Genomic DNA, 52,458 nt, shown 5'->3' with positions numbered 1-52,458 from the left:
GACTTCATTTTTCTTATCTATTGTCAAGTGTTTTTTTTATTATTTTTTATATTTCCCTAAGTTGACGACATTGCGCGCTCCCCAGCGTCATTAAATTCTTTTTTACTTCTCCCCTGTAGGAGTGGTTCTCAGCTCCATTAGATTCCTTATATCTTCTGATTTGTAATAAATGACATTTCAAGTTAAAAAATGTACACTCCTATTCTGTAGGAGCGGTTCTCAGCTCCATTAAATTCCTTCTCTTTCTCAGCGTCATTACAATTCTTTCTCATTTTTCAAGATAAAATTGATAGATTTTTCTATTTGTAACAGTATATATAGTAGAAGGGGGAGTTAATTTTATGGAAAATGTTAAAGAAAGATATTATCAAGTAGATGTAATGAGGTTTGTTTGTGCGATTTTAGTTATATCAATTCACACCTCAGCCTTATATTCCTTTGGAGATGTTCCAGGAAAGGTTTTAAGTTTAGGAATTGCAAGAATAGCTGTGCCTTTTTTCTTCATAGCTTCTGGTTACTTCTTTTATGAGAGGTTTAATAATGAAGGATATTTAAAAGCGTACATTATAAGAATATTAAAGTACTATTTAATTTCTACAGTTGTTTATACCGTGATTTTATTTACCTTTATAAAAAGCAGAAACTCAAACATTTTAGATTTAGTTAAAAATCTTTTATTTAATGGGGTGTCTCCAAGTCTTTGGTTTTTCCCTGCATTGATATTTTCAATAAGTGTTCTTTACTTATTTTTAAAGAAAAACTGGATTAAACCTTTAATAATAGTAAGTTTAGTTCTATATGCACTAGGTCTTATAGGCGATTCATATTATGGATTAGTAGTAGGAACTCCTTTAGAAAAGCTAGTAGAAATGTATTCAGCTGTTTTTGTTTATACAAGAAATGGCCTTTGTTTTGGATTACCTTTTTTAACCCTAGGAGTTTTAATCAACAAACATGATATGAAAAACAAACTCAAACATCTCAAAGCATTAACATTGTTTTTTGCTGTGATATTTGCTTCTGAGGCCTATGTACTTATATCAAACAACATATCAAAAGATAACAACATGTACATTTCTCTTATATTTTTAGTTTCTTGTATATTTTTGTTATCTTTAAGGTCCAAGAAAATATTATCCGATAGAAAAGCAAAACTATTAAGAGACATGAGTCTTTGGATATATTGTCTTCATGAACTGATTCAGTTTCTTGTTTATGGGCTTCTTCCTAAGATTGCAGCTAATTCTTTCTTGGTTTTCCTTATGGTAACTTTAGTTGTTGTACCTCTTTCTTATTTTATAGTTAGAAAAAAGGCCCCATTCTACACCTTAAATAAGAAAAAAGAAATTAGATTAATGGCTAGTTTGTTGGTTGTTGCATTAATCATAGGTCTTGTATCATCAAAAGGCCCATCAAAAACAACAAATAGTAATGGAATAAGTCCATCAATAGATTTAAAACTTGATGAAAATGCACCCTCATCAAACATAGTTGGGCCTATGTGGAAAATATCATCGGGTACTAGTACCATTTACTTGTATGGCTCTTTAGATGTTGGTGATAAAAGCTTATATCCCTTGTCACCTAAGGTTGAAGAAGCTTTTAAATCTTCTGAGGCTTTGGCAATTGAAGTAGAACTTGACAAAATTGATGGGCCTAAAATCAATAGTCAGCTTCTCTATGAGAAAGGTGATAATGTTGAAAATCATGTTTCTTCTGATGCAATTGATATTTATAAAGAAAAAGTCTCTTACTTTAAAGCAGATTATGATAAGGTTAAACAATATAAAGCTTCATATTTAGCACAAAACTGTATTTCTGCATATTTAGCAAATGAGAAGGTTGACCAAGCTTATATTCCTGATATCTATTTCTTATATAGTGCTAGAAAAGCTGATAAACCAGTTGTTTCAATTGGTGATGTGTATAAACTTTATGATAGTTTAGCGAATCCTCCTGATGAAGTAGGTGATGCATCACTTAAACTTCTTAAATACTATAATGAGGATTCCACTAAAAAGAGTTTAGATCGTTTAGATGCTTGGAAAAAAAGTGACTTAGAAGCTATAGAAAACTCTTATGATGATCAGTATATAGTTCCAGCATCAGAAAAAGAAAACTTTACTAAACTTAACACCTTAGTAAATAACTATAACCAATCTTTATATTCAAAACTTAAATCCGAGTACTCATCTAAAATAGATGGCTATATTAAAGAAAATAAAAACTACTTTATAGTCTTATCTACAAACTACCTTCAAGGGGAGGATAGTATATTAAAACAATTAGAACAAAAAGGTTATATCTTAGAAAAAATAAACTAAAAGTAAACAGCCCCTGTCTTTTTAACAAGGGCTGTCTATAAAACATATATGTAATTTTAGAAATAAATATCTGAAAACTCAACATTAATAGCATTCATAAGCTTATCTCCATCTACCTGATTTCCACTTTTTTTATCTTTAAAGTCATTTCCAATCGGAAGATTAACAGTAAATGTGCTACCTTTCTCTAATTCACTTTCAATCTTTATACTGCCATCTAATGTTTCAACTAATTTTTTCACTAGAGCTAGCCCCATTCCACTACCCTCAGCCTGTCTTGAAAGATTGTTATCAGCCTGTCCAAAAGGCTTAAATATTAACTCATACTTATCTTTAGCTATCCCTATTCCACTGTCCTTTACAGATATATCAACTGTTTGATCTTCTTTATTTTCATTAATGCTAACCATAATGGTACCACCCTCTGGTGTAAATTTTATAGCATTAGATATTAGATTTAAAAGTATACGTTCATATACCTCATTATCTATAATTAAATCTCTACTCTCTACATTACTCTCAAAATCTAAATCAATGTCCTTTTGCTCCGCATAATCTAATACCCATTGAGTTATAAATCTTGTGATCCATACAATATCCATCTTTCTCAAATTAAGGTTTATTTCTTCTGAATTCAATTTTGTTATGTCTAATATGTTATTTACAAGCCTTATTTGCCTAAAAGTATTTCTTTTCATACTTCCTAAAAGTTTTTTAACTGGCTCAGAAACGTTTTTAATATGTATCTTTTCAATTAACTGAATTGCTGAATAAATTACATTAATTGGAGTTTTAAATTCATGAGTTATTAATGTTATAAACTCATCCTTCCTAATTAAATCCTGCTGAAGAATTTCTCTTTGAGCCTTTTCTGATTCATAGAGTAATTTCTGCTGTCTACTTATCTCACGATTTTGTTTTCTAAGTAATAATTCACGTTCTATAGAATCAACTACAGTTGATAAAGTTACTAGAAAAAGTGGATTATGAAGCATTACAGCTGTCATAACACTTATGGTTCCAATTAATTTTCCATCTTCTGAATTGTAAAAAGGCACAGAATAACAAGCACTTTTATATAGATGTTTATGGTAATGATTAGTTCCTATAAGCTGAATAGGAGCTTTTTCTTCAATACATAAACTAACAGTATTTGTCCCCATAGCTTCCTCTGTAAACTGAACCCCTGGCTTAATCCACAGATCTCTCACAGTATCTTCTATAGTTTTGTCTCCTAATGTATCTAGTAAAAAACCTTTATCATCAGATATAACAATTAGTATAGGAGTTCCCTTCATGGAATTAATTATTTTATGGCTGAAAAAACTTGCAACCTCTAAAACTTCTTTATATTCTTCTTTTTTTCTAGCTAACTCATCTTTTGTCATTACAACTTTAGGTATTTGAACTTTATTAGGATCCATTCCTAATAGCTTGCATCTCTTTTTGGAGTCTTTAATATATTCTGCTTCTTCTTCAAATGACTGTTGTAACATATACTACCTTCCTTCCTAAAAGCAAAAAATAGGTATTAACTTCATCTTTCAATTTTACCATATTATATAATATTTATAAATGATTTTAAAGTTTAAGTAAAGTTAACAAAAGGACTACAGAATTTATTTAAAGAATTTTACTCTTAATTGTTGATATGTTATTATATATTGAGACTTATATTAAAGAAAGGATTAGCTATGAATATTGCTTTAATTTACGGCTTTTTAGCCATTATCACATTTGCACATGCCTTTATGTGTTACAAGAAAAAAACTTTAATTCGACCATTAAGTAAAAGACCTTTGCTTGTAGTAAATAATTCCTTCTATAAATTACAATTTAATTATGGTAGTATCGCTACTATTATCTTTATTTTAATATCATTAGTCAATACAATTATTTCCAATAAAATAATTTCAATTATTTCCCTCATTGTTACTATTTTAACCATAGGTATTTTGACTATAGTATTAGAGGAAATAGCATTAAAAAAAGGCTACATAAAATTGAAAAAATAACTGTTTAATTTTAATTAAACAGTTATTTTTTCTTTTATAAATTTATAATTATAATTTATAATAATCCTCACTATTAACTTTTAAATCCTTCACACGATAAAGAAATTGTAAATATAATAGTGAAAGGAAGATACTAATGATAAGAAAAATCAACTTAAGCTCAAAGATTATTTTAACACTTATCGTACTTGTAATTTTATCCGTATTATCAACTTCAATCATATCCACAAAATCCCAAATAAATACAATTGAAGAGAACTTAAGCTACACTACAAAAGAACTTTCATCTAATTTAAGTACCGAGATTGATAATTTTATATCAAGCAATGTATTAATACTCGAGGCTCTAGCAGAAATGGATGAGATCAAATTATCTAATATTGATAATCAAAAAAGATTATTAAAACTTGTAGATAACAAATACGACTCCCTCTCAACTTTATTTATTTTAGATGCAACAGGTCAAACTATAATTAGATCAGATGATAACGCATTATCAAATTTGTCTGATCGTGATTACTTTAAAAAAGCTACTTCAGAGAAAAAAACTAATATTAGTGATATCCTTATTTCAAAAGCTACTGGAAATCCAACAGTGGTTATAGCTACCCCTCTATTTGGAGTAAATAAAGAAGTTGTAGGAGTTCTTTGCGCTAACCTTGACTTAAATACTATTGGTAAAATGCGTGAGAAAATAGTATTAGGAGAAACAGGATATGCCTTTATTACTGACTCAAAAGGACTTATTCTATCTCACAAAGATGAAGCTATGGTTAAAGAAAGAAAAGATGTTAATGATGTTTCTATTGTAGCAAAAGCTTTATCTGGCGAATCTGGGGCTCAAGAATATGAATATAATGGAGACAGAGTATTTGGTAGTTATAATACTGTTAAAAGTACTGGATGGGCTGTTGTAGTTAGACAAACCTATGATGATGCCTTTTCTTCAATAAAACATATTCAAAGAAACTCTATTTTAGCAGCTTTAATTATTGTGATTTTATCATCTATCTTTGGATTTATTTTTTCAAAGAAAATAGTAAAACCACTAAAGGTGCTTTCAAGTGCATCAAAGGAATTAGCTGAAGGAAACCTTAATTATGAATTTAGTATAAATACTAATGATGAAATAGGAGAACTTGCTAAATCATTTACTAATATGAAGGAAAATTTAAGAGATTTAGTTATTCAGGTGCTTTCAGCTTCTAATAATGTTACTAACTCTACAGCTGAAGTATTAACTTCTTCAAAACAAACTGGATTTGTTGCTACACAGATTTCAGAAGCTATAAATAGTTTAGCAATAGGTAGTGATGACCAAGCTAAAAGCATTCATAGCACTTCTGAGTCTATAGATAGTATAGTTAAATCAATAGATAATATTGCTTCTAACAGTACACAATCCTTCAACTTTGCATCAAAAGCTACTGACATGGTTAATAATGGTGTTAAAGTTGTGGCTTATCAAGAAGAAAAAATGATTGAGAGTACTAATGCCGTTAGTAAAGTATCAGATATAATCTCTGAATTAAATGAAAGATCAGCAAAAATCGGTCAAATTGTACAAGTTATTCAAGGTATTTCTGAACAAACTAATCTACTTGCATTAAATGCAGCTATAGAAGCAGCTAGAGCAGGAGAACATGGTAGAGGATTTGCTATTGTAGCTGATGAAGTTAGAAAGCTTGCAGAACAATCACAAGCCTCTACTGAAGAAATTCAAACAATCATTAAAGATATTCAAAACACTTCAAGTGTAGCAGTAAACACTGTAAAAGTTGCTACTAATACTATTAATGATCAAAATGAATCTGTACAAAATACCTCTAAGATCTTTAATGATATTATGAAAATGATGGACACTATTACCCATCAAGCAAAAGAAGTTTCTAATGCTACTACAACTTCTAAAAATGAAGGTCAAAATATTCTAAGGGATATTGAAAGTATCTCAGCTGTATCAGAAGAAAATGCTGCTAGCTCAGAAGAAGTAATGGCATCAATAGAAGAACAAACAGCATCTATTCAATTTATAGCAGAAGAGATTGAAAGATTAAACTCCTTAGCTGAACAGCTAAAAACTTCAATTAGTAAATTCAGACTATAATCTATATCAACAAAAACACAGAGTATAAAAATGATCTATTAATCATTTTTATACTCCATTTTTTTATCTATATAATATAGTAAAAATATAAACTCGCTATTGTTTGTAGTTACTAATTTAAGTCATATTTTGCTTTTTGCAATATTCAAATTATCAAAAATATTTAAAATTAATATTAAATTATTAAAATATTATTTGATTACGTTTTCAAGTTTTTAATTTATCTTCCCAAACCCAGTTTTTGATGATAAAATGACATTATTGTTTTTAATGGGGATTAAAAAACATACTGGTAATTAATTTAATTAAAATTGGGGAGGAAAACTTAATGCAGAAACTTTTTAACACATGGAATCAATTAAGTTTAGTAAAAAGAATTATAGTAGGCTTAATTGTAGGTATTATTTTAGCTATTACACTTCCACAGAAAGCAACATTTGTTGTGATTTTTGGTTCTTTATTTGTAGGTGCCTTAAAGGCTATTGCACCCGTACTTGTATTTTTCTTAGTAATGTCTGCAATATCTCAACATAAAAGCGGACAAGAAACAAATATGAAATCAATTATTGTACTTTATCTTACAGGAACATTTTTAGCTGGTCTAATCGCAGTTATTGTAAGCTTTATGTTCCCAGTTACTCTAACTTTAACAGGTGGTGCTCAAGATTTAACTCCTCCAGGAGGGGTAGTAGAGGTTCTAAAAACCTTACTTCTTAACTTAGTAGACAATCCTATTAAAGCTTTATTTAATGCTAATTACATAGGAATATTATCTTGGGCGGTTCTATTTGGATTTGCTTTGAAAAGTGCTCCAGATAGTACAAAAACTATGCTTTCTAATTTTTCAGATGCTACATCTACAATAGTTAAATGGATCATAAACTTTGCCCCACTAGGAATAATGGGCCTTGTGTTTGAATCTATTTCAGCTAATGGTCTAGAATCTTTGTTAAGCTATGGAAGATTGCTTGTGGTTCTTATTAGCTGTATGCTTTTTGTAGCACTAGTAGCTAACCCTATTATTGTATTCTTAAACATTCGTCAAAACCCTTATCCAATAGTTTTTAAATGTCTTAGAGAAAGCGGAATAACCGCATTCTTTACTCGTAGTTCAGCTGCTAATATTCCTGTTAATATGCGTTTATGTGAAAAACTGGGTCTCGACAAAGATACTTATTCAGTATCCATTCCTTTAGGCGCTACAATAAATATGGCAGGTGCTGCTGTTACTATTTCAGTTTTAACTCTTGCAGCTGTAAACACTCTTGGTATACAAGTAGATATAGGAACTGCTTTTATCTTAAGTATTTTATCTGCTGTAAGTGCTTGCGGGGCTTCTGGAGTTGCTGGCGGTTCGTTGTTATTAATACCTGTAGCTTGTAGCTTATTTGGTATACCAAATGATGTTGCGATGAAAGTAGTTGCTGTTGGATTTATTATAGGAGTTTTACAAGATTCCTTTGAAACAGCTCTTAACTCATCTACAGACGTACTTTTTACCGCTACAGCTGAATTTGCAAAATGGCGTAAAGAAGGAAAAGAAATTATAATAAATAAATAAATTTAAAAGGACTAATCTCTTATTTTTTATATGAGACTAGTCCTTTAATACATTTCCTAACTAACTTCTTTTTTAAAAGGTAAACTCACTATTATTTCTAGCATATTATCTTCCAATATTGCTTCCACCTCTCCCCCTAACTTTTCAGTTAAAAGTTTTACAATAGAAAGTCCTAACCCTGTACTTTTACCCCTTGATTTATCTCCAGTATAAAACCTTTCAAAAATCCTTCCTTCATCTATTTCAGAATTATCTCCAACTAAATTTTTAAAAGAAATAACTCCCATGTCCTTGTGACTTTCTACCTTAACTTCCACATCTCCTTTAGAATGAGCTATGCAATTTCCTATTAAATTCCTTGTTATTCTTATAAGCATATCTCTATCCCCTGATACAAAAACCTGGGAACTTTTTAAAAGGTCTATTCTTAAGTTTTTCTCTTCAAGCACCTCAATAAATTCAACAATACACTCAGTTACAAGTTTAGTTAAATTGATTTTTTCATATTTAGGTTCTATGTCAGAATTTAACGTATATGAATATTCAAAGAATTTTTCAATAAGGTTTCCAAGCTCATCAGCATGTCTTTGAGCGACTTCTAACTTTCTAGTCTGCTCTTCTGATAGTTCTCCTTTTAGTAGAAGCTGCTGATATCCCTTTATTGCAGTAAGAGGTGTTCTTAGATCATGAGAGATATTTGCTATCATTTCTTTAAATTGATTTTCCTTTTTTATATCATTAAGTCTAAAAGTTTCTTCATCTTTTAAGGATCTATTTATATTAACTACTAGTTTATTAAGTTCAGAATTTATAAGTTCTATAGAAATCGGTTGCCTTGTCTTTTCTAATCTTCTTTTATTTAATTGATTGTTAATACTCCGCAGTTGATGTTGGAGATACACTATATAACTTATTAACCCTATAATTATAACTCCAAAAACAATTACCAAAGCATCCACAACCTTTCTTTCTACTTAATTTCTGCTTTTCTAAATAAACTATAGGTTACTCCAAGCATTAAAACAATAAATACTAAACTTACAATCACAGCCTTTACTATATCTTCTGTTCCTGTATTTAAATTAATTAGAGTATAGTTTCCACCATAAGGCATAACGGATAGTATATTTTTAAGAACTGAATTACTTTCACCAAGTGCTGAGAGCTGTGCAACAAGAATAGTTACTCCATAATAAATTCCTACAACTAAAACTGGTTTTTTAGTTGTAAGTGCTATAGGTACACAAATACTTAGTTGAGCTACATATACTATAATTAATGTAATAATTACTCCTAATAGTTTTAATACCTCTGTAGCAGAAAAAACTGTTCCATAATCAATAGTCATGACATTTAAAAATCCCAAAGCCACATTTCCCATATTGAACTTATTACCTATATTAAGTGCTACTATAGTCACAACAACATATGGTATAAGAATAACTATAATTGAGCAGAAAAATGTAACTGCTTTACTTATTATAACTGCCCCTCTACTATTTCCACTTGAAATTGAACCATGGATTATTTTATTTTCAAAGTCTCCACTTATAAAAATACCAGCCATAACCCCACCCAAGATGCTAATTACATTGATATCAGAAAACATAAAACCAATTCCATTCATTCCATCAAAGCTTCCCTTTGCTATTGAATAAGCTATCACTGCCATTATTAAAGAACTTAGGGTTGCAATTAAAAATAATACCTTGATAGCCATTGTTTTACGTAATTTAAATAAATCGGCTTGAATTAAATTAAACATTCACATTCCCTCCTATTACAGAAATAAAGTAATTCTCAAGTGTATCTCCCTGAGTGGAGAAATTAGTTGTAATTATTCCATTTTCAAATATTACCTTTGCAACTAAATCCTTTTTATCTAAATAATCATAAAGTTTAACTTCTCTATTTGGCATAACTTTAAAATTATTTGTCTTTAATTCTGTTTCTAATATACTTGTTAACTTTTCTGGATTATCACAGTTAATGAGAATATGATGTTTGCAGTTTTCTTCAAGCTTTTCAAGGGTAAGAGTCTCTTTTATTTCCCCTCTATGGATTATTATATAATCAGTAGCCGTTTGATAAAGTTCAGGAAGATTATGACTTGAGATTAAAATTGTAACTTGCTTCTCCTCACACAGCTTTTTTAATAGGTTACGAATTTCAACTACTCCTAATGGATCAAGTCCATTTATAGGTTCATCTAAAATAAGAAGTTCAGGATTTCCTATTAAAGCTATTGCTATTCCAAGCCTTTGCTTCATTCCTAATGAAAAATTCTTAGCTTTCTTTTTTCCTGTATCAGAAAGACCTACAAGTTCTAATAATTCATCCTCAATCTCTTTATTAGGTATCCCCTTCATAATTCTATGAAATCTTAAATTATCTTTTGCAGTCATGTTGGAAACTAGACTTGGATACTCTATCATAGCACCTATCCTTTTACGTTCTAGTTGAAGTTCTTTCTCTCCAACATGTCCAAATAGTTCTATACTTCCGCTGGTTGGAAAACTTAGTCCTGTCACAAGTTTCATAAAAGTAGATTTTCCAGCACCATTTTGTCCAATTAATCCGTATATCTTACCAGCTTCTAAAGTTAGAGATACATCATTTAATGCATTTATACCATTATAACTTTTCTTCAGGTTATTTGTTTTTAAAATATATTTATTCATCTTGTTCACCCGTCCTCTCTAGTTTTAGTATAAATTTCAAAGGTTTAGAAAAGGTTAAGACTTTGAATAAAAGTGTTTAAAAATAGATAATTAATTTTTATATAATCTATATCCCAGTCCCCATACAGTTTCTATGTAATTTTCATCAGGGTTTATCTTTTTCAATTTATTACGTAGGTTACTTATATGAATTTTTACTGTATTATCATCTCCAAGATATTCTTCCTTCCATATTGATTCATAAAGGTTAGATTTACTAAAAACCTTACCTGAGTTTTTTATAAGTATTTCTAGAAGCATATACTCCTTAGCAGTAAGTTCGAGTTCTACATTATTAACCATAACTTGTTTTCTATTATCATCTAGAGTTAAATCCTTATAGGTAAATTTATTGCTACCTTGTATCTGTCTACTCGTTCTTCTTAAATTCGATTCAACCCTTGCAACAACTTCTCCTAAATCAAAAGGTTTAGTTATATAATCATCTGCCCCTATTCTCAAAAGATCGATCTTAGTTCCTACCATATCCTTTGCAGAAATGATTATAACTGGTACATCAGAAAATGTTCTAATCTCTTTAAGAATTTCATCTCCACTTTTATATGGAAGCATAATATCCAGCAAAATTAAGTCATAGTTACCTTCTTTAACTTCTTTAAGACCTTCTATTCCAGTATACATTGATTTAACCTTATACCCAGAATCCATTAACTCTTCTGAAAGCATATTATTTACGTCTTTATTATCTTCTATTACTAAAATATTTTTCATTCAAATATCATCCTTCTTTTAATACTATTTCTACTTAAAATAGTTTTCCTTATATTATTATAATCCTTTTACCCTTTACTTTTATATTATATTTTTTGCTAGATTTCTGTCTACATATTAATTTCACCCATAACTTATATTTTCTACTTGTATTGACAAGTTGTAAATATACAATATAATTATATGTGTAAGGACAATTAAAAAATAAAAGGAGTGTTAATTATGAACAGTAAAAAAATTACCCTTGATTATCTTAAATATTTAAATGAAACTTGGAATAAGGTAATAGAAAATGAAGTTGATTCTATTGAAAAGGCCGCTGAATTAGTAGCTGACTCATGTGAAAAAGGTGGACGTTTTTATGTTTTTGGATCAGGTCACTCTCATATGGTTGCTGAAGAAATATATATTCGTGCTGGTGGACTAGCTTTTGTTAAAGCAATATTAACACCAGAGCTTATGCTTCATCAGATGCCTAATAAAAGTACTTATCTCGAACGTTTAGATGGATATTCAAAAAACATCTTAGATTTATATAAGGTTGATGAAAAAGATACTTTGATGGTGATATCAAACTCTGGAAGAAATAACGTACCTGTTGAAATGTGCATAGAGGCTAAAAATAGAGGAACAAAAGTTATTTCTATGACCTCCTTATCACATTCTAAAAATGTTACTTCTAGACATTCTTCTGGTAAGTTAATGTTTGAAGTTTCTGATGTTGTAATTGATAATTGTGCTCCAAAGGGTGATGCAGCTTATCGTATAGAAGGTCTAAATGCTGATCTTGGTCCAACTTCTGATTTTACTGGTATAGGTATAGCTCAAAGTATTATAGTAGCAACAGTAGCAAAATTAGTAGAAAGAGGCGTTGATGTACCTGTATTTAAAAGTTCAAACTTAGATGGAGCTGATGAATATAACGATAACTTATTTAGTAAATACTATGGCTACTGGAAATAAAATTAATAAGGAGGGTTTTAATGAAAGCTATTTTATTATGTCACTATAAAGAATCAAAAATGTTTCCTTATGATTTAAACTGGCAACCAGCCTGTTTGCCAATTGTTGATACCTCTAATGTAGAAAGAATAATTAAACAGCTACTTAATAACTCATTTTTAGAAAAAGATATTTATGTAATCACTGATCATAGAAAAGATCAAGTACAGTTTACTTTAAGACATTATGCTAACATTAACTATATATCTATATCAAATAATGATTTAAAATCTGCCCTTAAACAGACTTGTGAAGATATTAAAGAAGATTTTTTAATTTATTATGGTAATAGCGTAGTAACAGACTCCGATGTAGAAAAATTCCTCTCATCAAATAATACTAATAAAGCTCTAGTTATAAAAAATAATGAGCCCTCTATAGATCATATTTGTGCAAATGTTGAAAATGGTAAAGTTAAAGTTTTCTTGGGACATCCCCGTGAGCACTATGTTACTCATAAGGTTGCTGGAGTATTTTCCTTAAGCTATGATAACCTAAAATCCGCACTTCAAGCTGATGTAGGGTTTGAGAAAAACATTTCTGGAGCAATGCCTCCTCAAGAGTATTTTTTTGAAAATGGATTAAATAATGTTTTAGAAACTGACAATATTTACTCAATTGAAACTGACTTTGATGTCTTTAGCTTAAAGTTCCCTTGGGACTTACTAAATGCCAATGAATATTATATTAATAAACTTTGCACTGAAATGTCTGCCCAAGCTCAAAACAATATAGATATTGATCCGTCAGCTGTATTAAATGGTTTTGTAAAGCTAGGAAAAAACAGTATCATTGGTAAAAATGTTGTTATAAATGGTAATTGTATCATAGGTGATAATGTATTTATTGATAATGGAGTTATTTTAGAAGGTAATAATTATATTGGGGATAACACATATATAAAAGATTATGCTAAAATAGGCTCCAATTCTGTTATAGGAAAAGATAACAAAATAGGTCATAATGCTGAAATTAAAGGATTAACCATGGATGGGGTGTCAGCTGTACATTATAGTGAAATATTTGGAGTTATCGGAAAATACGTTGATATAGCAGCAGCTTGTGTATCTGGTATTTTAAGATTTAATGATTCAAGCCACGTTCAAAAAATTGATGGTAAAACCTATTCTGGTAAAAATACTAATGCTGTTTTTATTGGAGACTTTACTAGAACAGGAATTAACAATATATTTTTACCTGGCTGTAAAATAGGTTCTAACTGTGCTTTATATCCTGGTTTAATTATAGATGAAGATATAGCTCATGGAAAAATTGTTTTAAAAAAGCAAGAGTTTATCATTAAAGAATGGGGATCTGAAAAATATGGCTGGTAAAAACTTAATTAGTTGCTTATAATAGACTTTTTTAATATAATTTATATCAAAAGTAACTAATATTGATATATAAGGATGGACATATTAAAGATGGAAAATACTACTCAAACTAAATATGAATTAGTCATAGACTACGTTCTTTCAAATATTAAAAATGGATTATATAGACCTCATCAAATGATCGAATCTGAAAATGAACTTTCTGATAAACTTAACGTTTCAAGAGTAACTGTAAGAAAGGGTTTAGAGGAACTAGTTAATAGCAAGGTGCTTAATAAGAAAAAAGGAATCGGAACCTTTGTAAACCCGCTTCCAAAATATTTTGGATTTAAAAGTGGTGTAGGTTTTAGTTCTGAAGCGAAAAAAAGAGGTCTTAAACCCTCTACTGAACTTCTATCATTAGAAAAACTTCAAGCAGATGAAGCTATTTCTGAAGCTCTTCAAGTTCCAGTGGATTCTCCTATATGGAAAGTTGAAAGAATCCGTTATGCTAATAACATAGCAATCTGTTATGAATTAGAATATTTTGATGCAAATATAGTCAAGGAAATACCGGAGGAAGTTTCTAAATCATCCATTTATGAATATCTATCTTCTTTAGGAATTACCTATGAATATGTGGATCAAAAAATCACGGCTGTTAATGCTAATAAAAAACTTGCAACCTATTTAGATATACAAGAAAACAGTGCATTAATTCATATGGAGATTTCAGCCTGCCTATCAAATGGTAAGCCTTTTAATATTGGAAATTCTTATTATCAAACAGACAGTTTCTACTTAGTTCAAACTATATATAAATAATTATTCATATTATAAGACCCAAGAAACTACCTTCTTGGGTCTAAATTATCAGCAACTAATTTTCACAAAAGATACTTAATAGAAAATATTATGCTTTAATTCCTATAAAGGCATGATTTATTAAAGCTTCAATAAAATAATCGTCAATCATATCTCCTGTAATAAGTAATCTATAAAATATAGGTCCCCATATTAAATCAACTGTTATCTCTACATCTATATCGTACCTTATCTCCCCTCTTATGATTCCACGATTCAAAATTTCCTTGGAAATATCTCTTCTTGGTTTAAAGTAGGCGCTTCTATATATATCAGCTAAACTTGAGTCAAATTGCCCTTCACCTATTATTTCAATTAAAACATTTCCTTCTCTACTTTTAATAAAGTTAACAAAATTACTTACTTGCATTTGCATATCTATTAAAGCTGTGCCAGTGTTTGGAACTGGTAGCTTTACTGAAGTAGCTTCTAAATAAGCCTCCATGATAACTCCAGCTTTATTTGGCCACCATTTATAAATAGTAGCTTTAGAAACTCCAGCTTTTTCAGCTATCTTTTCAACAGTAACTGTATCAAAACCTTTTTCAAGTAGTAAATCATATGCAGCAGTAAGAATATCCGATTTTGTTTTCTCACTACGGGGACGTCCTAATTTCTTCTCCATAAGTTATATCCTCCTTATGTATTACACAAATAAACTTAAAAACTATAGTTATATTATAAATTAAAAAAAGTTAAAAATCTACTCTTTACAATACTGAACGTTTAGTATATTATATATTTATAAACTAAACGTTCAGTATATTAATTGAGGAGGAGTTTTAAAATGAAGGTTATAGCATTTAATGGAAGTCCGAATAAGGAAGGTAACACTTATCACGGAATAAGAATAGTTCTTGAGGAACTAGAAAAAGAAGGTATAGAAACAGAGATAATACATGTTGGTAATAAATCTATAAGGGGATGTGTAGCTTGCAGAAAATGCTCTCAAAACAAAAATGAGAAATGTATAATAGCTACCGATCCAGTTAATGAATGGATTGAAAAAATGAAAGAGGCTGATGGAATAATAATAGGTTCTCCTGTACACTACTCTGCTATAGCCGGCACAATGAAGTCATTTTTAGATAGATCCTTCAGAGTTGCTGAAGCTAATGATAACCTATTAAGATATAAGGTTGGAACATCAGTTGTTGCAGTAAGGCGTTCAGGAGGAATCCCAACTTTCAATCAACTAAATAACTATATAAATCATTCAGAAATGTTTATGCCTACATCTAACTATTGGAATGTTATAAATGGGACAAAGCCTGGAGATGCACTTCTTGATGAAGAAGGAGTTCAGATAATGAGAGTTCTTGGTAAGAATATGGCTTGGCTTATGAGGTCAATAGAAAGTGGAGAAAAATCATTACCAAAACCCGAAATGGAAGAAAAGATATTTACAAATTTTATTCGTTAAAAGGAGCTGTTTTAAATGGAAGCAATAAATAATGATAATATTAAAAATACTAATGTACTAACTAAATTACTAATTTTAATTATGGCAATAACTTGTGGACTTACTGTTGCAAATCTTTATTATATACAACCCTTGCTTGGTGACATAGCTAAAAGTTTTAACGTTCATGAGGTAAGTGTTGGCTCAGCAGCCATGCTTACTCAAATAGGTTATGCAGTTGGAATGATATTTATTTTACCCCTAGGAGATATTAAAGAGAGAAAAAATCTAATAACCACTATGCTTTTATTTTCAGTTATTTCACTTTTTACTATGGCTTTTTCTCAAAATATCTATATGCTTATTGTTTCTTCTTTTGCTATAGGTTTCACTTCAATAATTCCTCAGCTTATAATTCCACTAGCAGCACAACTATCAAACCCTAATGAAAGAGGGAAAATAATTGGTACTGTAATGAGTGGTCTATTAATAGGGATTTTAGTATCGCGTACTATTAGTGGTCTTATAGGAAATTATTTTGGATGGAGAGTAGTTTATATAGTTGCAGCTATTATGATGATAATTCTAACACTGGTTTTAAGAAAAGTAATCCCCATTACAAATCCAGTTTCTGAAGTAAGATATTTTGATTTATTAAAATCATTACCTAAGTTAATAAAAGATGAACCTATTTTAAGAGAAGCATCTCTAAATGGAGCTTTGATGTTTGCAGCTTTCAGTGCATTTTGGACAACCCTTACCTTCTTACTTGAAAGCTCTCATTATAACATGGGCTCTCAAGCAGCTGGGTTACTCGGACTAGTAGGAATTGTTGGTGCATTAGCTGCTCCTTTAGTAGGTAAGTTAGCTGATAAAAAGGGTTCTCGTTATGTTATAGGAATCTGTATCATCATTGTATCTTTATCTTATATATTATTTCTTGCACTTGGATTTAAGATGATTGGTTTAATAATTGGGGTTATACTACTTGATTTAGGTGTTCAATCCTCCAATATATCAAACCAAGCAAGAGTTCACTCAATGAATGAAGAAAAACGTAACAGAATCAACACAGTTTATATGGTAAGCTTTTTCCTTGGAGGGTCTTTAGGTTCATTTTTAGGTTCCTCTGCCTATTCAAACTTTGGCTGGTTTGGCGTTTGTATCTTTGGAATTATAACTCAAATCATTGCATTGTTCATTCATAGACTAACTAAATAATAAACTTAATTTTCTATTTGCCCGAACATTCGAACATTCTAATATTCGGACATTTAAATAAAAATCTATAAAAATAACCATTAAGTAATACAATCATTACTTAATGGTTATTTTTTTACTTATACATTTCTCTTATCCCATAACTAATTCATCTGGAACATTTTCTTTACCTTGTCCATAATAATCGAATATTTTAACAGCTTGTTCAATCTGTTCTGCAGTCATCATAGCTACATTATCACTCATTGATTTAGCTATACAATAGGTTTTTGCAGCCTCTTCTAGATATACACAAGAATACAAAGCTTGCTTTAATGAATTCCCTACTGTTATTACTCCATGATTTTTTAGAATAACTGCAAGTTTTCCATTTAGATTTTCAACTGCTTCTACTCCCATTTGTTCACTTGCTGCTGATGAAAAAGGACATACATTAACTGAACCCTTTGTAGCATTTGCAAGTGTAGTTAAATTACACTTAAATTCTTCTTCAACTAATCCTAATGCCGTTGCATAGGGTTGATGAGTGTGAATTACTGCATTAATCTCTGACATATTATTATAGATATATAAAAGTGCCTTAGTATCAACTGATGCCTTTCTAGTGCCTTCTATAACCTTTCCAGATAGATCCATAAGAATTATATCATCTATTTCTAACTCTTCGTATATCATTCCAGAAGGTGTAACTAATACTCTATCTTCATCTACCTTTAAGCTTACATTTCCTCCAGAAAGTGCAATCAATCCATATCTATCAAGTTTAATACCAGCATTAATAACTTCCTTTTTTTCCTTATCGTACATTCTTCATCTTCCTTTCTGCATACCTTGCATTATTTACTTTTATTTTCTGCTTTAGAGAATTAGGATGTATAACTGCTTCAACTTTTAATAGTTTTTCTTCTAAATCTTTATAATCGTTATAAGCCTTTAGATCTATCCAGTATCTTCCCTTAAATAGTGATGGATTATTAATCCTTATATACATCTTTCCAGCTAACTTCTGTTCCTTAATCCTAAAACTTTTTATATCGCTTTTGAGGTAAGCACAAGATTTATTGAAAGCTGAAAAAGTTATTTGATTATTATCTATTACTATTTTTTCCGGATAAGCCACAGCTATAAAATTTGTTACAATAGTATACATACATAAAAAACATACAAAAACCCATAAATAATTCATTGTTGACCCTACACTCAATCTATAGATGCCAAATAGCAATGCAATTGCCGCTAAAATACCTGCATATATAACTCTAACTAAAAATGTTTTTCTATCAAATACATATTCTCTTCTCATGCTTCCTCCTATATAATTTATTAAGCTTGTTTTAATTCTCTTGCTTCTTTAAGTATTCTGTTTCTATTTATTAGAGCTAATCCTAATGCTATAACAGCAACTATTCCCATGCCAATCCATCCAAAATCATTTAATCTTACAATTGCCCAGGTTAATGGATTAGCTCCATCACAGATACTTGATATTTGAGCTGCACCTGAAGGTAATGTGTAGTTTGCATTAACAGCTGCTGTAGTTATTAATGGAGACAAATTAGTTGAAATTAATAGTCCAGCTGCAAGTACAACTATTCCATTAACTAAAGCTCTAAATCCATTACCATTAACTACTGGAGTTATAAGAACAAACATCCATGGTATAACTGCTAAATCTGCAAATGGTAGAACCTTATTACCAGGTAAAATAACTGCCATAAATACTGTTAGTGGTACAAGTATAAGTGATACTGAAAGTGTTAGAGGATGTCCTACTCCTACTGCTGAATCAAGACCTATATACATTTTTCCTCTATTAGAAAATTTCTTACTTATAAATTCAGAGGCAGCATCTGATATTGGTAGTAATCCTTCCATAAGTAAAGATGCCATTTTAGGTATAAGAACTAGTACTGCTCCCATTGAAATACCAAGTCTTAATACATCGCCATATCCATAACCTGCAACAGCTCCGATTACAAGACCTAAAGCTGTTCCTATTATAATAGGTTCTCCAAACACTCCAAATCTTTGTTGTACTTTTTCCATATTAATATCTATTTTTCTTACCCCTGGAATCATATCAATTATCTTATTTATTACTATTGCTATTGGAGCATATGCTCCTGTAAATCCATGAGGAAGAGATACCCCAGGTAATCCTAATGTTTTTTCAACTCCCGGTGCTGTATAATCTCCAATTACCATTATAATTACCATATTTAAAATTGCTGCAATTAGTCCCATAGTCTGGCTGCCAGTTACTATTGCAACTAAAGCTCCTGTAAATGCGAAGTGCCAGTAATCCCAGATATCTACATCTACTGTTTGAGTTGTATTAGTTATTATCATAACAATATTTACAAGTAAACATACTGGAATTATAACCATACCAACAGTTGATGCAAATGCAATTGCTGCTGCTGCTGGCCAACCAACATCAATAACCGATAAAGATAATCCAAAACGTGTTATCATCTGTTCTACTGCTGGTCCCAAGTTAGTTCCTAAGGCACCTATTACTAAATTTAACCCTATAAATCCTACCCCAACTGTTAACCCTGCTCTTAAGGCTTTTCCTTTTTCTGTCCCTAAAACTAATCCAAAAACAAAGATAATAATTGGCATCATTACGGTAGCGCCTAAACCTTGTATAGCACTAAAAAAACCTAATATTTGTGACATAATACACACCTCTCCTAATCTTTAATTATTTCATAAGATCTAAAATTTCTTTAGTTGTCTTGTCAACACCTACTCCTGTCAAAAAGCATATACCATTTATAAAAGGACATTTAACCCCTTCTGGTTTCATTGTTGTTGATATAACAAAATCAAAACTTCCTGATTTAGCTGCAACCTCTGCTATTTTGCATTGCTCAACTTTGTATTGACCTTTGTATCCGTTTGCATCAAGTATTTTTTCAACCTTTACTCTTGCAGCAGTAGAAGTACAAACCCCTGCTCCACATGCTAATAATATTCTTTTCATTTTTCAACACTTTCCTTTCGTATATATATTTTTATAATTTTTTTTAATAAACTAATATAACATCATCTCCTTAAAAATTAGTTCTAATCTATATTAGCTTTTTTCATAATGCTCTTAAACTCATCAATATTTGTGCAAGCTATAACTTTTTTAAGCATCTCTTGATCTTGAAATAAATCAACAAGTTTTTGAAGGATATCTATCTGTTGCTCTGACTTTAAAAGTCCAAGCATAAAGATTGCACTAACTTTTATCTCATTTTTTTCATCAACCATATCTTTAAATATTACTGGTTCCTTTAATGACATAAACCCAATCTGAGGCCTTATTATATGAATGCTATCCGTATGTGGAATAGCTATACCTATATCATTAATACTCAGTCCAGTAGGATAAACTTTTTCCCTATCTATAACTGCTTGAAAGAAAGTATCCTTTACTAATTCCTTTTCCAAAAATTCATCTGCTAACCTTTTTATCCCTTCTTCTTTGTTTTTTACTGATTCATTAAAAAATGTAATCTCCTTATCAAAATACATCTTCATATACCTCCGCTTCCTATTGTATTCTTCTTTCAAATAATTCAATTATTTGTGCCATATCAATACTACTTTTTGCATTGTTTATCGCTTCTTTAAATTCTGAAATCTGTAATAAATTTATTAAATTAAATAAAGCATTTAGATGTTTTTCTTTATCTACAGCATTTATTATACATACATATTTTATTGGGTCATAAATTCCTGCGTTAAAAACCACTGGATTTTTTAATCTAATTAGATTAAATCCAAGCTTTATTCCTCCATCGTCAATTTCTGAGTGTGGAATAGCAAATCCTTCTGAAATAACATAATATGGACCATTTTGTTCTGTATTTCTTATGATAGATTCAACATAGCTATCTGTTATATATCCTTTATTTAATAGATTGGTTGAAGCTTTCTTTACAGCATCCTTCCAATTATCTGCTTCTACATCTAATTCAATAAATTCCTCTGTTAATAAATCTGAAAGACCTAAAACCACTCTATTTTTTCTTTCAAAATAACTATTTAAACTTTCTCTAATTACCTCCAGTATTTCATCATTTTTTATTATAGGCTCTATCTTTTTCATGATATCTGTACAATCATTTTTGCATAATTTTGTGGAATTAATAGAACCACAGTTATCTATCATCTCTCTCATTCTCAAAAAATCACTATCAGTTAATTGAGGAGATATCCTAATATAAGGAACAGAAACACTATCTAAATCTACTGTTGAAATAACAAAGTCTATATCATTTCTTAATGAATCTTTTAGTCTATGTTTTGGTAGTACATTTATTATATTGAGATTAAATCTTTCTAAAAGCTTAGATTTTAAAAGCTGACTTGTCCCAATTCCACTATTGCAGATTAGTATTACATTACACACAGTCTTTTGAGTTTTCATTTTCTCAATTGAGGCACAAATATATATGACTATATATGCAATTTCCTCCTCGCAGATAGACCTTTTTGCATACTGCTCTAGTATATCTATGTTTTCTATAACTACCTCTTTTATAGGTGCATACTTCTCTATAATAAAATTTATTTCGTAGTTTTCATTAAAGCTTGTAAAGCCGTCTATAAATATTCTTTCTAGATGATTTGATAAACTTTGAAATAGCTCATAGTCCTTATATAAAGGAAGATCTAATGCTTTTGATAAATTCATAATAAATAATCTAGTTATGGTTTGTATTTTTACTATTTCTTTGCTTCCATCTATAGAATCATTTTTCTTAAGATAGCCAAATCCTTTTGAGAAATTTTCTAAATATCTTAGTTCATTTTTATTTAACTCAAGGTCAAAATGCTGGCAAACAAGTATATATAGCCTTTCTATTAATTTATTGTTGGTTTCTTGTTTTTCTAACTTATGGCTTTCTAAATACTTACCTAACCTCATTCTAAAAATTGCTACACATAGGTAATTCCAAAGCATATTAAAGGAGTACTCTGTTAACTGCATTTCCGAATATTTTTCTGCTTCTGATATAAGGTTTTGTAGTATTATGTTTGTATCTTTATCTATTGCACGTATATCGCCAATCTTCATGTTTTTTGCCTGCTCTTGATGAGAAAACAACTCGTATAAATCACCATATCTAAATAATATATTTACAAATAAGTCTCTTATATTTTCTTCAGAGCCATTAATACAAATCCCCGTATTGGTTTGAGAGTTTACTGAAAGATTATACTTATTTAAAAACTTATTTAGATATTTTAAATCTCCAATAACCGTTGATCTAGATACGTACATGAAATCCGCAATATTTAGTAGGGTTACATGTTCATGGGTAAATATAAGTAATAAAGACTCAACTACTAAACGTTCATCTTTTGATAGTTTATAATCATAAAAACTGAGTGTAGAAAGTGTTTGATATATAGACTTACTTATCTTATCTATGTAGAACTTGTTATCTGTCATCTTTAAATAAGCAATTCCTTTTCCTTCTAAAAACTCATTAACTTCCTGAATATCTGCCTGTATAGTTTTTACGCTGATATTTAAAATCTGCGATAATGCTTTTATATCTAATTCATTTGGTCTTTCGTATATTATCTTAATAATTTCGCAAGTTCTTTTATACAAGATTAACACCAACCTTTATATTTACTTTAGTTGTATATTCAAATAGCAAAATCATAAAACGTTTCCAGTAGTAAAATATATTTCTCTATTGTTTTCCAAAAGTATACTTCATCTCAAAAGCAAGTCTACCTTATAGTGTTACTTTATCACCTTTTGTTTCAAAACAAAAGTTTAAAACCATTCCAAAGTCAAGAACTAAATTGTACCAATTAATTAGACATATCTTTCTAAAATCTCAAATAAAACACCCCTAGCTACATTAAAAATATAGCTAGGGGTTAAAATCATAATTCTAATAAATATACTCGTAAATCCTATAACTTATAAAATCAATAGTATCATTATTGACTGAATAAATCATATAATTACCTTTTCTCTCTTTTGTTACAAGCTGCCCTTCTTGAAGCAGTTTTAATGCCTTAGATACTGCTGCTTCTGATATATCTAATAGACTGCTTAACTCTTGTGTACTCTTACCTTTTTTACTTATTGCTTTTAATATCTTTAATCTTGTAGAATCCCCTAAAGCCTTTAATGTTCTTTCTAAATCCTTAGGACTTTCTTTTTCAGAGTTTTCTGTTTCAACTAAACATGTTAAATTAAGAAAATCATCTATTATTCCTATAAGAAGATGAGGCCCAACAAAAGTTGATACATTAATTGAAACCCTCTTTAGATCTTTTTTGTAAACCTCATATTGCTTATTTTTATAAAAAACAATCTTATCTTCATGAACCTTTATTCTTTCATGAATCTCTTGAATTAAATTGAAAATCCCTTTTTCTTTTGCAAACCTCACTTTTTGTTTCAACATTCTAGTTATAAAAGGCTCTATATATTTTAATTCACCTTCAAATATCTCGATATAGAAGTCTTTTAATAACCTTAAAAGTTCTTGGTACTGATTTTGAGTGATTTTTTTATCATATTCTTTAAATATCTTGTTTATCTCATGTATTGATATCTTTGATAGTACATCTATGGAACTTAATATATTTAAATCTGAACATTCATCAAAATAAAGACATAAATCCATGATTATACAATACTCATCAGTGATATCTGCATAAATCTTTATGTCTTGTCTCATATCTTGATTCATCTGTTTATTAACTTTTTCTACCCACTTCTTCCTATGAATATGATGTTCTGGATTTGATAGTACATGAAGAGCACAAAACATCTCAAAAAGCGGTGAATACACAAATTCACATAGTACATCTTGTTCATAAATAACATCTATTTTCATATTACCTCTAAAAATAAGTAAAATTTCCTGTTTTTCTGCTGTGATGTTCAACTACTTTTATTATCTTCAAACATGAAAGGTATAAGATACTTATTATCCCAATTCCTATAACTATGAAGCTTTTTATTTCTTGTATAGAGCTTCCTATTAAAATAACATTTCTTACCCCTTCAATAGCATAAGTTAAAGGAAATATAAGGCTTATCCCCTTTGCCCACATAGGGAAAACTGAGGTTGGTACCTTAACTCCTGAAAATATCTCCATAGGCTCCTCAAGTACTGTAAATAGAAAACCTGAATCCCTTGAAAATAAAAACAAAGAATTTAAAAACATTCCCCACATTACTGCCATCAATAAAGTAATTATAAAAACAATCATCAAACTTAAGTAGTTTACATTTAAAACCTCTCTTTTGAATATCAAAACTCCTAGAGTGAAAATCACCATAAAAACTATGCTTTCAAAAAGAGAAGATAAGGCATTTCCTAGTATTACCCCCTGCCTACTGGCTGGTGAAAGGTAGATTAGCTCTAATGTCCCACTTATTCTTTCAAAAGAAAAGTTCCAAGCAGTTTGAACTAAGCTTCTAAACAGGCTCATGGTCATATATCCCAATACTATAAATACTAACACATTATCTTCATTAAGATAACTGATATTACTATTATTTATTTTAAATGGCTTAAAACTATAATAGGAGGTTATGAAGTTTAAAATAGGCCATATAAACAAGGAAATATATATAAACTTACTATGAAAATAGTTTAAGTGTTGTTTCTTCATTTCTGCCATAACTACTTTTATAAAACTTCTCATAATTTAAGCTCCTTTCTCAGAAAGCTTAATTATAGTATCTTCAAGTCTTGGTACAATCTCAAAAAATTCCTTTATGATAGCTCCTTTATCTGAACATATTTGTGATATGTTTAAACTTAGATTCTTAGAACTTATAATATGATATGAGTTATCCTCTTCATAAATCTCAACTGTATTATCATGTCCTAAAAGACTTATTAACATATATCTTTGAAGGGCCTCTATTTTATTATGAAGGGTCAATCTATATTCAACTTTTTTAAATACTTGTTTTGATAGTTCCTTTGATGTACCTTGTCTTATTATCATCCCTTTATCTAAAACATAAATATAATCAGCAAGTTCCTCAACTTCCTCCATGTAATGAGAGGTTAATAATATACCTTTACCTTTTTCCTTAGCTAATGACTTAACATGAGTTCTTAATTCCTTTGATACCACTGCATCAAGTCCTAAGGTAGGTTCATCCATAAATATATAGCTTGGATCATTTATTAGTCCTCTTGCTATCTGAAGTCTTTGCTTCATACCTTTTGAAAACTCTTCAACCTTCTTATCCTTATTTTCATAAAGGCCTACTAATTTAAGTAATTCTTCAATTCTCTTTTCTAATATATTATTAGGAATTCCATAAAGCTGTCCATAATACCATAGATTTTCATGAGCCGTAAGTCTCCAGTATATCATTCTCTCACCACCAGCAATCATATTAATTTTATATTTTATTGCTCTTGGATTTTTTACAGCATCTATCCCATCAAGAAAATACTCTCCTGAAGTTGGTGAAAGTAAGGTAGTTAACATCTTTATAGTTGTCGTTTTTCCTGCGCCATTTATACCTAAAAGTCCAATGATTTCTCCTTCTTTTATTTTTATAGAAACATCTTTTACCGCCTCTAACTTAACCTTCTCATTTTTAAATATTCCTTTACTTGTTTTAGTTTCATAAACCTTTTTTAAGTTGTTTGCTTCTATCATATTCATCACCTATCCTTGAATTTTTTCTAATGCTATATATTCTATTTTTCTAAGACTTAAAAATCCTACAAGTATATAAACTGTACCAAGTAAAAAAACATAAATCATGGTACTACTTAGTTCTGATACCCCTTTTCCAAGTAAAGCTGATCCTCTTATTAAGTTTGAGGTTTCAGTTACTGGTATTAGTTCTCCTATCCATCTTAAAACCCTTGGTAAATATTCATTAGGAAATGTTATTCCACATAGGAGTAACATGGCAACAAATAAAGTGTTTTGAGAAATATAAGTATCTCTTGTATATAACATTATTGAAGCAAGTACCATGGATAATCCAAAGAAACCATATAAGGCAAGAAGGGCACTTATTCCAAAGGATAATAAGTTTATATTAGACAAGTCTAGCCCAAAGGGAATAGCAATAATCAAGGAAACTATAACTTCAAAAGTAGTTGTAACTGTCTGCTGAAGCATATTCCCTATAAAATACTCTCCTCTCTTAAAAGGTGTAATCATAAGACTTTCTAAGGTACCTTCCCTTAATTCTGTAATAAGACTTCTACTTACATTTAAACATGTTCTAACAACATACAAATAAGTCAAAGATCCTAAAATAACGTAGCTCATGTAATCTCCTGTTCCAGTAAACTCAAGAAATTCATCTCCCACAACTCCATTAAAAAGCATCTTACAAATAAGTAACGCTCCTATTACAGTATAAAAACCAGTTAAAACATTTCCTATGAAAAAATCTTTAGGGTATGCTCTTATCATTACTATAAAATTTCTTTTAAATGTTGCTTTAAGTACTTTTCCTGTCATTTATTCAACCCCCTATTTTTGATTAACTATTTAGTTAATTAAATCGTTAATTCTTTAATGTGGAAGCATTTTAAAGGGTTTATTAAGCTTTGTCAATAAATAATTTCCAATATATCTCTTTTTATCCTTGATGGATTTTACTGGAAGTTGTATTATATAGTTAAGTAATTGGGAGGTTATTAATATGAATGCAGAAATAATTAAAGAGAAATCCTTGAGGAATTTTGATTCAGAAGCAGAAGTTTATGAAAAAAGTTCTGATGGAAAGTTTTGCTCTAGAATTTATCCCTACATATTGGACGAGCTTAATAAAAAAAATAATGAATTAATCTTAGATGTTGGCTGCGGAAATGGAGTAATGTTATCAAAGATGAATGAAAATAACAAGCTTCATGGAGTTGACCTTTCAAAAGCTATGATTGATGTTGCTAAAAAGAAGCTTAAAGACAAAGCAGAACTGATTGTAGGTGATGCAGAGTTTTTACTCTGGGAAGATAATTATTTCGACACTATCTTATGTACTTTTTCCTTTCACCATTATCCACGTCCTAAAAAAGTTTTAGATGAAATGTATAGGGTTTTAAAAAAAGGCGGACGTCTTATACTCGCTGATCCTTGGCTTCCTACTCCACTTAGACAGATTACAAACTTCTTTTTGAGATTTTCTGATAAAGGAGACTTTCATGAGTATTCTCAAAGAGAAATCACGGATCTATTAGAAGCTTCTAATTTCAAACTACAAAGGTTTACTCATCCTACGAATGATACATTTTTGTTAGTTGCTTTAAAGTAAATTAATAAATAACTTTAGTTTTTACCATACAAAAAGGAGCACTTCATAAACGAAGTGCTCCTTTTATATCTTATTAAACGTTGAATAACATATCTGAGTAAGTTGGTAATGGCCAGAACTCTTTGTCAACTATAGTTTCAAGAGTATCTGCAACTTCTCTTAAAGTATTCATTTGCTCAAATACTTCATATCTGTAGATCATACCTAAGTCATAGATATCACCATCAAAGTTGTCTGCTTTTGCAACTACTTCTTCAAGAAGTGCAATGTTTTTGTTTAATGAAGCTGTTAAGCTTGAAACTTCTTTTAATAATTCAGTTTGAACTGAAACATCAGCTCCTATTCCAACAGCAGTAATTGTATTTATTGAAGATGCAAGGCTTGTTGCATACTTAATTACTGAAGGTAATATTTGACGCTTAGCTATTTCAAGTGTAGTTAAAGCTTCTATATTTATAGTTTTGTTATAACCTTCTAAAGTTATTTCATAACGAGATTCTGATTCTACTTTAGTTAAAACTCCATGTTTTTCTAATACAGCTTGGTTCTTTTCAGAAAGTAAAGCTTTAGTAGATTCTACAGTAGATTTAATGTTTGGAAGCCCTCTTTTTGCAGCTTCTTCAACCCATTCATCAGAATAACCATTTCCATTAAATACAACTTTCTTATGAGCTTTAACAAGTTCAGTTAAAAGAACTTTAACTTCTTCTTCTACATCTGTAGATTTTTCAAGTCTATCTGCAACTTCTGATAAAGCTTCAGCAACTATTGTATTTAATACAAAGTTAGGTCCTGAAATTGAAGCTGAAGATGGAGTCATTCTGAACTCAAATTTATTTCCTGTAAATGCAAATGGAGAAGTTCTGTTTCTATCAGTTGCATCTTTTGGAAGTGGTGGTAATGTAGTTACCCCTATAGTTAAATCACTAGCTAATTTTGAGCTTGTAGCTGGTCCATTTTCAATTTGTTCTAAAATATCAGTTAATTGATCTCCTAAGAATATAGAGATTATAGCTGGTGGAGCTTCGTTAGCACCTAGTCTATGATCATTTCCAGCGTTAGCAGCTGATAATCTTAATAAATCTGAATATTCATCAACAGCTTTTATTACAGATGTTAAGAATAAAAGGAATTGTAGGTTTTCGTGTGGAGAATTACCTGGTTCAAGTAAGTTAACTCCATCATCAGTTCCCATTGACCAGTTGTTGTGTTTACCTGATCCATTTACTCCTGCAAATGGTTTTTCATGTAATAGACAAACTAATCCATGTTTTCCTGCAACTTTTTTCATTAATTCCATTGTAAGTTGGTTGTGGTCTGTTGATATATTTGTAGTACTAAATATAGGAGCTAATTCATGTTGAGCAGGCGCAACTTCGTTATGCTTAGTTTTAGCTAATATTCCAAGCTTCCAAAGTTCTTCATCTAACTCTTTCATGTAATCAGATATTCTTTGTTTTAATGATCCAAAATAATGATCTTCAAGTTCTTGTCCTTTTGAAGGTTTTGCTCCAAATAAAGTTCTTCCAGTTAATATAAGGTCTTTACGAGCATCATACATAGCTTTATCTATTAAGAAATATTCTTGTTCTGGTCCTACTGTAGTAGTAACTTTTGTAGTTGTAGTATTTCCTAAAGCTTTTAAAACACGTAGAGCTTGTTTATTTAAAGCTTCCATTGAACGTAATAATGGAGTTTTCTTATCTAATGCTTCTCCATGGTAAGAACAGAATGCAGTTGGTATACATAAAGAATCATCTTTAATAAATGCTGGTGAAGTACAATCCCATGCAGTATATCCTCTAGCTTCAAAAGTAGCTCTTAATCCACCTGAAGGGAATGAAGATGCATCTGGTTCTCCTTTTATTAATTCTTTACCTGAAAATTCTAATATAATCTTTCCATCAGAGGTTGGACTTATAAAAGCATCGTGTTTTTCAGCAGTAATTCCAGTCATTGGTTGGAACCAGTGAGTGAAGTGAGTAGCCCCCTTCTCAACAGCCCAATCTCTCATTGCAGCTGCAACAACATCTGCTACATCTGGTGCAAGAGCGGTTCCCATTTCTATTGTCTTTTTTAAAGCTTTATAAGTTGCTTTTGGAAGACGTTCCTTCATTACACAATCATTAAATACATTTGATGCAAAAATTTCAGTTACTTTACTCATTTAAAAAAATCCCCTTTCGTATTGCACATTACTTGATTTGTTCCTTAAAAGTTTACTTACAAGGATAAAACTTTTCTCTTTAAATACATTTTTTACATTATTTACATATTCACAAAAATAAAAAGCCAAAGAAAAACAATAATTTTCTTTAGCTCCATTGCTAAAATTATATAATTCATAATTTATTCATATACTTATTATTACACTCATCAATAAAACTGCCATAGTTTTATACATATGATGAATTTATTATACTACTATAACAGAGATTGTTCAATATTGAAATTAAATTTTTTTATAATTACTTAAATGATTAGATATTTTTTCCCATTAATTTCATACCATATTTTTCACTAATACATTAAATATAGTAAATAATTTTATTTATATAACTAAGACTATATTTATCTAATTAATATAGCGAGGTAGTATCTATATGCATAAATCCATTAACGCAAAAAATGATGATGTCTATGAAGGCTTAAAAAATATATACATCTATAATACTCTAAGTGAAAACAAATTTTTAATGAAAAAAATATTTAACCACAGCAGTTCTCTTTGTCAAAAAGATTTAACTTTGGGTATTGATGGAATCCCTATTACTCTTTTTTATGTTGATGAAACTATCGATGAAAAACTATTAGTTCAAAACGTAGTTAAACCAATACTTAATCTTAAAGATTCTTCTATAAAAAAGACCGAACTTAATATTGACTACATTCAAAATAACCTTATTCCTGCATGTAAAATAAGTATCGTAACTACTTACGATGTACTTGTTTATGAAGTTTTATGTGGAAGTGTAATTATCTTTGTTGAAGGTCAAACAAATGCCTTTATGATTAAAATTCCAAATACTAAAGCTAGAGATATTGATACCCCTGATACTGAACAAACTGTAAGCGGAGGAAAGCAGGCTTTTGTAGAAAACTTAAAAACAAATATAAATATTTTAAGAAATTTAATAAGAAACCCTGAGTTAGAAATCAGAACTTTAAATATAGGTATAAGAACAAAATCTCCCGTTTCTCTAATCTATCTAAATGGAATTATAAATGAAGATTTGCCTAAGGAGATCTTAAAAAGATTAAACTCCATTAATGTTGATGGATTAGTGGATACCTCACAAATTCAAGCACTTATACAAGAGCATAAATGGACAATATTTCCACAGCTTTTAACTACTGAAAGAGTAGATAGAACAATCAGTGAAATACTTAACGGTAAAGCAATTATATTACTTGAAGGAAGCCCATTTGCACTTGTACTTCCTTCAACACTAAATTCTTTTTTAAATTCTCAGGATGATATTTATGGACGTTCCATAATAACATCTATATTAAAAATAATTAGGTATATTGGTTTTTTTGAAGCCTGTTCTATATCAGCATTATACTTAGCTCTAACTACTTATCACCCTGGCTTATTGCCTACATCCTTAGCTTTATCTATTACAGGTACAAGAGTGGGACTCCCCTTTCCTGTTTATATAGAAATACTATTAATGGAGATAACCTTATACTTGGTACAAGAAGCAGCATTAAGACTTCCAAAGTCTGTAGGTAATACTGTTGGTATAGTTGGTGGTTTAGTAATAGGTCAATCAGTTGTTTTGGCTGGTATAATCAGTCCAATAATTGTAGTAATAGTATCTATGTCTGCTATATCTTCATTTACTTTACCAAACTATAATCTTGCGCTTTCGACTATTGCTATAAGACTTTTTTTAATATTTTGTTCTATGACTTTGGGTTTGTACGGATTTGTTATTGGTGTAATCATAATTTTAATACACTTAGCTTCACTTGATAACTTTGGGGTAAAATATCTAGCTGATTATTCTCCATATAATAAAAATATTTTAAAAGAAAACTTAATTAGAGCACCATTATCAACAATTCACAAAAGACCAAAATACTTAAATCCCAAAGATGACAACAAGTAAATTGATGTAGAGAGGCTGATATAATGAGTAAAAAAGTTGAAAGTATAAAAATGTTAGGTATAGTTGTAAATGGAATGATAGGTATAGAACTTCTAACACTTCCTATTACAACTGTTAAATATGCCAAAAATGATGGTTGGCTATCTCCTATATTAATTGGTTTTTTTATGATTGTGACTGTATATCAAGGCTACTGGTATTATAAAAATTATCCAGGCTTAAACTTTGCAGAAATGAATGAGGCTATCTATGGAAAGATCATAGGGAAAATATTTATATCTATAAATATACTTTATAACATATACATACACGGAATTACTTTAAGATTATTTGCAGAGAGTATAAGTGTATTTTTATTAGATAGAACACCTATAATCATAGTAATTTTAGTTACTCTTTTAGTTGTTTTTTATTTTACATCTTTAAATTTTGAAAGTATTACAGTAGTTTTTGACATTTTACTTCCATTTGTACTGTTTTCAATAATTTTACTTTCAATCATAAGTTTCTCGGCTGTAACTCCTTATAATTTATTTCCTCCATTACACGGGGGATTTATGCCGATTCTAAAAGGTGCACTGGGCTCTTTAAATGCAGCTGGAACTTGTTTTATATTTGCCTTTATTCTCCCTATGTTTTCAAACCCTCAAGAAACTAAAAAATATACAATTTTAGGAGTTATAATTAGTTCTATGGTTTTTACCTTAATTACAACACTTTGTATCATGGTCTTTGGGGCTTCAGAAATTAATCATCTAATGTTCCCAACACTTACTCTCTCCAAAGCTATACAATTGCAAAATCCTGTTTTCGAAAGGACTGAAAGTTTATTCATGGCGGCTTGGATACCAAATACTATTACAACTTTAGTTGTTTATTTTATTATATCGACTACTTCTACTAAATCTCTTTTTAAAAATAAAAAAGACTCTATTATTAGAGTTGCTCAGTTACCTTTAATATTAATTATATGCTTACTTCCTAAAAATGAAGCTGAACTTTTTAAAATGCTTGATATTGCAAACATAGGATTGAATTTATTAAATTTTGTATACCTACCTTTTGTTACTATTACTATTTTCTATAAGAAAAAGGGGTGGAAGAGATGGTTTTTAAAAAACATAAAAAACTAGTCTTAGTATTACTAACTATTTTACCAATAACTTTGTGTGGTTGCTGGGATAGTATTGAGATAGAAAAAAGAGCCTATGTTCTTGGAATAGCAATTGACGTTCCTAAAGACAAGAACTTAAATAGTAACTCTATAGAATATATGCCGCCTGAAGCTAATGGCCCTTTATACGCCTATACTATACAGATTCCTATAATATCAAATTCTATGAACAGACCCACAGGTCAATCTGGAAGCAGTTCATCTAAGGAGAGGCAGGCTAATTTAACTATAGTCTCTACCTCTTTTTTTGAAGCAAATAGAGAATTTTCTACACAAATAGACTATGCTCCTTATTATCCACATCTTAACTCAATAGTAATAAATGAATCTGTAGCTAAAGAAGATATTTCAAAATTCTTAGATATGTTTTTAAGAGATTCAGAAATTAGAAGAAGAACCAGAATTTTTATAACACCTGACGAGGCAAAAACAATATTAGATGTTACACCCAAAATAGATGATTACTCATCTCAATACTTGTATTTCTTACCTAATAACAATCACAAAACATCTAGACTGCTTCATAAAACTGATTTAGGAAAAGTATCAGAGGCTATGCATGAAAATAGAGACTTCGTACTTCCTAAAGTTATATCAGATAAAAATAGTATAATTAAAAATGCAGGTTGCGCAGTCTTTAAAGATAATAAAATGGTGGGGTGGCTAGATGAGATAAGAACAAATTACTTAAAAATAATTACAAATTACGCTAATGGTGGGACAGTATCTATAAACTTGCCAGAATATAAAGACTATCCAGTTATTCTTGAAATAAAAAAAGTTAAAACTAAGCAGCGACCAATAGTTAATGATGATTCAATAAAAATGAAAATAAATATAAAATCAACCTTAAGCATCTCGGAATTAAACATTCCAAATTGCCCTAGTGCAATGAATTCAGAACTTTTAGAAGAAATAGAAAAACTTACTGAAAATAAAATTAAAGAACAGGTAGAAGAAACCATATCTTATGTTCAAAAGACTTATGGAGCAGATGTTTTTTTGTTTGGAGTTAATATAAATAGATTTGCACCTAATACATGGGATAAAATAAAAGATGATTGGGATCAACATTTTAGATATTTAGATTTTGACATTGATGTAAAGGTCAGTATTAAACAATTTGGCCTTATGAAATAGAATTGTAAAGCATCATAAATTATTATGATGCTTACAAAATTAATTTATTTCATTATTTAATTTCTAAATATTAATAAGCTAAAATTTCATATCCATCCTCTGTTACAAGTACCATCACTTCACATTGAGCAGATAAGCTGCCGTCTTCAGTATAGAAGGTCCATCCATTTTCTTCATCCATAAATACCTTATCACTGCCTTCATTAACCATAGGCTCTATAGTAAAAATCATTCCTGGAACTAAAAGCATTTCTGTTTTTGCTTTAGAAACATGACTAACCCAAGGATCTTCATGGAACTCTAGTCCAACTCCATGTCCTCCTATTTCTTTTACTACGGTGTATCCATTTTTAAGAGCATGCTCATGTACAGCCTCTCCCATGTCTCCAAGAAAGTTCCATGGTTTTACTTGTTCTAACCCTTTATTTACACACTCTCTAACCACTCGGACTAATTTTTCAGCTTCTTCATTTACGTCTCCAATACAAAACATCCTTGAGGAATCTGAAAAATATCCGTTATATATAGTTGAAACATCTACATTAATAATATCTCCATTTTTAAGTAGTACATCTTTTGATGGTATTCCATGGCACACTTGATTGTTGATAGAGGTACATACACTTTTAGGGAAACCTTCATATCCAAGTTGTGCTGGTATTCCTCCAAGTTCTTTTGTCTTATCATATACAAGCTGATTAATTTCCTCAGTACTTACCCCTTCTTTTATAAAATCTGCCACAGCATCTAACACAGCTATATTAATCTTTCCACTTTCACGTATTCCATCTATCTGTTTTTGATTTTTGATTATTTCTCTATCTGGTACTATGTGACCTTCATTTCTGCAAGCTTCAATCTTATCATCAAAGACCTCATGGCACTTTTTATATTTTTTTTCACTTCCACACCAACATAAATCATTTCGTCCTAATTTGTTATTCATAGTACATCCTCCAACATTATCTTTTAGCTATTATATTAAAAATCTGTATTTTAAGATTTAAAAAAATCTGGTTTCATATATAAATTAAGCGGGATAGATTGCTTTCTATATTTTGATGGAGTTACTCCAAAGGTTTCTACAAAAGCTCTTGTGAAAGCTTCTTGAGATGAGTATCCATATTTTATTGCTATATCTAATAGTTTAGTTTTCTCCTCTCTTACTTCAATAGCTGAAAGGCTTAATCTACGTTTTGAGATATATTGTTTAAAAGTAATCCCTATATTTTCATGAAACTTACTTGAACAATAAAAAGAAGAATATCCAACATGATTAGATAAATCTATTAAACTTGGATTATCCATAATATTATCTTCAACCCAATTAATCATAGTTTCTATGGTTTTTGTAGACACGCAATCCACCTCCTTTAACCTTTATTATATCATTTTATGTTCTTAAATACTTGATGTTAGTTGCAATAATCACACTATAAAAGAAAGATAGATATTCAAAGCTTTCTTCAAATATCTATCTTAGTATTCATTTTTATATAATCAGCATAGCTACAATTGTAGTTGCTATTAATCCTATTACTACAGGTTTTAAATTCTTCTTTGCAAGTTCAAAGGCATCAACTTTGCAGATAGCTGCTACAGGTATTAAAGCCCAAGGAACTATAGTTCCTCCACCTACCCATATTCCTGCTATTTGTCCTAAAGCTGTTAAAGTTGCTACTCCACCACCTAAAGCTGTTGAGAATATCTTAGAAATTGAACCAACTAAGGATATTCCTGAAAAACCTGATCCATCTAATCCAGTTATTGCTCCTACTACTGTAATTGTACTAGATGAAATAACAGAGTTTATTGGAACTGTATTTGCAAGAGCTGCGCCTAAATCATTAACTATTCCGTTAGAATTTTCAGGAAGAATATGCCCAAATATTTCTGTAATTGCTGCATCTCCAAGATAAAAGAAAGCTGCTATTGGTATTACAACACCAAATATCTTAAACCCAAACTGAAGTCCTTTAACAAGATTATCAGTGATTTTCTCTAGAGACTCTTTCTTATAACTTAAGATTGAAACTATACTTAATATAAATACAGCAGTTCCACCAATTAAAGCTGTAGCATCTCCTCCCTGCAATTTATAGACATACATTATAACTATATCTATTCCAAAAAGTACTACTATTCCTAATGCTAAAATTCTTCTAATTGTTTTTGATTCAATAAGCATATTAGGCTTTTCCTCTTCACTATCTAGTGCATATTCATCAGATAAATTACCTGCTTTTAAATCCTTTCTTAGAAAATAGAAGGCAGCCACTGTAGTTACTACCCCCATAGTTATTGTAAGTGGAATACTTGAATATAAAACATCAGCTACTGGTATACCAGCTGCATCTGCTGTAAGTTTAGGTGCTGCTTGAATAATGTAGTCACTAGATAAGGCTATACCATGTCCAAACAAATTCATAGCAATAGCTACCCCCATAGCAGGAAGCCCCGCCTTCTTAGCTATAGGTAAAAACAAAGCCCCTATAAGAGCTACTGCTGGAGAAGGCCAGAAAAACCAAGATAGGATCATCATAAAAATTCCTATTGCCCAATAAGCAACCCAATAGTTTTTGATAACCTTTCTAAAAGGTGATACCATTTCATCATTTATTCCAGAATCCATTAAAGTCCCACTCATGGCTGTTATTATAGATATTATAAAAATTGTAGGCATAAGTTCTTTTGTTGCATAAACAAAGCTATTAAATATGCCCATAACAGATTGATACAAAGAACTAGTTCCAACTACACCAAGTATAAAAATACCCAGTATGCATATTAAGGATATATCTTTTTTCTTAATCATTGCTAGTATTATTATGATAATAAAAGCTAGATAAATATAATGAATTGGGCTTAATGTTAAGTTAATCATCTCTTCCTCCCATAATCGTTACTATATTGTTAGATTATGTAGGAAACATATCCTTAGTTACCTGTGCTTATGTGGTTACTATTAAATATTTTTTATTAACAAATTTATATCTCCTTCTATTAACATAAAGGTAAAATATGCAATTAAAGTTAAGTTATGATAAAATATTAAATAAAACTATTATTAAAATCCATAGGGGGATAGAAGCATGAAACTGACTATACTTATAGTAGTATTAATTGTAATAATATTATATGCAGTTTATAGTAATCATAAAAGAAAAGTTGAGATGATGGCCAAGATAAATAGTGAGTTTGGAGAAAAGCCTAAAAAATTTCATGAAAATTTCGATATGAGTTTTGTTATGGCATATTATAAATCTCGTAAAGAAAATGAGAAATCTAGTGATTCAATTGATGAATTAACATGGAACGATCTAGATATGGATAGTGTTTTTAAACGAACAAATTACACAAGTACAACTTTAGGAGAATCCTATCTCTACTATAAATATAGAGAAGTTTCTTACGATAATGATTACTGGAATACCACAGAAGAACTTATTAAGGCCTTTAATCAAAATAAAGACTTAAGAAATTCTATTAAATTTAATCTTATGAATGTAGGTAAATTAAATGATACTAAACTCATTCACTTCATTTATAACCCGACCTTCAGTACTATATCAGGTTATTACAAGTATCCTTTACTTGCAATAGGACTTATATTATCAATCTTAACTTCATTTATAGTTCCAAGCATAGGTGTATTATTAACAGTGTTTTTTGTATGCGCTAATATCTTGTTTTATCAAAGTGCTAAACTTTATTTAGAAGAAAACTTTGATGTCATGATTTATTTATTAAATAACATTAAACTATGTCAGAAATTATCTAAAGTAAAGGATAAAGATTTTGATGGATTTAGAGAAAAGTTAGAAACTTCCTTAAAAAATTTTAAAAAACTTAAAAATATAAAAAGATATAGCTCTACATTAGATAATTCAAAGAATATAATATTTTCTGATTCTGATATTTTTCTTCAATATATTAAGATGCTTTTCATGGTTGATATCATTGCCTATCAAAATATATCTAAAATATTAGAAGAAAATAAAGAATACCTTTATTTAATTTATGATTTAGTGGCCCAATTAGATTTTGCTTTAAGTATTGTATATTACAGAAAAAGCGTTGATGAATATGTGAATCCAGAATTTGCAGAAGATAACACCATGGAATTAGAAGATATTTATCACCCACTTCTTGATGACCCTATTAAGAATTCAATACATATAGATAAAAACATCATCTTTACAGGGTCTAATGCATCAGGAAAGTCTACCTTTATTAAAGCTGTTGCACTAAACTCTATCATGGCACAAAGCTTAAATACAGCCCTCTGCTCTAAGTATAGATGTAGATTTTCCAAAGTTGTTACATCAATGGCAATAAGAGATAACATTCTTGAAGGAGATAGTTATTTTATAGCAGAAATCAAAAGCTTAAAAAGATTGTTAGACTCCTTAAATGGTGATGTACCTATCTTAGCATTTATTGATGAAATACTTAAAGGAACTAACACTATTGAGAGGATATCAGCTTCTGCATCTATATTAAAATATGCTAAAACAACCAATGCACGAATTTTGGTTGCAACTCATGATATTGAACTAACTCAGATGATTGAAAATGGATATGATAACTATCATTTTAGAGAAACAGTTACAGATGATGATATCATATTTGATTACAAACTAAAAAAAGGCCCATCAACAACAAGAACTGCAATAAAGTTATTAAAAACCATGAACTTTAAATCTGATGTTGTAGATGATGCCAACTCTATTTATGATGATTTTGTTAAAAATCAAAAGTGGTCAACAGTTTAAAACTGTTGACCATTTTTTTATCTAATTCAGACCTTTCTTCATAGAAACCCCATCCAAACTAACTTCACCCCATGCCAGTTTTACACTTTCTTCTTTAACAAATCCATTATTAATCCAAAAATCAAATACTGATTTATCATAGTTTGTTACTACATCTATTTTTATGAATTTACTTTTTTGAGATATCACATATTTTTCAAAAGCTTTAAAAATTAGATTTCCTAAACCTTTGCCTTTTAATGAATCATCTATCATTAGTAGTGATAAATAGGTTTCTTCCCCTAACTTAAAATCCATGATACCTAATATTTTTTGTGATGGGCCTTCTATTATCTTACATGAATAAAATCCAGCCTCTTTCATGTCTTTGATATCATTTATCAACCATTCATGGTCCACTTTATAAGAATCAAGATGTACCATCAAAAAGTTCTTATTAGAATTATAAACATCAACAATTTCATCTAAATCTTTATATTCAACTAAATCTACATAAAAACCATCAACATCAAATAACATATAAATTCCTCACTCTACTCCTTAACCCAATAAGAACTACAATCCTTGGATCTTTCTATAAATCCATACTCAACCATTGCTCTTCTTAAGGTTGCATTATCTTCATATATTCTTTTTAAAACTCTGTTTATTTCTTTTTCAGTATATTTCTTACCTTTAGTGAAATTTTTAGTTATTTCAGAAAGTACTATTATCTTCTTTTTCTCTCTTGCTGGATAAGTTTTGATAGCTCCATTTTCATCAAAATAAGCTTTGATAACACTTTCTCTTTCCTTATCTGTGATGTTATATCGATCATCTACAGTAGTTGCTGTTCTATGCGCATCATGTAGAGTTTCTTTATCTAGTTTGTTTACCTTCTTGTTAGTGTTTTCTGTTATAAGTTCCATGATGGCTAAAAACAATCTTGCTTGTTTTTCTTTTTCTCTTAATTTATAACGATGATTTCTTATGGTTGACTGAGCAACTCCAAGTTTTGCTGATATCTCTTTATCTGTAAGCCCAGAAGCTATTAATGTTAGTAGTTCTCTTTGAACCTCTGATACACCTGTGAAGGTACTGTTCATTCCTAACAAATATTCTAAGCTTGAACCATGAGCACTTTCTAAATGGAGTTCAGCTGATTTTTTACCATCATAAAGAGCTCCATCTATTTCATATATTCTTCCCTTTATGAATTTTTCATTGCATATGATGCAGCTATAGCCTTCTTCATCTTCTATAAAACCTTTTTTAACTTCATCAATACTTGCATCCCAAAGTAATTCTATATTATCTTCTTTCATCTTATTTTAACCTTCTCTCATTGTAATCTTATTTATATTTTATGTTTTATTTTTAGTTTTGTCTATATATTTATAAACTTTTATTTACTTTGTCTATAATTTTCTCTTTCCTAAAAGAAGAAATCTATTCATTTTTCTAAAGAATATAAATATCATAGTGCAGAAATTAAGATGTTTTCTATGCAATTTTAAATATTTTCTAGCACTTTAGCTTTATTTTTCCTTTATATTAGATTAAAATTATTAGAGTATTGGAAATAAAACTTAGTTAAGAAACCAGTTTTCTTAATTTAAATATACTTATAGGAGATGTTAAACTTATGGCAAATGAAATTAATCCGTCTAACTTTATAAGAAATATAGTTATTGAGGATCTGGAAAATGGTAAACACAAAGAAATAATCACTCGTTTCCCACCAGAACCTAATGGCTACCTACATATAGGTCATGCTAAATCTATACTTTTAAACTTTGGTTTAGCAAAAGAATTCAGAGGAAAAACTCACTTAAGATTTGATGATACTAATCCTGTAAAAGAAGATACTGAATATGTTGAATCAATCAAAGAAGACGTTAAATGGCTAGGTGGAAACTGGGATGAACTTTTCTTTGCATCTAACTATTTTGATGAAATGTATGCTAGAGCTGTTTTATTAATAAAGAAAGGATTAGCTTATGTTTGTGATTTAACTCCAGAACAAGCTAAAGAATATAGAGGAACATTAACAAAACCAGGTGTTGATAGTCCATATAGAACTAGATCGATTGAAGAAAACTTAGATTTATTTGAAAGAATGAAAAAAGGTGAATTCAAAGATGGAGAAAAAGTTTTAAGAGCTAAAATAGATATGACATCTCCTAATATAAACATGAGAGATCCAATAATCTATAGAATATCTCACTCAACTCACCATAACACAGGTGATAAGTGGTGTTTATACCCAATGTATGACTTTGCTCATCCACTTGAAGATGCTATAGAAGGAATAACTCACTCTATATGTACACTAGAATTTGAAGATCATAGACCTCTTTATGACTGGGTTGTAAGAGAATGTGAAATGGACTGTACTCCAAGACAAATAGAATTTGCAAGATTAAACATCACAAACACAGTTATGAGTAAAAGAAAACTTAAACAACTAGTTGATGAAAAAGTAGTTGATGGATGGGATGACCCTAGAATGCCTACTATTTCAGGTTTAAGAAGAAGAGGATGTACACCAGAAGCTTTAAAGAACTTCTGTACAGCTATTGGAGTTTCTAAAGCTAATTCCATCGTTGATTCTCAAATGCTTGACTACTTCATAAGAGAAGATTTGATGCTTAAAGCTCCATTAACTATGGGAGTTATAAATCCATTAAAACTAATAATAACAAACTATCCAGAAAATGAATCAGAAATGATTGAACTTGAAAATAACGCTAAAGATGAAACTCAAGGTAAGAGATTGGTTCCTTTCTCAAGAGAATTATATATAGAAAAAGAAGATTTCATGGAAGTACCTCCAAAGAAATACTTCAGACTTTTCCCTGGAAATGAAGTTAGATTAAAAGGTGCTTACTTTGTAAAATGCACTGACATCATAAAAGATGAAAATGGTGAAGTTGTTGAAGTACATTGTACCTATGACCCAGAAACTAAGAGCGGTTCTGGTTTCACTGGAAGAAAAGTTAAAGGAACTATTCACTGGGTAGATGCTAAAACTTGCGTCCCTGCTGAATTTAGATTATACGAACCATTAATCTTAGATGATGCACCTGAAAATGAAGGAAAACACTTCCTAGAACAAATAAACCCTAACTCAATGGAAGTTTTACAAGGTTTCATAGAACCAACAGCATTTAAAACTGCTAAACCTCAAGATAAGTTCCAAATGGTTAGAAACGGATTCTTTAATGTAGATACTAGATACTCAACTGATGAGAAATTAGTATTCAACAGAATAGTATCATTAAAATCATCATTTAAATTAAGCTAATAATAAAGAGGATATACTAGATAAAATAGTATGTCCTCTTATTTTTTAATCCCTTTGCACATGGTTTTCTTTTGGCACTTAGGGCAATATAGACTTTTATAATTTACTCCAGCATTAACTCCAAAAACATTTTGCTTTAAGGTTACTTCGAATTCTTGTCCACATTCATCACATATCCACTTGTAATTAACTGTACTCCAGTACATTAAAATAAAAATTCCTATAAATAATCCAACTACTCCAAAAATAAGTAATATAATATTTACACCTTCTTCCTGTAGGAGCGTTCCTAAAAGGAATCTAATGAGACTTAAAAAGAAGTCTCTACAGAGAAGTAGTGCAGCTCCATCAAACTCCTTTTAACCTTCCTCCTGTAGAAGTCTCGTAGAGACTTCATTAAATTCATTTAAGAACTTCATTTTAATATAGCTCCATTCTTAAAGTTTGTTTTGCTTTTTTATTACTTTTTGTAAATACTCTTTCATATTGTCTTTATAGATTGCAATAAAAAATAAAAAGATTCCTATAACCCTTAGCGGAAACGCCCTTATAGGTAACACCATTACCACACAAAAAATCATAAAAGCAATCGCTAATATTGTGATATCTTTTCTATTTCCTCTAGTTAATCTATCTTTAATTTCATCCTTTAGTGACACGGTAAGAAACACTATAAGCCCAGCTCCCTTTAAAATATATCTATCATCTGGTAAGTATGCTGCAACAATAAGAATTACAGTGGCAATAACTTGGATTATAACATCTCTTTTATTTTTAATCATTCTCTCACCCCTTAATTTTGTAGAAGTCTCCTAGAAACCTCATTAAATTCAATTAAGAACCTCAACCTCTTCTTAAATCTTGTTGTCCTTTTTTCTGAATCTTTGTATTGAGTCCTTAATGTTTTCTTTATATATTGCAGCTATAAATAAAAATATACCTAAAAACTGCATGAAAATCATCTCACCTGGCAAAATCATTACCGCACTAAAAAACAGAAAAGCCATGACTAAAATTGTAATATCCTTTTTGTTTCCCTTATTGAGAATATCCTTTATTTCATCTTTAGCGATTGCAGTAAATAATATTACATATCCAATTCCCTTAAATCTATACTTATCGTATGGAAGAAAGGTCGTTGCTAAAAATATTAAATAAGCAGCTAACCGAATTGCGAAATCTTTTTGACGTTTAGTCACACCATCACCCCTAATATTAGTTTATTTAAATTTGAGATATCTTTACCATTTTGTAAAAGCACTTATTTTTAAGCTTTACTTATATCATAATTTATCTTTTTTAAATCTTTTAAAGTATGTTGTAATATCTTCTTTAAATATTACAAAACTAAATAAAAATACTCCTCCAAAATTCACACTATGAATAGGTAAAATCATTGTTAAGAAAAATATCACATAGGTAATTACCAAAATCACATTATCTTTTTTATTTCCTTTAGATAAAACATTCTGTATAGCCTCGCTAGATATTGAGGTAAAGATTATTATGCGCCCAAATCCCTTTACAGTGTTATCACCATAAGGAAGAAAAGTTATTATTAAAATTATTAGGAAAAAAACTAACTTAATTACAAAATCCTTTTGAAGTTTAGTCACACCATCACCTCTAATTTTTGTTGAGTAATAAGACTATTACACAAAAACACTTACCATTTGTGTAATTATATCCATTATACCATGTAATTTCCAAATTGATAACTTAAGTTTCATAGATCATATTTGTTCCATTATTAACACATGCTAATAATTTGATGGGCCTCTTGATGTACCTTTTATTTTCTTATAACTAAAAGAAGTCTGATATCTAAAATTAATTTAGATATCAGACTTCCATGTATTACTTAAAATTTCTTTAATTTTTCAAACTTTTTACTATATCAATTGATAATCCAGTTTTATTAGCTATTGTTTCATCATCTAATAATCCTATTAGATTTCTTGCAATATCTATTTTCCCTTTTTCTATTCCTTCTCTTATTCCTTCTTCTCTTGCACTTTTCTCTCTTGTTAACTGATCCATAATTTCAGCTTGCCTTGCCTCATATGCCATCCTAGCTTCTTTGCTTTTACTTACTCTTTGTAATATTTCATAAGCAGTTTTTATATTTTCATTTCTTTCAGCTAACATTTCCATTCCCTCCTTTGATTTTGCATCAATAAATTCAAGCCAATCTAAGCTTGGGTCATCTACATCCTTCAGACTATCTAATCTTTCAAGCTTTGGAAGTTCTAAGAAGTGAATTTCTAATACATCAGTTAATTTATACAAAGTATCATCTTCAACTATATGAAATCTTGTATGTATTTTATTAAGAGGTATTCTCTCAAAGTCCACAATATTTATAGTTATGCACTTCTTTAATTTATCATATGTATCTCCAGGCATTACTTGACTATTATACAATGATAATAGGTAAGGCTTTGACATCATCTCTACCTTTTCCCTTATCCCACACCGTGCGTGAAACTTTCGCTTCACACGGCGTTCCAACAAATGAACCTTGTCCTCCCTCGGACTAAGATACAAAATAAATTATTGTACTTACATGAAGAATATATTTATTTAACTACAGCTTTTACATTTCCAAACAAGATTTTGCACTTTATTAATTTGATTTAAGGGTAACGTCATATCCTTATGATTACATACTCTATTTCCTTGGCCTAGGTGTAATTTACACTTTCTACACTTACCTCTATCTCTATTGTATGCATATTCTCTATTCATATAGTATTCAAAGTTATATATACTATCTTTGCATTTTGCATTTTGTAAATCGGCTTGGGAATATAATGGTGGTCTATTCAACGGTTGTCTTTTTCTGGTATTTTGTTTTTCATACAACTCTCTACCTATAGCGGTATAAGGTGTCATCTTTTGATTAAAAGGATATTTTTCCCATCGGGAATGTGTAATGAATGCCTTTGTGATTCCAATTTTCATCCCATCTAATTCAACTCCAAATACTTTGCTGTCATAACCTTTATGTCTTTGAGGTCGATTATTTAACTCCTTCATAGGATATTTATGCCACTTAATGTCCTCATTATATATTTTCCTAAATACCGTGTATGCACAACAGTCAACATTGTTATCTATTCTATTGAATACTTTACCGCATATTGATATTTTCCAATATTCAGCGATTCCCGTTATTATTGAGTTTATTTTCTCTATTTGTATTGCCCTTTGTATATTATTGGGAATAGTTTTTAACTTCCTTATCTCCTGCGTTATCTTAGATATCTGCTTACTAACTCTCTTAGGATTTGGATAAACTTTCCCTACAATATTTTCGGGATTTGGTTTACTAGGCGTACTTCTAGGCTTCTCCGCTATGATATTAAATCCTAAAAACTTCACAGGTTTCTTTGTCATATCTGTTATCACAGTCTTCTCTTCTGATAGCTCAACTTTTAATTTTGCTTTAAAATATTTGAGTAATTTCCTCAATATTCTTGTTGCTTCACCTTCGGTCGTTGTAAGTATAACCCAGTCATCAGCATATCGAATAAGATGCTTTGGTATAACGCCATTACTTCTTAATCTCTTCTTATCGCTATTTATGAACTTACATCGTTGTGTTGGAAATTGATATTGTTTCCCTATCATCCAATCAAAGCTATTTAAGTATATATTTGCAAGAATAGGTGATAAAATTGAGCCTTGAGCAGTTCCTTTTTGAGTGTTTATGTACATTTCATACTCAATGTATCCTACTCTAAGCATTTCTTTAACAATGCTTAGTATCCTTTTATCATGAATCCCCATCTTCCAAAGAACATTAATCATTCTTCTATGATTTATGTTATCAAAATACCCCTTAATATCTCCTTCGATTGCGTATAAGCATTTATTTTTCTTTCCTGTTGTTATTATATGTGTCACTTGTTTCACAGCGTGTTTCGTTGCTCGATATGGTCTGAATCCAAAGCTGCAGGGAAAGAATTTTGCTTCAACTATGGGTTCAATAACAGTTCTTATACATTCTTGAATTATTCTGTCTAAGGCTGTTGAGATACCTAAAGGACGCTTATCACCATTACTTTTAGGAATGTAAATTCTTTTACTTGGTTTAGGTCTATAGTTATAAGCACTATCACGAACTAAGTTTATCAACTCATTCCTATCCATTTGGAGATAATCTTCTATCTTCTTCTTGTCAATACCTGCGGTATTAGCTCCTTTATTCGATTTAACATTGTGTATTGCTGTAATTATTGTTACCTCATTAAATGCAATTTCTAATAATCCGTTAAAACTCTTGTTTAGTTTACTCTTTTCATAAATAAAATCTAGCTTAGCTTTCAATTCTGCTTCGCTGGAAAAGTTGTCGTTTAAATGCATAGTTTTCTCCTATGGTTCGTTACCAATATCTCATGGAATTTCAACTTCTCTCATTCTTATATGTAAATTCATCTGTCTGGAGCCCTTCGCCAAGTACTTACCTTTCGTAAGCTCAGACTACTATGACTCCGCTGACTTCCTTTAAGCTTCATAGAACCGTTATTCTCCACTTAAAGGCTCTCCTACGTTCCATTTTGCATATCCTTATATTACAAACTTTAGGTATTTGCTTTACCCCGAAAAACGGATTATCGTTTGAACCACAGTTATTCGATATCCCTATGCAATATTTCAATTGCAAGAAATATATTTAACTAAACTGTAAATATATTAGTCTTTAAATTTTCAGCTTTCGCTGGCTCTACCTTACGAGGCGTCATAGCAAATTTCATTACGGTTACCATGGTTTGAGGATGCCCGAATTATTTATATCCATATCCTACAGGACTTAGGCTTTCAAATCCGACTTCACCCCGCTTTGTACATTAACTGATAACGGTCATAAAATGCACAGGGGAGTATTAGCAATAGCATTTTCAAGCGGTTCCATGCTAAAGTGGGATTACACCACTTAATTCTACAAAATAGTTCAACCCCATATGTATGGGGTTGGTGCTTTATCGTTTAACTAACTTATGCACAACGCAGCGCACTTTTTGACCAGTAGAATAATGTTCTTTCTGCCATAAATTCAGTAGGCAGTATTTGAATTTCTATATCTATCTGCTCGTTATTTCTAGTCTTAACTCTTATATCTAAAACACCTTTTTTGTCTTCTTTAAATTCTCTTAATAATTCAGTGTTTAATAACTCTATTTCCATAAATTCTTCTTTTGGTAAATTCAATACTGCACTCAAAAATGCTGCCAAAACAGATTTATTCTTTTCATCACCGAAAATAAGCTTAAATACAAAATCAACTTTTGGAGACATTATAAAGTCATCATCGTAATTACTGTATTTATTGTTCATAGTTTACTTTCACATCCTTTTATATGGCTATCATTTACTAAAAAAAACTCAAATGTAACCATTGAAAATACTATATCTTCTTATATTTATTATATCATATTTATGTGTTTCAATCATCTCATATAAAAGATTTAATTATGTATAATTATCAGCAAAAATCACATTATTTAATCATAAAAAAATAATAAAGGTTAGGATAGATCTTACATCAATACGTCTAAACGAATTCTAATGAAATACTTGCACATTTTCTATAGCAATATGACTAATTGATAGAAGCTATTTTCAGCTTCAATCTAATCCTTTTTATGGTATAATATTACTATCTAATATTGGGAGGTTTTGTCTATGAACGAATCTAATAATGATTTTTCAAAAACCATCAATGACATTGAGGAGTTTAATAAAAAAGTTAATACTCCAGAGTATTTGACTTCTGGGAAACAAACTCTTTTAGTTAAGAATTTAGGTAAATCTAAATTAGGTTTATTAGTATTAGGGATTCTTGGAATTCTTTTTTCTATGATTTCTTTTATCACATCGCTACAAAACAATACCTTTGATATTTTTGAAACTTTTAAAACTCTATTTATATTTTTAATATCATCTCTATTCTTATTTAAAGGAATTAATCTTTATAAAAATAAGTAATTAACTTAGTCCTTTATTAATGAAAACATGTTTAAGTCTTGATGCTTGTCTCTAAAGTAAACATACTTCCTAAGATAACCTTCATGCAGAAAACCTAGTTTCTTAAGCATGTTTTCAGCACTCCTACCCTGTAGAAGTTTGTAGAACTTCATTAAATTCCTTTTATTTTCTATTCTTTTTATTACACTTTTCTCTCTTGTTAACTGATCCATAATTTAAGCTTCGTTTTAATATTTTTATGAAACATTTACGTATTTCTACAGCAATATTCAGATGAATCTAATGAAGCTGAGGAACGCTTCTACAGCAACAAGGTGCATACCCTATTTCAGCTCTAAAGTGCCTTTTATTCCAATTATGATAGCCACATGTTCCAATTAACTTGCTTGTACTTTTTAATTCTATTCCCCATCTTATGCCCATATCTACTTCAAAAGACTCTTTGAACTTTTCAATCATAACTTCAACTGTTGAAATATCATTAATTGGATATATTCCATAATACTTCATAACATCTTCTGATGAATATATAGAAAACATCTCTTTTAAATCTTTTTCTGTAATAAGTCTTAGTCTTAGTCGCTCTGTTTCGATTACTGGAAATTCATTGTACATATCCGTATCCCCTATCTTTTAGATATTTTAATTTTTCATACTCACTTTGTATAATTAATTCTATTGTACCATAAATTTCCTAATTGATTTTATCTTCATATCTTCATGGTTCGTCATAAGTGCACTAACCATTTCATGATAGGCCTTTTTCATATACATGTTAGACCCATCATTATAATAAGTTCTAGTTATAGATGTTAACTTGCTATTTCCTGCTGAATCTTATTACCACCGTCTTTAATATAGGGGTTTTTATAAAATGAGTATACTAGTTGTCCAGCCATTAAACACCAGATTACTGGTTCGCATATTATAACACCAAAGTAACCCATTTTCCCTATAAGGAAATATACAAATACTATCTTACCAAAAAATTCAATTATACTAGATATTAGAGGAACAATCTTTTGCCCAATTCCTTGGAGGGCATTTCTTAAATTTAGAAGTATACCTAAAATTGCATAAAAAGGTGCATTTATCATTAAGTATAATGACCCATTGTGAATCACAGTGTATTCGCTAGATCCTGATATTGCTCTCATAAGTACTGGTGATAAAAATAATGAAATTACAAAGGCTATGGCTCCCCAAGCTATAGAAATTATATTTACATATCTGACAGCTTGCCTTATTCTCTTCACTTTATTTGCCCCCTTATTCTGTGAGACAAAGGTTGAAATACTCATTGATAATATACCAATAGGTAAGGTAAGAAAACTACTAAGTTTACGTGCTGCAACATGACCTGCAATAATAAGATATCCAAATCCATTAATTGCAGTTTGAAGAATAACTGTCCCAGTTGACACTATGAGAAGCATAATTCCCATGGATAAACCTTGTCCAGCTAGATCCATATATAACTCCTTATCGAATTTAAAATGCTCTTTTTTTGGAATAAGTATCTTACATTTATAAAATATATAGACAATACATAAAAGTGCTGATATTCCTTGAGCTATAACTGTTGCAACTGCTGCTCCCCTTATTCCCATACTAAATTTAGTAATAAAAAGTATATCTAATATGACATTTAATACTGATGATATTATAAGAAATACCAAGGGCATGAAACTGTTTCCAATAGTTCTTAAAAAACCTGCACACAGATTATAAACAAAGGTAACCCCAACAAAAATTGTAACCGTATAAACATAATAATAAGCTTCATTTATAATATTTTCTGGAGTATGCAATAGTTGTAATAGAGGAAATAAAAATAATTTAACTATAATCATAATAAATATAGTAATTATTCCTCCTATAACAATAGAAGAAGCTACTGATTTTTTTACTAACTCTTCATCTTTTGCACCATAACTACGGGCTGTTACTATACTAAGTCCATTGCCTATACCTAACGCAAACCCAATTAACATCTCATATATAGCTGTGGTAGATCCTATTGCAGCTAAAGATGTATCCCCTAAAAAATTTCCTACAATCATTATATCTGCCATATTATATAGTTGTTGAAATATACTTGATATAAACAGTGGAATCGTAAATATAATTAACGACTTAAGTATTTTTCCATTTAATAAGTCTACTTTTGTATTAAACATATGTCCTCCTTTTAAATTAAAATTCTATTTAATTATACACCCCCTGCAATACTTTGTGGTTTCAAATTTTAAAACTATTGTATATACTTTTAATCTAATTGTATTTCTTTTTCATGATGGACCTCTTAGGCCCATCATGATAAGAAAATTGATTATCACTTTGCAGTTTTTTCACTTAATTGACTTTCATGTTTCTCAAAGAAATCAACTCTAGGCATCAAATACTTCAACTTATGCCCTCTATCAATAAAGTTATATATAGGTTCAAATATAAAATCCCAATTCCAAAGTTTTTTATCTACATTTAGATAATCTCTTGCTTTTTCACATCCAGTTGGAGCTATAGGATGAAGTAAGGTTATGATGGTTCTTACAGCATGAAAGCTGTCTATGAGAACTTGTTTTCTTAATACATCATCATGTTCGCTTTCTGCTTTTTTCATGTTACTTACCCAGTACTTATTCATTTTTCTTATATAACTATCAAGAACATAAATCACACTGTGAAATTCATGATTGTACATGTTGTTTTCATAGTTTATTATGGACTCTTTAGCTTCTTCTAAGATTTCTTCACTTATTTCTCCTACTGGTATTTCTGAATCATAGTACTTTTGAGAAGTGTAGAAACATGATCGAACAAGTCTATTAAATACATTAGTAAGAAGATTTCCATCTTTTAATACTGGATCTGCTCCTTGTTTCTCTTCTTCACTCATAAATACTTGAGGAGTAAAGCTGGCACTTTTCCTTGATAGACCTAAACTTAGAAAATGCATTCTTAATTGCTCTGGAGTGTAGAAATTTAATAATTCTCTTGCCATAGGTGGTTTAACTTTACCACTGCTGCTAGCTTTTTTATCCATAAACAATAGATGATTATTTGCAATCAAGTGTGGAATGTTGATGTTTTCGAAGTCTACCTTGTTATCATAGTTTATTCCTGTAAGTGCCATGAAAAGGCCCATCTCAGCAACACCATAAAAATAGATATTATCTTCTCCCATAAATTGATACACCTTTGATTCTTTTGAATTCCAGAAATTTTTCCACTCATCTTTGTCTTCTCCTATTGATTCTAGATAGGCCTTAGTAAATGATATTGGGGCCCATAAAGATTCTGGCCATACCCAAAAAGTAAGATTTTTGAGTTCTTCTTTATCAGGTACCTCTATACCCCATTCAACATTTCCTGATAATCTAAAAGGAACTAAAGTCTTTCCTGTCCTAAATCTAATACCCATTTTATCAAATACGTCTCTTGCTTTATCTCTATCTTCTAGGTTCTTAAATATGAAAGAGATTGAGGCTTTCTTAGAATCATCTTCAACTGTATGAGTTGGAAGTTTTTCATCTAAATCTGTTATTTCTTCAAGTTGCTTACGTTTTACATATATAATTGGTGGTTTTAAAAACTCCTCAATAGTATTTAAGACATATTTTCTCCAATTTGATGTTTTTCTTAAATGCTCAACACCATCACTTAATAGGTGCATGTATTTATCTAATTCAAAATACCAATTAGCTACATCTACAAGTTCAGGTGTTTTGCCTGATAATATGCTCTTAGGATCAATTAACTCGTTAGGCATATATTGATGTCCTAAATCACATTCATCTGCATAACCTTTTTCAGAACTGCATCCTTCTATAGGGCATTTACCTATTACTTGCCTTCCATTTAATAAGGCTTTAAAATCAGGATCATAAAATTGTGGTGATGATAACTTAACTAGATATCCATTATCATATAAGTTATTAAATATTTCTTTTGATAATTCCTTGTGTATTTGTCCTGCTCTTCCTAGTGAAGAACCAGCATATAAACTTGGATTTATTTCATATTTATCTAATACATCTTTTTGTTTTTCATGATTCTCAAGAACATACTCTTCTAATGTTTTATTATAAGAACCCTCATCTACAAGTTTTTTGTAACTTGCAAGTATTGGAGAACCATAACAATCTGTTCCTGATACAAATATAACATTTTCCTCACCTATTCTATCCTTCAAAAACCTTGAGAAAGTATCTGCATGCACAAATACACCGCCTACATGACCAAAGTGTAAATCTTTATTACCATATGGCATTCCAGAAGTTATAACTGCTCTTTTGGGAAAGACAGGTCTTTCTAATTTTCTTTTTTCCATAATATTCACTCCTTAAAAATCTGTATTTAATGAGTCAAGTACCACCGGCTCAGCCGGAGGCTTGATTAAGCCCTATAAGGGCATGATACTGGCGGCGCTACTCG

The 52,458-nt window shown here is 30.0% G+C and carries 49 protein-coding genes; 16 read left to right on the top strand and 33 right to left on the bottom strand.

What is annotated here, in order from left to right; translation table 11 throughout:
* Positions 1 to 341 precede the first annotated feature (341 nt).
* Positions 342 to 2,324 (top strand): acyltransferase family protein, encoded by a 1,983-nt coding sequence (locus tag L1S49_RS19065; protein ID WP_238906968.1) that lies wholly within the window; start codon positions 342 to 344, stop codon positions 2,322 to 2,324.
* A 56-nt stretch (positions 2,325 to 2,380) separates the two neighbouring features.
* On the opposite strand, the gene L1S49_RS19060 is transcribed toward L1S49_RS19065, so the two are convergent.
* Complete coding sequence (locus tag L1S49_RS19060; protein ID WP_238906967.1) at positions 2,381 to 3,820, bottom strand: ATP-binding protein; 1,440 nt, start codon at positions 3,818 to 3,820, stop codon at positions 2,381 to 2,383.
* A gap of 198 nt (positions 3,821 to 4,018) precedes the next feature.
* On the opposite strand from L1S49_RS19060, the gene L1S49_RS19055 reads away from it, so the two are divergent.
* The 3 genes from L1S49_RS19055 (at position 4,019) to sstT (ending at position 8,007) form a co-directional block, all read left to right on the top strand.
* Complete coding sequence (locus tag L1S49_RS19055; RefSeq protein ID WP_238906966.1) at positions 4,019 to 4,339, top strand: hypothetical protein; 321 nt, start codon at positions 4,019 to 4,021, stop codon at positions 4,337 to 4,339.
* A gap of 136 nt (positions 4,340 to 4,475) precedes the next feature.
* A complete protein-coding gene (locus L1S49_RS19050; RefSeq protein WP_238906965.1) occupies positions 4,476 to 6,446 on the top strand; it encodes a methyl-accepting chemotaxis protein in 1,971 nt (656 codons plus the stop codon).
* A 328-nt stretch (positions 6,447 to 6,774) separates the two neighbouring features.
* Positions 6,775 to 8,007, top strand: coding sequence for a serine/threonine transporter SstT (gene sstT / locus L1S49_RS19045; RefSeq protein ID WP_238906964.1), 1,233 nt, complete (start codon positions 6,775 to 6,777; stop codon positions 8,005 to 8,007).
* A 56-nt stretch (positions 8,008 to 8,063) separates the two neighbouring features.
* On the opposite strand, the gene L1S49_RS19040 is transcribed toward sstT, so the two are convergent.
* From L1S49_RS19040 to L1S49_RS19025, 4 genes are all read right to left on the bottom strand, one after another.
* Positions 8,064 to 8,966: a HAMP domain-containing sensor histidine kinase gene (locus L1S49_RS19040; protein ID WP_343074041.1), complete on the bottom strand. Its 903-nt coding sequence runs from the start codon at positions 8,964 to 8,966 to the stop codon at positions 8,064 to 8,066.
* A gap of 11 nt (positions 8,967 to 8,977) precedes the next feature.
* Positions 8,978 to 9,772 (bottom strand): ABC transporter permease, encoded by a 795-nt coding sequence (locus L1S49_RS19035; protein ID WP_238906962.1) that lies wholly within the window; start codon positions 9,770 to 9,772, stop codon positions 8,978 to 8,980.
* Positions 9,765 to 10,688, bottom strand: a complete 924-nt coding sequence (locus L1S49_RS19030) for an ABC transporter ATP-binding protein (RefSeq protein ID WP_238906961.1) — start codon at positions 10,686 to 10,688, stop codon at positions 9,765 to 9,767. Before L1S49_RS19030 ends, L1S49_RS19035 begins: the two co-directional genes overlap by 8 nt.
* 90 nt (positions 10,689 to 10,778) lie before the next feature.
* A complete protein-coding gene (locus L1S49_RS19025) occupies positions 10,779 to 11,459 on the bottom strand; it encodes a response regulator transcription factor (protein WP_238906960.1) in 681 nt (226 codons plus the stop codon).
* A gap of 222 nt (positions 11,460 to 11,681) precedes the next feature.
* Here L1S49_RS19025 and L1S49_RS19020 point away from each other — a divergent pair, with 222 nt between their 5' ends.
* The 3 genes from L1S49_RS19020 to L1S49_RS19010 all read left to right on the top strand — a co-directional run bounded on the left by L1S49_RS19020 (position 11,682) and on the right by L1S49_RS19010 (position 14,599).
* Positions 11,682 to 12,422, top strand: coding sequence for an SIS domain-containing protein (locus L1S49_RS19020; protein WP_238906959.1), 741 nt, complete (start codon positions 11,682 to 11,684; stop codon positions 12,420 to 12,422).
* A 20-nt stretch (positions 12,423 to 12,442) separates the two neighbouring features.
* The gene (locus tag L1S49_RS19015) at positions 12,443 to 13,795 is read left to right on the top strand and encodes an NDP-sugar synthase (protein ID WP_238906958.1); all 1,353 of its coding nucleotides are present in this window, start codon (positions 12,443 to 12,445) and stop codon (positions 13,793 to 13,795) included.
* A 90-nt stretch (positions 13,796 to 13,885) separates the two neighbouring features.
* Complete coding sequence (locus tag L1S49_RS19010) at positions 13,886 to 14,599, top strand: GntR family transcriptional regulator (protein ID WP_238906957.1); 714 nt, start codon at positions 13,886 to 13,888, stop codon at positions 14,597 to 14,599.
* Positions 14,600 to 14,687: 88 nt separating this feature from the next.
* Here L1S49_RS19010 and L1S49_RS19005 read toward each other — a convergent pair whose 3' ends face one another.
* Entirely contained in the window at positions 14,688 to 15,263 is a 576-nt protein-coding gene (locus tag L1S49_RS19005) for a TetR/AcrR family transcriptional regulator (protein WP_238906956.1), read from the bottom strand.
* 162 nt (positions 15,264 to 15,425) lie between these two features.
* On the opposite strand from L1S49_RS19005, the gene L1S49_RS19000 reads away from it, so the two are divergent.
* Entirely contained in the window at positions 15,426 to 16,061 is a 636-nt protein-coding gene (locus L1S49_RS19000) for a flavodoxin family protein (protein ID WP_238906955.1), read from the top strand.
* Positions 16,062 to 16,076: 15 nt separating this feature from the next.
* Positions 16,077 to 17,261 carry an MFS transporter gene (locus tag L1S49_RS18995; RefSeq protein ID WP_238906954.1) on the top strand — a complete coding sequence of 395 codons (1,185 nt, stop codon included), beginning with the start codon at positions 16,077 to 16,079 and terminating at the stop codon, positions 17,259 to 17,261.
* Positions 17,262 to 17,393: 132 nt separating this feature from the next.
* Here the strand turns inward: L1S49_RS18995 and L1S49_RS18990 are convergent, their stop codons facing one another.
* The 10 genes from L1S49_RS18990 to L1S49_RS18945 all read right to left on the bottom strand — a co-directional run bounded on the left by L1S49_RS18990 (position 17,394) and on the right by L1S49_RS18945 (position 26,747).
* Positions 17,394 to 18,068, bottom strand: a complete 675-nt coding sequence (locus L1S49_RS18990; protein WP_238906953.1) for a class II aldolase/adducin family protein — start codon at positions 18,066 to 18,068, stop codon at positions 17,394 to 17,396.
* Positions 18,058 to 18,564 (bottom strand): hypothetical protein, encoded by a 507-nt coding sequence (locus L1S49_RS18985; RefSeq protein WP_238906952.1) that lies wholly within the window; start codon positions 18,562 to 18,564, stop codon positions 18,058 to 18,060. The genes L1S49_RS18990 and L1S49_RS18985 overlap by 11 nt, the downstream gene beginning before the upstream one ends.
* 20 nt (positions 18,565 to 18,584) lie before the next feature.
* Positions 18,585 to 19,943, bottom strand: a complete 1,359-nt coding sequence (locus L1S49_RS18980) for a PTS transporter subunit IIC (protein WP_073017314.1) — start codon at positions 19,941 to 19,943, stop codon at positions 18,585 to 18,587.
* Positions 19,944 to 19,968: 25 nt separating this feature from the next.
* Positions 19,969 to 20,250: a PTS sugar transporter subunit IIB gene (locus L1S49_RS18975; RefSeq protein ID WP_073017316.1), complete on the bottom strand. Its 282-nt coding sequence runs from the start codon at positions 20,248 to 20,250 to the stop codon at positions 19,969 to 19,971.
* 83 nt (positions 20,251 to 20,333) lie between these two features.
* Positions 20,334 to 20,789, bottom strand: coding sequence for a PTS sugar transporter subunit IIA (locus L1S49_RS18970; protein WP_238906951.1), 456 nt, complete (start codon positions 20,787 to 20,789; stop codon positions 20,334 to 20,336).
* A 19-nt stretch (positions 20,790 to 20,808) separates the two neighbouring features.
* Complete coding sequence (locus L1S49_RS18965) at positions 20,809 to 22,881, bottom strand: PTS sugar transporter subunit IIA (RefSeq protein ID WP_238906950.1); 2,073 nt, start codon at positions 22,879 to 22,881, stop codon at positions 20,809 to 20,811.
* 292 nt (positions 22,882 to 23,173) lie between these two features.
* On the bottom strand, positions 23,174 to 24,130 hold the full coding sequence (locus tag L1S49_RS18960) for a metalloregulator ArsR/SmtB family transcription factor (protein WP_238906949.1): 957 nt from the start codon (positions 24,128 to 24,130) through the stop codon (positions 23,174 to 23,176).
* Positions 24,131 to 24,137: 7 nt separating this feature from the next.
* The gene (locus L1S49_RS18955) at positions 24,138 to 24,947 is read right to left on the bottom strand and encodes an ABC transporter permease (RefSeq protein WP_238906948.1); all 810 of its coding nucleotides are present in this window, start codon (positions 24,945 to 24,947) and stop codon (positions 24,138 to 24,140) included.
* 3 nt (positions 24,948 to 24,950) lie between these two features.
* Positions 24,951 to 25,925 (bottom strand): ABC transporter ATP-binding protein, encoded by a 975-nt coding sequence (locus L1S49_RS18950; RefSeq protein ID WP_238906947.1) that lies wholly within the window; start codon positions 25,923 to 25,925, stop codon positions 24,951 to 24,953.
* Positions 25,926 to 25,934: 9 nt separating this feature from the next.
* Positions 25,935 to 26,747 (bottom strand): ABC transporter permease, encoded by an 813-nt coding sequence (locus L1S49_RS18945; RefSeq protein ID WP_238906946.1) that lies wholly within the window; start codon positions 26,745 to 26,747, stop codon positions 25,935 to 25,937.
* A gap of 184 nt (positions 26,748 to 26,931) precedes the next feature.
* Here L1S49_RS18945 and L1S49_RS18940 point away from each other — a divergent pair, with 184 nt between their 5' ends.
* On the top strand, positions 26,932 to 27,540 hold the full coding sequence (locus L1S49_RS18940; RefSeq protein ID WP_238906945.1) for a class I SAM-dependent methyltransferase: 609 nt from the start codon (positions 26,932 to 26,934) through the stop codon (positions 27,538 to 27,540).
* 73 nt (positions 27,541 to 27,613) lie between these two features.
* On the opposite strand, the gene L1S49_RS18935 is transcribed toward L1S49_RS18940, so the two are convergent.
* Positions 27,614 to 29,707: a glutamine synthetase III gene (locus L1S49_RS18935; RefSeq protein WP_238906944.1), complete on the bottom strand. Its 2,094-nt coding sequence runs from the start codon at positions 29,705 to 29,707 to the stop codon at positions 27,614 to 27,616.
* A 436-nt stretch (positions 29,708 to 30,143) separates the two neighbouring features.
* Here L1S49_RS18935 and L1S49_RS18930 point away from each other — a divergent pair, with 436 nt between their 5' ends.
* The 3 genes from L1S49_RS18930 to L1S49_RS18920 are packed head-to-tail and all read left to right on the top strand — an operon-like array spanning position 30,144 to position 33,969.
* Positions 30,144 to 31,655 carry a spore germination protein gene (locus L1S49_RS18930; protein ID WP_021802604.1) on the top strand — a complete coding sequence of 504 codons (1,512 nt, stop codon included), beginning with the start codon at positions 30,144 to 30,146 and terminating at the stop codon, positions 31,653 to 31,655.
* Between the two features lie 23 nt (positions 31,656 to 31,678).
* On the top strand, positions 31,679 to 32,788 hold the full coding sequence (locus L1S49_RS18925) for an endospore germination permease (protein WP_238906943.1): 1,110 nt from the start codon (positions 31,679 to 31,681) through the stop codon (positions 32,786 to 32,788).
* Positions 32,761 to 33,969 (top strand): Ger(x)C family spore germination protein, encoded by a 1,209-nt coding sequence (locus L1S49_RS18920; RefSeq protein ID WP_034856152.1) that lies wholly within the window; start codon positions 32,761 to 32,763, stop codon positions 33,967 to 33,969. Before L1S49_RS18925 ends, L1S49_RS18920 begins: the two co-directional genes overlap by 28 nt.
* Before the next feature lie 70 nt (positions 33,970 to 34,039).
* Here the strand turns inward: L1S49_RS18920 and L1S49_RS18915 are convergent, their stop codons facing one another.
* The 3 genes from L1S49_RS18915 to L1S49_RS18905 all read right to left on the bottom strand — a co-directional run bounded on the left by L1S49_RS18915 (position 34,040) and on the right by L1S49_RS18905 (position 36,853).
* Positions 34,040 to 34,915 (bottom strand): methionyl aminopeptidase, encoded by an 876-nt coding sequence (locus L1S49_RS18915; RefSeq protein ID WP_238906942.1) that lies wholly within the window; start codon positions 34,913 to 34,915, stop codon positions 34,040 to 34,042.
* Between the two features lie 50 nt (positions 34,916 to 34,965).
* On the bottom strand, positions 34,966 to 35,328 hold the full coding sequence (locus L1S49_RS18910) for an AraC family transcriptional regulator (RefSeq protein WP_238906941.1): 363 nt from the start codon (positions 35,326 to 35,328) through the stop codon (positions 34,966 to 34,968).
* A gap of 133 nt (positions 35,329 to 35,461) precedes the next feature.
* The gene (locus tag L1S49_RS18905; protein WP_238906940.1) at positions 35,462 to 36,853 is read right to left on the bottom strand and encodes a hypothetical protein; all 1,392 of its coding nucleotides are present in this window, start codon (positions 36,851 to 36,853) and stop codon (positions 35,462 to 35,464) included.
* 208 nt (positions 36,854 to 37,061) lie between these two features.
* On the opposite strand from L1S49_RS18905, the gene L1S49_RS18900 reads away from it, so the two are divergent.
* Positions 37,062 to 38,744, top strand: a complete 1,683-nt coding sequence (locus tag L1S49_RS18900; RefSeq protein ID WP_238906939.1) for a DNA mismatch repair protein MutS — start codon at positions 37,062 to 37,064, stop codon at positions 38,742 to 38,744.
* A gap of 21 nt (positions 38,745 to 38,765) precedes the next feature.
* Here L1S49_RS18900 and L1S49_RS18895 read toward each other — a convergent pair whose 3' ends face one another.
* Both L1S49_RS18895 and L1S49_RS18890 read right to left on the bottom strand, forming a co-directional pair.
* A complete protein-coding gene (locus L1S49_RS18895) occupies positions 38,766 to 39,263 on the bottom strand; it encodes a GNAT family N-acetyltransferase (protein ID WP_238906938.1) in 498 nt (165 codons plus the stop codon).
* Between the two features lie 14 nt (positions 39,264 to 39,277).
* Positions 39,278 to 40,048: a DUF2087 domain-containing protein gene (locus tag L1S49_RS18890; RefSeq protein WP_238906937.1), complete on the bottom strand. Its 771-nt coding sequence runs from the start codon at positions 40,046 to 40,048 to the stop codon at positions 39,278 to 39,280.
* 320 nt (positions 40,049 to 40,368) lie between these two features.
* Between L1S49_RS18890 and L1S49_RS18885 the strand changes: the two genes are divergently transcribed.
* On the top strand, positions 40,369 to 42,030 hold the full coding sequence (locus L1S49_RS18885) for a glutamine--tRNA ligase/YqeY domain fusion protein (protein WP_238906936.1): 1,662 nt from the start codon (positions 40,369 to 40,371) through the stop codon (positions 42,028 to 42,030).
* A 38-nt stretch (positions 42,031 to 42,068) separates the two neighbouring features.
* Here L1S49_RS18885 and L1S49_RS18880 read toward each other — a convergent pair whose 3' ends face one another.
* The 7 genes from L1S49_RS18880 to L1S49_RS18850 all read right to left on the bottom strand — a co-directional run bounded on the left by L1S49_RS18880 (position 42,069) and on the right by L1S49_RS18850 (position 47,370).
* Positions 42,069 to 42,236: a hypothetical protein gene (locus L1S49_RS18880; RefSeq protein WP_238906935.1), complete on the bottom strand. Its 168-nt coding sequence runs from the start codon at positions 42,234 to 42,236 to the stop codon at positions 42,069 to 42,071.
* Between the two features lie 231 nt (positions 42,237 to 42,467).
* Positions 42,468 to 42,812, bottom strand: coding sequence for a hypothetical protein (locus tag L1S49_RS18875; RefSeq protein ID WP_238906934.1), 345 nt, complete (start codon positions 42,810 to 42,812; stop codon positions 42,468 to 42,470).
* A 72-nt stretch (positions 42,813 to 42,884) separates the two neighbouring features.
* Entirely contained in the window at positions 42,885 to 43,229 is a 345-nt protein-coding gene (locus L1S49_RS18870) for a hypothetical protein (RefSeq protein ID WP_238906933.1), read from the bottom strand.
* 84 nt (positions 43,230 to 43,313) lie between these two features.
* The gene (locus L1S49_RS18865; protein WP_238906932.1) at positions 43,314 to 43,646 is read right to left on the bottom strand and encodes a hypothetical protein; all 333 of its coding nucleotides are present in this window, start codon (positions 43,644 to 43,646) and stop codon (positions 43,314 to 43,316) included.
* Positions 43,647 to 43,902: 256 nt separating this feature from the next.
* Positions 43,903 to 44,454: an Rpn family recombination-promoting nuclease/putative transposase gene (locus tag L1S49_RS18860; RefSeq protein ID WP_238906931.1), complete on the bottom strand. Its 552-nt coding sequence runs from the start codon at positions 44,452 to 44,454 to the stop codon at positions 43,903 to 43,905.
* 159 nt (positions 44,455 to 44,613) lie between these two features.
* Positions 44,614 to 46,398, bottom strand: a complete 1,785-nt coding sequence (ltrA, locus tag L1S49_RS18855; protein WP_238906930.1) for a group II intron reverse transcriptase/maturase — start codon at positions 46,396 to 46,398, stop codon at positions 44,614 to 44,616.
* A 633-nt stretch (positions 46,399 to 47,031) separates the two neighbouring features.
* Positions 47,032 to 47,370 carry an Rpn family recombination-promoting nuclease/putative transposase gene (locus tag L1S49_RS18850; protein ID WP_286909489.1) on the bottom strand — a complete coding sequence of 113 codons (339 nt, stop codon included), beginning with the start codon at positions 47,368 to 47,370 and terminating at the stop codon, positions 47,032 to 47,034.
* A 348-nt stretch (positions 47,371 to 47,718) separates the two neighbouring features.
* Between L1S49_RS18850 and L1S49_RS18845 the strand changes: the two genes are divergently transcribed.
* Entirely contained in the window at positions 47,719 to 48,021 is a 303-nt protein-coding gene (locus tag L1S49_RS18845; RefSeq protein WP_238906929.1) for a hypothetical protein, read from the top strand.
* Between the two features lie 5 nt (positions 48,022 to 48,026).
* On the opposite strand, the gene L1S49_RS18840 is transcribed toward L1S49_RS18845, so the two are convergent.
* The 4 genes from L1S49_RS18840 to L1S49_RS18825 all read right to left on the bottom strand — a co-directional run bounded on the left by L1S49_RS18840 (position 48,027) and on the right by L1S49_RS18825 (position 52,354).
* Positions 48,027 to 48,233 (bottom strand): GNAT family protein, encoded by a 207-nt coding sequence (locus L1S49_RS18840; protein WP_238906928.1) that lies wholly within the window; start codon positions 48,231 to 48,233, stop codon positions 48,027 to 48,029.
* Between the two features lie 67 nt (positions 48,234 to 48,300).
* A complete protein-coding gene (locus tag L1S49_RS18835; RefSeq protein WP_238906927.1) occupies positions 48,301 to 48,636 on the bottom strand; it encodes a GNAT family N-acetyltransferase in 336 nt (111 codons plus the stop codon).
* Positions 48,637 to 48,833: 197 nt separating this feature from the next.
* Entirely contained in the window at positions 48,834 to 50,201 is a 1,368-nt protein-coding gene (locus L1S49_RS18830; protein ID WP_238906926.1) for an MATE family efflux transporter, read from the bottom strand.
* A gap of 155 nt (positions 50,202 to 50,356) precedes the next feature.
* The gene (locus L1S49_RS18825) at positions 50,357 to 52,354 is read right to left on the bottom strand and encodes a class I tRNA ligase family protein (protein WP_238906925.1); all 1,998 of its coding nucleotides are present in this window, start codon (positions 52,352 to 52,354) and stop codon (positions 50,357 to 50,359) included.
* Positions 52,355 to 52,458: the final 104 nt, after the last annotated feature.

Origin of the sequence: Clostridium sp. YIM B02506 (assembly GCF_022324845.1) — a bacterium.
GTDB classification, from domain to species: Bacteria; Bacillota; Clostridia; order Clostridiales; family Clostridiaceae; genus Clostridium_T; species Clostridium_T intestinale.
The sequence above is the reverse complement of the archived record's forward strand: the minus strand, read 5'-3'. Positions and strand labels throughout refer to the sequence as shown.

What these genes read in the sequence shown, in the direction of transcription:
- L1S49_RS19065 (WP_238906968.1), top strand. Translation starts at nt 342, where the DNA reads ATGGAAAATGTTAAAGAAAGATATTATCAAGTAGATGTAATGAGGTTT.
- L1S49_RS19060 (WP_238906967.1), bottom strand. Translation starts at nt 3,820, where the DNA reads ATGTTACAACAGTCATTTGAAGAAGAAGCAGAATATATTAAAGACTCC.
- L1S49_RS19055 (WP_238906966.1), top strand. Translation starts at nt 4,019, where the DNA reads ATGAATATTGCTTTAATTTACGGCTTTTTAGCCATTATCACATTTGCA.
- L1S49_RS19050 (WP_238906965.1), top strand. Translation starts at nt 4,476, where the DNA reads ATGATAAGAAAAATCAACTTAAGCTCAAAGATTATTTTAACACTTATC.
- sstT (WP_238906964.1), top strand. Translation starts at nt 6,775, where the DNA reads ATGCAGAAACTTTTTAACACATGGAATCAATTAAGTTTAGTAAAAAGA.
- L1S49_RS19035 (WP_238906962.1), bottom strand. Translation starts at nt 9,772, where the DNA reads ATGTTTAATTTAATTCAAGCCGATTTATTTAAATTACGTAAAACAATG.
- L1S49_RS19030 (WP_238906961.1), bottom strand. Translation starts at nt 10,688, where the DNA reads ATGAATAAATATATTTTAAAAACAAATAACCTGAAGAAAAGTTATAAT.
- L1S49_RS19025 (WP_238906960.1), bottom strand. Translation starts at nt 11,459, where the DNA reads ATGAAAAATATTTTAGTAATAGAAGATAATAAAGACGTAAATAATATG.
- L1S49_RS19020 (WP_238906959.1), top strand. Translation starts at nt 11,682, where the DNA reads ATGAACAGTAAAAAAATTACCCTTGATTATCTTAAATATTTAAATGAA.
- L1S49_RS19015 (WP_238906958.1), top strand. Translation starts at nt 12,443, where the DNA reads ATGAAAGCTATTTTATTATGTCACTATAAAGAATCAAAAATGTTTCCT.
- L1S49_RS19010 (WP_238906957.1), top strand. Translation starts at nt 13,886, where the DNA reads ATGGAAAATACTACTCAAACTAAATATGAATTAGTCATAGACTACGTT.
- L1S49_RS19005 (WP_238906956.1), bottom strand. Translation starts at nt 15,263, where the DNA reads ATGGAGAAGAAATTAGGACGTCCCCGTAGTGAGAAAACAAAATCGGAT.
- L1S49_RS19000 (WP_238906955.1), top strand. Translation starts at nt 15,426, where the DNA reads ATGAAGGTTATAGCATTTAATGGAAGTCCGAATAAGGAAGGTAACACT.
- L1S49_RS18995 (WP_238906954.1), top strand. Translation starts at nt 16,077, where the DNA reads ATGGAAGCAATAAATAATGATAATATTAAAAATACTAATGTACTAACT.
- L1S49_RS18990 (WP_238906953.1), bottom strand. Translation starts at nt 18,068, where the DNA reads ATGTACGATAAGGAAAAAAAGGAAGTTATTAATGCTGGTATTAAACTT.
- L1S49_RS18985 (WP_238906952.1), bottom strand. Translation starts at nt 18,564, where the DNA reads ATGAGAAGAGAATATGTATTTGATAGAAAAACATTTTTAGTTAGAGTT.
- L1S49_RS18980 (WP_073017314.1), bottom strand. Translation starts at nt 19,943, where the DNA reads ATGTCACAAATATTAGGTTTTTTTAGTGCTATACAAGGTTTAGGCGCT.
- L1S49_RS18975 (WP_073017316.1), bottom strand. Translation starts at nt 20,250, where the DNA reads ATGAAAAGAATATTATTAGCATGTGGAGCAGGGGTTTGTACTTCTACT.
- L1S49_RS18970 (WP_238906951.1), bottom strand. Translation starts at nt 20,789, where the DNA reads ATGTATTTTGATAAGGAGATTACATTTTTTAATGAATCAGTAAAAAAC.
- L1S49_RS18960 (WP_238906949.1), bottom strand. Translation starts at nt 24,130, where the DNA reads ATGAAAATAGATGTTATTTATGAACAAGATGTACTATGTGAATTTGTG.
- L1S49_RS18955 (WP_238906948.1), bottom strand. Translation starts at nt 24,947, where the DNA reads ATGAGAAGTTTTATAAAAGTAGTTATGGCAGAAATGAAGAAACAACAC.
- L1S49_RS18950 (WP_238906947.1), bottom strand. Translation starts at nt 25,925, where the DNA reads ATGATAGAAGCAAACAACTTAAAAAAGGTTTATGAAACTAAAACAAGT.
- L1S49_RS18945 (WP_238906946.1), bottom strand. Translation starts at nt 26,747, where the DNA reads ATGACAGGAAAAGTACTTAAAGCAACATTTAAAAGAAATTTTATAGTA.
- L1S49_RS18940 (WP_238906945.1), top strand. Translation starts at nt 26,932, where the DNA reads ATGAATGCAGAAATAATTAAAGAGAAATCCTTGAGGAATTTTGATTCA.
- L1S49_RS18935 (WP_238906944.1), bottom strand. Translation starts at nt 29,707, where the DNA reads ATGAGTAAAGTAACTGAAATTTTTGCATCAAATGTATTTAATGATTGT.
- L1S49_RS18930 (WP_021802604.1), top strand. Translation starts at nt 30,144, where the DNA reads ATGCATAAATCCATTAACGCAAAAAATGATGATGTCTATGAAGGCTTA.
- L1S49_RS18925 (WP_238906943.1), top strand. Translation starts at nt 31,679, where the DNA reads ATGAGTAAAAAAGTTGAAAGTATAAAAATGTTAGGTATAGTTGTAAAT.
- L1S49_RS18920 (WP_034856152.1), top strand. Translation starts at nt 32,761, where the DNA reads ATGGTTTTTAAAAAACATAAAAAACTAGTCTTAGTATTACTAACTATT.
- L1S49_RS18915 (WP_238906942.1), bottom strand. Translation starts at nt 34,915, where the DNA reads ATGAATAACAAATTAGGACGAAATGATTTATGTTGGTGTGGAAGTGAA.
- L1S49_RS18905 (WP_238906940.1), bottom strand. Translation starts at nt 36,853, where the DNA reads ATGATTAACTTAACATTAAGCCCAATTCATTATATTTATCTAGCTTTT.
- L1S49_RS18900 (WP_238906939.1), top strand. Translation starts at nt 37,062, where the DNA reads ATGAAACTGACTATACTTATAGTAGTATTAATTGTAATAATATTATAT.
- L1S49_RS18895 (WP_238906938.1), bottom strand. Translation starts at nt 39,263, where the DNA reads ATGTTATTTGATGTTGATGGTTTTTATGTAGATTTAGTTGAATATAAA.
- L1S49_RS18890 (WP_238906937.1), bottom strand. Translation starts at nt 40,048, where the DNA reads ATGAAAGAAGATAATATAGAATTACTTTGGGATGCAAGTATTGATGAA.
- L1S49_RS18885 (WP_238906936.1), top strand. Translation starts at nt 40,369, where the DNA reads ATGGCAAATGAAATTAATCCGTCTAACTTTATAAGAAATATAGTTATT.
- L1S49_RS18880 (WP_238906935.1), bottom strand. Translation starts at nt 42,236, where the DNA reads ATGTACTGGAGTACAGTTAATTACAAGTGGATATGTGATGAATGTGGA.
- L1S49_RS18875 (WP_238906934.1), bottom strand. Translation starts at nt 42,812, where the DNA reads ATGATTAAAAATAAAAGAGATGTTATAATCCAAGTTATTGCCACTGTA.
- ltrA (WP_238906930.1), bottom strand. Translation starts at nt 46,398, where the DNA reads ATGCATTTAAACGACAACTTTTCCAGCGAAGCAGAATTGAAAGCTAAG.
- L1S49_RS18850 (WP_286909489.1), bottom strand. Translation starts at nt 47,370, where the DNA reads ATGAACAATAAATACAGTAATTACGATGATGACTTTATAATGTCTCCA.
- L1S49_RS18845 (WP_238906929.1), top strand. Translation starts at nt 47,719, where the DNA reads ATGAACGAATCTAATAATGATTTTTCAAAAACCATCAATGACATTGAG.
- L1S49_RS18840 (WP_238906928.1), bottom strand. Translation starts at nt 48,233, where the DNA reads ATGGATCAGTTAACAAGAGAGAAAAGTGTAATAAAAAGAATAGAAAAT.
- L1S49_RS18835 (WP_238906927.1), bottom strand. Translation starts at nt 48,636, where the DNA reads ATGTACAATGAATTTCCAGTAATCGAAACAGAGCGACTAAGACTAAGA.
- L1S49_RS18830 (WP_238906926.1), bottom strand. Translation starts at nt 50,201, where the DNA reads ATGTTTAATACAAAAGTAGACTTATTAAATGGAAAAATACTTAAGTCG.
- L1S49_RS18825 (WP_238906925.1), bottom strand. Translation starts at nt 52,354, where the DNA reads ATGGAAAAAAGAAAATTAGAAAGACCTGTCTTTCCCAAAAGAGCAGTT.